This is a genomic window from Streptomyces sp. NPDC048639 (assembly GCF_043199075.1).
GTDB lineage: Bacteria > Actinomycetota > Actinomycetes > Streptomycetales > Streptomycetaceae > Streptomyces.
On the sequence record NZ_JBICVP010000007.1, the window covers coordinates 252623 to 309081 of the forward strand.

Consider the following 56459-nt stretch of genomic DNA (forward strand, 5'->3'; position numbering starts at 1 on the left):
GACCAGGGAGATGGTCAGGGCCACGGGGTGTCTCCTTTGCGGCAGTTGGGGTGGTGGGGGTCAGTGGGTGCCTTCGCGGTAGATCCGCTGGGCGCGGTTGAAGATCCAGCGGCCGATGCGTATGCGGCGTCCGGTGGCCTTGCAGCGGCGGCAGTCTTTGCCGCGCTTGAGCTGCCCGCGGCGGTCGTGCTTCATCTGGAAGCCCCAGCCGTTGCACTTGCGGCAGCGGCCGAACGGCGCTGCCGCACACAGCGAGCCGTAACCGAGCGTGATGGCGAGTAGGCAGGCGATAGCAAGGCTGATGGGGGTCATGAAGGGCCCTCCTGGGGCGATTTCGGGGTTTCCGCAGGTGGGGTGCTATGCGCTAGAGCGCAGATCGGGGGCGGCTTGGGGTGCTAGCGGGGGTGCTACCGGTAGCAGGTGACCCCGCTACCGATAGCGCCCACCCGGGGCTAGGCGGCGCCCCGGTTTTCGTCACGCTCCGCAATGGCCTTGGTGAGGTCGGCGCGGACGATGCCGCGCCGTGTGGTGCGGGCTCCGTCGCCGGTGGTTCCGGCGACGCCCGTGGTCTTGATGCCGTGCGGCTTCAGGGCGCTGGTGACGTTCTCGCCCTTCCAGCCGCCGTAGACCTCCGGCCGAAGTTCCGCCAGGCGGGAGGCGATCCGCTCGTTCCACACCCGCTCCTCCGAGACCGGGACGACCGCGGCGACGTCGGCGAGCAGGTCATACGACGGCACAGGCGTGGCCTCGGACTCCTCGCCCAGGGCCAGGCCGGAGAGCGTGCCTTCGGCCTTGCGCAGCGCCAGGGCGCGTTGGGCGATGGCGTCGGTGGCCGGGTCGTCCAGGTAGGCGGTGCGCACCACGGTCGGCAGCGGTGTGGCGCCGCCGAGGTAGCCGTTACCGGCGTCGATCTCCGGGCGGAAGGCGGTGGCGCGCACGCCGTTCTTGTAGGCGCTGGTGCCCAGGATCATGTCGTTCTCGACTTGGCCCGCCACGCGCAGGCAGAAGCGGATGGAGACGTTGCCGCTGATGCCGGTCGGCAGTGAGTCCTTGTCGGGGCGCTGCGTGGCCAGCACCAGGATCACGCCCAGGGCGCGGCCGAGCTTGATGATGAACTCGGCGTCCTCGCCTGCCTGCTTGCCGTAGGTGGAGTGGGCGAACAGGTTCTGACACTCATCGAACACCGCGAGCAGGGGCCACAGCTTCAGCGAGCGCTTGTCGGCGATCTGCCGGGTGATGCGCTTGTCCGGGCACAGGTCCCGCGGCAGCTTCTTGATGGCCGCGGCCCGGCGCATGACTTCCTCGCGGAGCAGCTTCAACGAGTCGGCCGCGTACTTGATCGACTCGTCATCGATGCCGGAGACGAACCGGTGCGAGACGCAGGCCAGGGCATCGAGGTCGCCGGTGCCCTTGTTCTCGTGCAGCCACAGCTCCACCGAGGGGTCCAGGGCAGCGCCGCACGCGAGCACCCGCACCGAGGCGGTCTTGCCCTGGCCGGGTTGGGAGCCGATGAGGACGTTGTGCTGGATCAGCGGCACCGACTGGGCCCGGCCGCGCGGGTCCAGTCCGAACGGGACGCGCTTGAACACGTCGTGACGGCGCGCGTTCGCGAGCTGCCACTTGACGATGCCGGTCTTGGACAGGTCCCGGTCCCCCACCCACAGGATGAGCCGTCCCTCATGCTCGCCCGGGTCGGCGTCCGGCCACACGCAGCCCAGCGGGCGGCGAAGACCTGATGCCAGTCGGGCGCGCCGGTCGGCGACATCGGCCACCGTCACACCGAGCGGGAGGTCGATGTCGGCGCGCCAGCCGGGTCCTTCGCGAGTGATGGGCGAGACGAACTTGATGCCGTCCTGTCCCTTGGCCACAGCGGATGCGATCTGTCCGATGCCGATGGAGGCCATGGCCTTGACCACGATGTCGCTGCTCAGCTTCTGCACCTCGGTCTTCACCACGGCCCTGGTCGCCAGCGGAGCATCCGCCGGCGCCCCCGCCAACCCCAGCCCGAGCGCGGCCAAGACGCCCGCGATGACCTGCGTCATCGGCGAGGCGCCGTAGACGAGGTAGAGCAGGACGGCCAGGCTCGCCAGCGCGCCCAGCACGGTGACGATCGTCCGCAGGCGCACGCGCCGGTCCCGCTGGCGCGAGAGCTTCAGGTAGACCTCCGAGTTCTCCCGCCGCGCCTCCGCCTGCCGCAGCGGCTCACCCTCGGCATCAACCGCCCATCGCCCCACCCTGCCAAGGGTGTTGACCAGACCGCGGGGAGAGCGCCAGACCAGCTTGGGCACGTACAGGAACGGCACCCGCACCGCATGGAACGCGATCGTGTGCCCGGCATGCCCGGCCAGCCACTTCATCGCCTCCCCGAACTCCGCGGCCGACTTCGCCCACACCGGGACCACGTCCAGGCGCTTCGAATCGCGGATGCGGTCGATCAGCCCAGGGCCCGACTGAGTCGGTGCCGCAGGGTCGACCAGAGTCGGGCGGGAGTCGTCCGACTCCCACTCGCCCGGGTCGGCCGACTCAGTCGGCTTGGAGTCGGCAGACGCGTCGGGCGTTCGGTCGGGCTGGGAGCTGGCCGACTCCGTGCGGGCGGAGCGGGCCTTGCCCAGGTCGACCACATCGCCCTGAGCCTCTTCTGCCATCTCGGCTTCGAGGCGGTTGAACAGTTCGTTGTCGTCTTCGGGGTGCTTCACTGGTCTTCCTTCCAGATGGGAGGGATGGTGGGCCCGGCCGACGCTGTGAGAGGTTGGGCGGCCGGGCCCACCGGAATCAGGCAGTGGGACGAGGCAGGGCGCGGCACGTCGTGGAGTGCTCCTGCGCCCAGGGCTGGACCCACTTCTGCATGCCCTCGGCGCTGGCGACCGGGGACGGGGTGTAGGGGGCGTCGCAGCCGCGGCAGACGGCCTCATAGCCGCCCTCGGTGCAGGCGATGACATCGACGGTGGCGCCGACGATCGTGGCGTAGCGGTAGAGCACGCCCTCCGGCCACGCAACGGCATTGGTCTGGCTGGTCACAGCAGATCTCCTTGGCGGATTCAGGGTGTTCAGGCGGCGCGCTGTTCCTCGGGATAGGCGCAGGGCACGCACATCCCGAGCGAGGTCGGGATGACGTATCCGGCGTCCCTCTGGCAGGTCGGGCAGGTGCGGCGGGCGGTCATCGCCTTCGCGAGCGCCACCGTCTTCCGCAGCGTCATCGGGCGGACCGGCTTGGCCCTGTCGATCCGGTAGAGGTAAGCGACCTGGGCCCCGCCGCGGCGGCAGTTGGCCCGCATCACCTGAGCGGCGATCGGCTGCCCTCCCGGCCGCAAGCCACGGGCGCGAAGCTGTCGCCGGGTCGCCAGTCCGGCCGGGGCGAACCGCCACGGGTAGGTGGGTAGCCCGTACCGATGGCCGCTCGGGTCGTAGCACTTACCGAAAGCCGGGGACATCAGGCAGCCGCCTCCTCGGTCCCATCGGCGTCACCGTCGAGGGGGCGCAGGCGCCTTCCCTCGGCTCGCTCGGTCAGCAGCGCATCCCGTAGAACTCGGGAGTTGGCAGCCGAGCAACGCAGCGTGGTCCGGATCGCCTCGGCATTGATCCCGTCGTCCGACCAGTCGGCCGTTTCCTCGCGCGCCTGCTTCAGCAACTCGGCTGCAGTGCGAGGCGACTTCGCGGGCTTCGTCTTGCTGGGGCGCTTGCGCGGCTTGGATGCTGCACCCTTGGGTCGCGCAGGCTGCTCCGCTTGCTCCTGCCGGACGCCCTCGCTTGCGGGGGTGAGTTCCCCGAGCTTGAGCAGGACCCGCTCACGTCGCGGGGTCTTCGACCGCCACCGCCTACCGTGTCGCTCCCGCAGGTCTGCACGGGCCAGCTGCCGCTCACGCTCGCGCCCCAGGGCCACGGAGTAGGAGGTGATCTCCCACAGCGTCATCCGGCGCCACAAAGCGAAGGTCGAGGGAAAGGCGAGCAGCCAGCGGGAGCGGCGGATCTTCTCCATGCGCTTACCGGTTGCGGCGCCGATCCGCACGGCATAGATGTGGGCGATGATCTCGGCGAACACCACCCACAGCAACGGCATCGTGCCGTGCGCGAGCTTCGCCGACAGCGAGTGACCAGCGGCGATGTTGAGCCAGCAAGTCACGAGCGTCAGTGCCCAAGGCACGAAGCGCACCCATGCAAGCGCCATGTCCATCCGGATCAGCAGTAGGTTGGCGGCGGTGAATACCGGGATGGCAATGTCGATCCCGATCGGCAACATCCACGGCTGGCCGAAGTCCCAGCGCTCCGCAGCGGCCGACACCGCATCGAAGGAGGACGCCAGCCCTAACGCACCGACCCCGGCCGCAGCCAGTCCAGCGCAGCCCATGAGAGCCATCTCGGGCTTCGTGAGCGGCGGCACCGTGGATCGTGTCGTCTCAGTTGAGGACGTCATGCCGCTTCCCCCGTCCAAGGGGCCCGGCGCCGCCTCGTAGCGGACCGCAGAAGCGGGATCGTCCGCGTCAGCGCTTCGGCGTACAGCGCGTCCCAAGCGGCGATCTCGTCGCCGTTCTCGCCGCGCTCGCGCATGTCCTTCAACGCCTCGCAGGCCACGTCCAGCCTGGCCACGCGCTCCTCCGGAGCCTCGCCGGGCCGACCGAGGAACAGCTCCCGATCGATCCCCTCGGGCAGTTCCTCAAAGCCGAGCGCCAGCTCCTCGAACTCGAAGGCGGTAGCCGCCTGCTGTTCACCTACGTATGTGCGCATTGACTCTCCTGATGTCAGTCGGGCAGGGAGAACCAGTGCGGCGGGCGACCTTGGTGGGGAGTCCCGCCGACCTTTAGCTAGCTTGCACTGGTGCGCACTAGCGCGCAACCCCCATGCGTCAGTGCGTTGCAGCGCGCGCTAGTGGATACGCTCGTAGGCATGAGCTTTGCGGCGAGTGACCCCAGACCCAAGCCCGTGAAGGTGGCGGACGAGGTGCGAGAGCGGATCCGGAGCGGCGTGTATCCGGACGGCAAGCTGCCGACGACCCGGGAGCTCGCGAAGGAGTTCGGCTTCGCCGGACAGACGGTGCGGGACGGCCTAGGGGTTCTCGTGGGAGAAGGACTGATCTTCTCGGCGGGAAACCGCGGATACTTCATCGCAGGTGACACCGACGTGTCATCCGCTCGTAAACCGGACGTAGTGGAAGAGATCAAGGAAATGCGCCTCCAGATTCAAGCCTTGACTGAGCGCGTGGCAGCACTCGAAGAGGGCACCGCCTCGGGCGGTGCGTGATCTGGAATAACCATGCAAGGCACGGAGGCTGGGAAATAAGTGACAGCGGGGGGTCAGCGTTGAGGACAAGGGGACACTTGAGGTGTCACCGTTCTGTCCTCTTGCCTGTCCCCTCGGTCGGCGGGCCAGACTCGCGGTAGGCACTCGGAGGAGGGCGCATGAGCGACGAAAGGCCCGCGTGGGCACGGCGCATCGCGGCTGAGCGGGCGGCGCGCGACTGGTCACAGCTTGAGGCGGTGCGAGCGCTGCGGGCCCACGCCCAGACGGAGCTGCCGGCCGATGACAGCATGGTTCGCCAGTGGAAGCGCTGGGAGTCCGGCTCCATGCCGGGAGAGTTCTACCGGCCCCTCATCGCAGCGACTTTCGGCACCGTGACTCACGCTCTCTTCCCGGCACCTGCGCGGCGGAACGGTGAAGAGGAGATCCTTGTCGCGAGCGGCATGGAGACTCTCGAAATCGTCAGTCGACTCAACAGGTCGGATGTAGACAACGCCACACTCGATGCTCTGCGAATCACCGCCGATCGACTTTGCTCTGAATACCCATTCATGCCAAGCGAACAGCTTCTGATCGAGGGACGTCAATGGCTGAAGCGAGTGGTGGACCTCCACTCCAAGAGCCTCACCCTTGCTCAGCACCGTGAGGTACTGGCGCTCTCGGGCTGGCTCGCGCTCCTCGTCGGCTGCGTGGAGTACGACTCGGGGAAACGTCACGCTGCCGAGTCCACGCGCCGAGCCGCCCTGTCGATTGCGACCGAGGCGGACCATGCCGAAGTCGCCGGTTGGGCACACGAGATGCGCGCCTGGTTCGCGCTCACAACCGGCGACTACCGGGGGGTCATCTCGGCCGCTCGGGCGGGTGCCGAACAGGCGGCGCACCACGGCGTTGCTGTCCAACTGGCAGGTCAGGAAGCCAAGGCATGGGCCCGACTCGGAGACCGACGACAGGTAGAGGTGGCACTCGACCGTGGACGGAAGCTTCTCGAAGGCATGCCGCACCCGGAAAACCTCGATCACCACTTTGTAGTTGATCCAGCGAAGTTCGACTTCTACGCGATGGACTGCTACCGGCTCGTTGGGGAGGACAAACTAGCCCGGAACCTCGCTGAGGAAGTGCTTCGCGCCGGGACGGACTTCGACGGAACCGAGCGGTCCCCGATGCGGAACGCGGAAGCCCGCGTCACGTTGGGCGTAACGGCCGCCCGAGAGGGAGATCTCGAACAAGCGTTGATCCATGGCGAACGAGCCCTCCAGGGCGATCGGCAATCCGTGCCGTCGCTCATCATGACCAGCCGGGAACTCGCGGCCGTCATGAGGGAGCGCTACAGCAAGGAGCCTGCGGCACAGGACTACTTGTCCCATCTGCGAGACCTTGGACAGGCGAAGCCGGGTTTCCTGCCCTCGTAGCGCGTACTGCGTCCATCTACTCGGGAGCGCGGATACTCGCCCAGGTTCGGTACGGCTCGCTGCTCCTCACGACCCATTTCGTCGCCGCCCCCACCAAACCCGAAGACGCCACTCCCACCCTCGGATCCGGCTCGCGTTGGTCCAGAATTCATGGGGCTGGTACTCACGCCTTCGGCTATACCAGCGAATACGACGAGCGCGACGTCCAGCCCCAGGCCGGATCTCCCATCGACGTCCGGCGTTGTCAATTACGAGCATCCACAGGACCCTGCAGTCGATTCCATCAGTTAGATCCAATTGATCCGCATGATCTGGCGCCATATGCGCAACGTCTACTTCATAGCTGGTTTCATGTTTTTCCTGTGGTGGGGGCCGGAGTCTCCCAAGGAAGTGTTTCTGTGCCTGAATTCCGGGCCTAACGGTCCAAGTGCCGGGACCAGCACCGTAACCTCCATCTGGATTACGATCCCAACTAGCCGTATCCCTTACGAGCCACTTGGTGTTGGTCTCGACCGCCAACTTTACGATCTCAACCGGCAGGTTGCCTGCATTGTTGACGGTGAGCTTGACCGTGCCTGTTTCGACCCTACCTCCGTCGCTCCAGGGGGCTTTCCTTTCGTACTCGGTCTTCCACCAAACGCCGATAAGGTCAACGTCCTTACGTTCTAATGCACTCCTATCTCGCATGAAAATTGCCAGTGCGAGAACGAGAGAAAGCCCTCCGAACCATGCCGGAACCGTTCCCCACTCGAGATCCGCTGCGAGCCTCACGCCTCATCTCCTGTTGCTCGACCAGAAGGGACAGTCATACCTCAACTGGCAAGTTGATACTGGTGATTCCCAAGTAGCAAGTGCCGGAGAACACCGCCCAAGCACGCATGAGGCCGCCACTCCTACAGCGATCCCCTACCTGGTGTCCCAACTGTCCGGCTGTCCGGTTGGGGCGGTGACCTGCTGAAACCCTCCGGACAGCACCTTGCTTACTTGTCCGGGGTGTCCGGTCACCGAAGCTGAAACATTCTGGGGCGCCCAGCAGCCCTCGAAAGCCCGCTTCCCGATGTGCACAGTCACGCTGGTGCGGCTTTGCGAGCCAATCCGCAGTCGAGGGATCCGGATAGTCCTCCCCGAATGTTGCAGCCAGTTGGCGAAGCCAACACTCTCCCCAGTCGCAGGAGCCGGAGGCGACTTCCTTGGGCTTTTTGGGGAGCACGACAGAGGCTTGAGTGACGGCCTGTCATTGCCTTCGAAGTTGCTCTCCCAGTCACCCAAGTCCTGTGGATCCAGCTAGAGACAGACTGCAACGCTTGGGGATGCTGATCGACCGATCATTACTCTTCGGCCGAAGGACGGGTGGAGAGCTCGATGCCGCGCACCCTACGCAGCCACCGCGCCAGCAAGCACAGGCCGCCGCCCAGGAGTGCACATGGCTCCCATACCTCAGTCACCAGCGCCGGGATGCCGCCGTCGCCGACGATGTAGATCGCCTGACAGCCGACAACTGTAGCGATGACGAAATTCGTGCGCTGATCAGTCGAGAGCAGCCAGTCTACCGGGCGCCACAGAACGCCCAGCCAATCGTGAAGGCGATACCGCACTGCAGCCACGAGAAAGCCGAACGCGTAGCGGCGCTGCTGACGTGGAGACAGGAGCACTCCGCTCTCAGGGTCTCCCTGAAGATGCGCGCGCCATTGACTGATCATGTTCCGCTGCCTGCCCGCCAGCCTTGCCGCCCAGGAAGTTGCCCTCCACGCGGAGGCCGACCTACCACTTCTCAATGAGCGACGGATTTCAGCTCTGTCCAAGAGCCTCGCCAGACTCTTGGCCGAGCCAGCGATCACGCTTGCCACGGTGGCCGAGATGGTCGAGAGGTCGTTTCGCCCCGCAAGCAAGGCCACAAACGAGCCCGTGCACACGATGATCAGACCGGCCATCAGCAGGATCAAGACGGCCTTCCTCATGCGCCCCCTCCCGACAACCCGAGTCCGAAAGTGCGCCGCCGAGCGCGACGTGCGTCGAGGGCAGCGTGCGCCTGGAGTCGACCAGCCCCTGTGAGCTCGTAGTAACGGCGCGCGGGACGCCCCGGATGCGGCTCAGCCTCATCCCAGGAAATCACCCATCCGCGCTCCAACAGGCGATCGAGGATCGGATACACGGTGCCGGAACCGAGGTCTGCGTCACGGCAGATGCTCAGCCCCCACGCCGGGGGATTGCCCGTCGAAGCGAGCAAGACCTCCAAGACGGCAATGGTCGGCTTCGTGAGCCTGACAGTTGACATGCCATCAGTAGAGCATGTGTCGAGTACGACACACAAAACGCATGTCGACAGCGAGGCGCGTCGACAGCGAGCCGAAGGCGCGGCCTTTCAAGAAGGTGCTGAGTGTCCCGCACCACCTCAGCACCACCTGGTGCGGGCATCAGCGGTCAACAGCGGCGGACACGGCCGCGACTACGAGGACGCAGCGCAGACTATTTGTGCAGGTCAGCACTCCGAGGCAGCAAAGGCTTCTCTGGATTCCCAAGCTCAGAGCGCGGGTTCGATTCCCGTCACCCGCTCCACGCGAAAGCCCCAGGCCAGCAGCCCGGGGCTTCTTTGTTGTCCAGACCGCGTTAAGCGTCTTGCACCAGATCCGCACCAGAAGGCTTCTCCGTGCCCTTCTGCCGGGCGGCTTACACGGGCTGATCCAGACCGCTCGCCACCTCCTGCTGTCGCTCAAGGTCCGAGTGCTGGTAGATCAGCGCAGCCTTCTCCGACGACTGCCCGGCACGCACCATCGTGTCCTTGAGCGTGGCCCCGGAACGCGTCGCCAAGGTGTGTCCGGTGTGACGAAGATCGTAGAAGCGGAAGCCCTCCGGCATCCCGACAGCGGCCCGAGCCTTGCGCCACTTCCGCCCGAAGGTGGACCGCCGGAACGGCTTGCCCTTCTCCCCCACGAACAGCAGTCCATCCGGACCTTTCTCGGCGTACCAGTCGAGGTGCCGCCGAAGGTCGGTGCGCAGAAAGGCCGGCAGGACGACCAACCGCTTGCCTGCCTCAGACTTGGTGTCGCCAGGAGCACGGCGGCCGGTCGTCAGCTCGGGCGCAGCCATGCGCACGCGAACCGTCATCGCGTCCAGGTCGACATCCTTGCGTCGCAGCTCGGCCTGTTCCTCCGGCCGCATCGGACCGTACGCGCCGAGGAAGACCATCAGCCGCCAGCGAGGCCCGAGGGCATAGGCGAGCGCATCCACCTGGTCGACGGTGGCGATCTTGCGTTCGGCAGACGACTCCTTGCCCGCGCCCTTGATGCGGCACGGGTTGCGCCGGATCAGTTCGTCGTCGACCGCGGTTTCCATGATGGCCTTGAGCAGCCGGTACGACTTGGCCACGGTCGTGGCGGCCCCGGTCGACGAGAGCCGTTCAGTCCTCCAGGTGCGGACGCGTGGTGCGGTGATCTCGTCGAGGTCCAGGTCCTCGAAGGTGGGCAGGACGTGCAGCCGCAGCAATCGGCGGTACAGCTCGTCCGTGGTGGCGGACAGGCCACGCTCATCGACCCACTGAAGCGCGTACTGCTTGAAGTTGACGGCTCCGGCGTCCGGGTCCTGCCAGTTGCCGCGCGTCAGGTCGGCCTCGACCTGTGAGAGCCAGACCTCGGCCCCCTTCTTGGTCTCGAAGGTCTCGGGCGCGCGGAACTCCTGCCCGTCCGGGCCCCGGTAGCTCGCGGTCCAGCGCCCCGACCGGTACTGACGGACCGCACCGAAGCGCCGGCGGCTGCCCTTCTTGTTGCCCATCAGGCCGCCCTTCCGTAGCGCGACCGGCGTCGCCGGAGCGGCTGGACGGTGTTGCCGTCGATGTATGCGTTCAGCACGCTCTCCGCGATCCGTACATGACGGCCGACCTTCACGAAGGCGATCCGGCGCTCGGCGATGAGCCGACGCGGGAAGCGGACGGTGGTACCAAGGCGTTCGGCGGCTTGCTCGACGGTCAGCAGGAGGTCACTCACGACCGGTCTCCTTCCAGGGCAAGTTGGTCGCGTAGGGCTTCACGGGCGGTCTCGCGGTTGAGCTGGAGATCTCTTGCGATGGATGCGGCGAGGGCGGATTCGCCGGGTGTGTGGCCGTGTCCGGCGTACTGCCAGTCGGCGAGGACGAGCACGGAGTCCGGCTCGCGGTCGTCCAAGGCGAGGGCGGTGCGTTCTTGTGCGGCGCGGTAGTCGGCGCGGACCTGGCGGAGTTCGCCGAGGGTGGTCGAGTAGCGGCGGGACTTGCTGGAGAAGTGACCGCGGAACCCGAGCATGTGAGCCCAGGCCCAGAGCCGCCGGTCCGGGTAGAGCGAATCGAGGTCCCGGCAGGCCGTGATGAGGCGGCGTGCGTGGTCGGGCACCTGGTGGCGGTCGAGCTCGGCGAGTTCGCCAATGCGGCGGTCGAGGGTGCCGGTGTTCTCGGCTGCCTTGGTGGCGTACTTGGCGACGTAGGCGGCGACGGCTTGTTCGGTGATGTCCGAGCCGTCTCCGAATGCCTCGACCGGCCGTACGTCGAGCTGTGTGCCCCATCGGAAGGTGCGGGCAGGTTGGTCTTGAGCTGCGGGGACGGACACCGATGTGTAGGAGTGGCCCGCGGCTGCGTGGATGGCATCGGTGAGGAGGCCGACGGTGGCCCAGGACGGCGGAGGGGTGTCCGGTCCTTCCGGGCCGTCGATGCGAATCACGGCGTGGAAGTGCAGGGCACCGCGCTTCTGGAACTCGGCGACCTTGCCGTACGAGATCCGGGCCGAGTCCTTCAGTGCGCGTTGCGTGAGTCCGGCGCGGGCGGCGATCTCACGGCGGAGCCGGGTGGTGAAGCGCATCCACAGATCACCTGCGTGGTTGTTGAAGAGGACAGCGGCGGCGTAGTCGTACGTCTCGGAATCGAGCGCGCTGCCGAGCGCCGGGTCATCGGTGGCGTGCCGTAATCCGCAGCGGCAGACGCCTCGTTCGGGCCGGTTGTGGACCGATCCGAAGGACGGGGCGGTGAGGGTCGCGAAGACGCGGGGGTGGTCGCGAACGGTGGCGGGGACGTCCCGGCGGTCGTCGCCGGCCAGGCCCGCACGGATGAGGTGGTAGGTGTCCCCGGAGTACGTCCAGCGATGTGCTGCACGGCGGCGGTCAGCTCAGTGTTGAGCGGGGTGACGATGCCGGTCGGGGCCGGGTTGGTCGGGACCTTGGGGCGGAGCATGGTGGTTCTCCCTTCGCGGGTTACTTGACGGCGGTGTTGATCACCGGGGACAGGACGCTGTCGGCGAGGAGGTATCCGCCGAGCAGGAGCACGGCCACGAGCCACCAGGGCGGGCGGATGAGCTTGATGCCGAGGTAGCCGACGGCGAGCAGGGCGAGCCAGAGCGGGACGTTCATGGGTGTCTCCTCAGCGGACCTTGCAACGGTGAGTGCGGGCGGCGAGCTGGGCGGCCGACTGGCTGGAGAAGTCGGAGGACCAGCCGCAGCGGTCTGCGGTGCATACGGCGGCGTGTTTCGTCCGGCCGTGGCGGTCCCGGTGGGTGCCGATCTGTACGGGGCCGATGCGCATCACGGAGTGGAAGTGGTCGCGGGCGGGCATGGTCGGTCTCCTTTCTGGTCAGGTGAGTTGGGCTGCGATGGCGTTGGCGAGCTGGGGCGGGACTCCGAGGCGGGCCCGGAGGGTGTCGCTGTCGATGCGGGAGCCGGTGCGGGCCTGGTGGTCGTCGGCGACCTTCCGCGCGTGGTCGACGAGGGCGGCTGGGACCGGCGGAGCCTGGTCGGCGGCCGGGAGCGCGGGGACTTCCTCAACCGCGGGGATCTCGACGGGCTCCGGCTCGGGAGCAGGCTCCGGGAGGTCGGGTGTCGGTGCAGGAGCCTCGGGTACCGCCTGCGGATCCGACTGCCGGGGCTCGTCAGCGTGCGTGGTGTGAGCGAGGAGCGTGCCGCCGAGGAAGGCGAGGGCCGGCCACCCGGCGACGCCGAACCGCAGCCAGGCCGGGGGGTGTTGCAGATCGAGGAATCCGGCCGTGGCGACATTGGCGCCGAGCGAGGCCACCAGGGCGATGACGAACCAGCACCAGGCGAGCCGGGAAGGCCCATCGCTGCGGAGCCGCCTCCAGGCCGCGACCAGGAGCAGGTCGACGCTGACCGGGTAGGCCCACGCCTTCCATCCGTCCTGTCCGGCAGCAGCGGCCAGGTCGTGCAGGTGGGCGAAGGACAGGGCACCGGCGATGACGGCCTGGACCAGGACGGCGTCCAGCCGGATCGCGGGCCGGGCCATTACGCGTCCTCGCCCGGGTATTCGGGGTCGTTGGCCGGGTCGTAGCCGTGCGGGACGATGCCGCAGGGAAGGGACGCGGCCAGCGCCGGGCCCATCAGGGCGACGAATTCCTGATCGGCGCCGAGCAGGTGCGCGTACAGGGCAAGGGCGCCGAGCAGCTGCACAGTGCGTTCGAAGTCCTCGTGAGCGTCCACGGGTTCACCTCCGGGTTCGGGCATGGATCGGGTAAGGACCTGGCGCGAGGCGGTCGCGCCGACCGTGGTTCAGGGAAGGTCAGGCCATGGCGGGAGCGGCCTTGGAGAGGGACACGCGGGCCGAGGGCAGCGGCGCAACGGCGGGCCGGAAGGGCGCCAGCTCGGGCAGGTCCGGCGTGCGGTCAGCATGCTTGTTGCAGATGTTCACGGCCTCGCGCAGCGACGTGTGCGGAGCACGGATGCGGGCCCAACCGCCGGTCGAATCACCGGCGACGGCGATGCCGGGTGTCTCGGTAGAGATCTGGATCGCCGCGAGTACGGCGTCCGGTGCGATGTCGCCGAAGGCCATGTTCGCGCTGGTCTCGTCGTTGACGCGGTGAGCGGTACGGCCGGTGAGCTGGGCGCGGAGCATCGTGATGCCCTTGCCGAGTTCGGAGCCGAAGCGCTGCCCGCAGATCTCCAGGTAAATCCCGGCGGCGCGGCCGAGCTGGGCGAGGCGGACGAGGGCGGTGATGATGCGGTCCCGGCGCTTCTCGTCCTCCTTGGTGGCGAAGAGGGCGAGTTCGGCGACCTCGTCGACCAGGACGACAACCGGGACCGGGCGCAGGTCCTCGGGCAGATCCCAGATGTCGGCGGCGATCTCGGCATCGGCAACGGTGACGCTGATGCGCTGCTCGGCGCGTATGACCCGGTAGACGGCCTCCATGTGGGACACGAGCGCGTCGAGGAGTTCGAGCGCGGTGTCCGGGTTGTCGGCGAGGGCGGAGAAGCGGCGGGCGAGAGGGAAGAGTTCGACGCCCTTCTTGCAGTCGATCCCGACGAGGGCGACGTCCTGCGGAGCGAGGCCGGCCACCAGGTTGCGCTGGTAGACGGACTTGCCCGACTCGGTGGCGCCGAGGGTGAGCCCGTGCGGGACGGTTCGATAGTCGCGGTAGTGGACGGCGCCGTCCTCGCGCAGCGCGACGGGGATGCGCATGGAGGCTCGGTCGGTCTTGGCGGGCATCTGCACGCGCTTGAGTACGTCGTAGCCGGTCATCCGCAACTCGACGACGCCCGAACGCAGTTCACGGGAAGTGACGCCGTACATCTCGAAGGAGTGGCGGAGCCGATCGGTGGCTGCCGAGACATCGAACGCGTCCTGGCCGGGGCGGAGTTTGAGCCGTAAGACCAGACCGGTGCGGGTCGGCCTCAGACGCAGGATGCGCGGGGCGCGGGACTCGGGCACGGGACGGTGGGTCAGCCGGGCGAGCGAGAGACGCCAGCGCGAGGGCGGGACCGTGAGCCCGCAGGCATCCATGACCGAGGCGTACCGGAAAGCGACCCGCAGCGAGGCGAAGGTGACCCCGAACGTCATCCAGTACCAGGCGGGGCGCCGCCACCGCAGGATCACTGCGGTGACGACGACCAGCAGCAGCGCGACCGTGAACTCGGTCATGATCAGGCCGCCTTGGACTGCGACGCCCCGGCAGCGAGCGAGGTGACGGCGACCGCGCGGAAGGCGATGCCGTGCCGCTTCTGCCCGTTGAACTCGTTCTCCCACGCCGAGGCAACCAGCCCCGTCAGAGCGACCGGAGTGCCCATGGTCAGGTCCTCGGAGACACCGGGCTGCGGAACAGTGAGCTTGAGGATCTCGACCTCGTCCGGCGTGGAGAACATGACCTCCACGGTCATCAGGGTGACGCCGTCCTTGTCGACGGCAATCTCGCCGGTACGGCGGTCCTTGACCTTGGGCTGCGGGGCCTTGGCGACCATCACGGTCGCGGCGGAGGTGTCGACGGGAATCTGACGCACAGCAGATCACTCCTCTATAGAGGCTGGACTCCGTCACTCATGTACATGAGTGACATGAAGAAGAGTGCCTGACTCCTGTACATGAGTCAACCCGCCGCGATGAACAAGTCGCAGCGGGTTGAGGGAAGTTGAGCGGGCGTCAGTCGGCCGCGGGGATCCTGTACTCGAAAACGAACTGGTCAGCGGCCATGAGGGTGTCGCAGACCTCGACCACACGCCCCTCGGTCGTCAGCGCCTCACGGATCAGGTGAACGACGGGAGCACCGGGGCTCAACGCCAGCTCGGACGCCTCTGCCTTGGAGGCCGGGCGTGCTTGCAGGGTCTCGACGAACTCCGCGAACTCGTGCCCGCTGTCTTCGAGTCGGGCGTAGATGCCGCCACCGCCCGGGTTCTCCGCGAACAGCTCGGGGATGTCCTTAACGACGTCCCACGGAAGGTACGACGTTGCCGTCTCGACGGGCGTGCCGTTGCGGAAGTAGAGGCGCCGACGGGCGAGCACCTGCGCGCCGGCCTCCACACCCAACCGCGCGGCAGCATCCTCGGGGGCCTCCATGGGCCCGATGTACAGAACGCTGACCTTGGCCGTAGCCCCGGACTGCGCAGACTCGGCCAGGTACGCGGCCTTACCACCCTGCCGATGCGAGCGCCGAAAACGATCCGAGGAGCGGTGCCGTACCGGCGGCCGGTCCTTCACGATCGAGCCCTTGCCGTGCCGGGTCTCGACGAGCCCACTCGCGCGGACTTCCACCATGGCCTTACGGATCGTGCCGCCTGAGACGCCGTAGCGCTCGACCAGCTCCGACTCGCTCGGCACCATGTCACCAGGCTTGAGGACTCCCGCCCGGATCTGCTGAACAACCTCGTCGGCGATCTGCACGTACCGAGGTACGGCCCTCCCACCTCCTACCGCAGTTCCCATAGTCCTTCTCTTCCTCCTATGCTCCTGTACATGAGTAACGGCACCCAGCAGCCCAAGTCAACGCCACTCCACTCCGTGTCCGTAGCCGGAGTGGTGATCCGCGAAGACGGCAAGCTCCTGGCGATCCGCCGTGCCGATAACGGCACTTGGGAGCTTCCCGGTGGCGTACTCGAGCTCGACGAGGCCCTCGAGGCAGGCGTACAGCGCGAGGTCTGGGAAGAGACGGGCATCCACATCGAAGTGGACGAGCTGACCGGCGTCTACAAGAACACGACCCGGGGCATCGTGGCGCTGGTGTTCCGCTGCAAGCCGACCGGCGGCGCCGAGCGAACGTCCAGCGAATCGACAGCAGTTGATTGGCTCACGCCCGAAGAGGTCTCGGAGTGGATGTCCGAGGTGTACTCGATCCGGCTGCTGGATGCCCTGGACGGGGCAGGCCCTCACGTGCGGAGTCATGACGGCAAGCGTCTGACGCCAGCGCGATAGAACTTTCTCTACTTCATCAAGGCGGCTCGCTCCGCTCGCCGCGCGCTCTCCGGCTCACCGCCGGGGCCCGACGCTCCTGCCTTCGGCCCGCTCTGGCCCCGGCTACGCCGGTCGCGCGGCTGAAGCGAGCACCATGGTGGGGAAGAAACCCGCTGTGGCTGGGGCGGTCGGCTCCGCTGCGTCACAACGATGCCTCCGGCGGGGGCGCTCAGACTCCGGGATGGACGGGGCGCCGTTCGCGAGTGCTGGCCGGAGCGGGGCGAGCGTCGTGGGGCTCCCATCCCGTCCGCCTTCGACCCAGGCAGAGCCGAGCAGTCGCGGCCCAGGGCGTCAAGGTCGTTCGTACAGTGGCGCGCTCCACCTTGACGCCCTGAACCACGACCGCTCCACGATGTGTGGGTCGAAGGCGGACGGGATGGGAGCTGGGGTGAGTGAAGGTTGCTGCAGTGGCACAAAGAGCTGGCCCCGGACTCGTTAGAGCCCGGGGCCAGGCCGTTCGCCAGCTCAGGCAGGAAGCAGCAGCCCAGCTGCGGAGCCTTCTACGACCGTCGCGGCCACCTTCAAAACGACCTTGATTGACTTTCGCATTCTGCTCATAATGCTCTCCTTCCGTCCGACGATGGGTTCCCGGTTCCCTGATTTAGCGTTTCCTAGGACAGGAATAGCGAACCTGATTACCAACGCGGCCGAAACGAGTACGAGGAAGGGCGCAAGAGGAATCGAACCCCAAGCCCCTGCCCCTAGTCTCAACTGGCGACGTGACGACGTGACGACGTTAGCAGATCGCATCCCTGAACGCCTACCTAACTGGAAAGCTTGCTGACCTACTTGACGACCGTCAGGTGACCATGCAGGGCAGGCGCCTTCTGGCCACCACCAACAATCGACGAGATCGCCAAGCCGAACACCAGCGAATCGAGATCTTCTTCACTTTCGCTCAGATCATCGGCGATCTTCCGAGAAGTCCATCCATCTTCCCTAGCCAGCCGAAAAACGTCGGCGAAGAACCTAGAGGTTTCCGGGTGCATGCCCTCTGGCTCGGCCGTTCGATAGCCACGCCGAGATAGTTCGATAATCCAACTACGCCGCACCCATTCCGAGATGAACTCAAGGTTGTAAAGTCTTTCCACCATGGCTAGAGCGGAGACTTTCCAATATTCCTTTAGCGTAAATACATCTTCGATCCGAAGCTTGCCGACCACTTGCGCATATAGCCCATCTGCAGGCATGAGGAAGCTCGAAGCGAAGTCATGCGCCTCCTGCTCAACCTGACGCGACCGATTCTTCTGGGAGTCCTTGTGGAGAATCAAATGCCCCAACTCGTGAGCCAGGTCGAATCGCATACGCTCCGCAGTCTTACTCAGATTAAGAAAGACGAAGGGGCGCCCCTCATACGGGAAAGTGAAAGAGTCAATTTCTCGGTCCGCAATCGGAAGAGAATACACCCTGACCCCCTTCCTCTCCAGGAGGGGTAGTAGATTCTTCACGGGCTTTTGGTGCAGCCCCCAAACCGAGCGCAACTGCTCTGCGATGGTCGCAGGCGGCAAGTCAGCAGCCTCGGAAAAATCTGGAAGATCAGCACTCGGCGTGCCGTATCGCTTGTCGATCCAGTTGCTCAACTCGACACCGAGAGAGCTTACGGACAGGATTCGACGAACTTGCCTGGCCGTCAAAGACGACAGTGCCCGAAAACTCACCCATTCTTCTTCCACTTGCGGCGCATCGTCTGCAGTGAAAAACGAGCTCGGAAGTTGCAGCACTTTTGATAGCTGATCGACCGGCGGGGACTCAACCTCGCCGGCCTCCCACGCTGAAACTGTCCTGCGCGACACCCCACACTGCTCTGCCAAAGCTTGCTTGGTTAGGCCACGCCTTTCGCGCGCGAGCGTCAAGCGGGAGTGGTTGAATTCAGGCAGTCCTAGTGACCAACGGTTCTCCGTCGTCATCGCTATCCTCGTCCGGTTCGATGGGCGCAACCGCTCCAGAGGAAGGAACGGGATCGATAATAATGCGCTCGACCCACTCTCCCACAAGGCCATCTTTTCGAATTTCGACGGGAAGAGAGACTTCCATACGGATGTAATCATCGTCCGCATAGACGACCAGGAACCATGTGGAGCATGCCTCGTCGGCGGGAATTTCCTCGGCCAGCAAAGGCAGGTCAAGCTTTAGGGCAAGTTGTTCATACGCTGCGTTGCGTTCGATGCGCTCCTTCGTCTTGGGGCCGCGCCTACGAGTCAGGCGCGGGTCGCGAGATCCTTCAATCCCAGTGAATCTGTCGCCAGCTACGACGGCGAACGCGAGATTTCGTTGAGCAGAGTAAACCGTCTCATAGTTTCCCGTTTGCCCAATTCTCCACCCTTGGCGAGTCTTGAGAAGTTCGCGCCGCAGGGAGGCGAGCGTTTCCGCCCACATCGTCACGCCGGGAAAATTCCGTGGGTAGAACTTAACCGATACGCGCCTTCGCGCATCGTCACCCGTCGTAACACTGGTGCGAACATTCGCGACAGAGAGCCCCATCTCGGACAGACGCGCATCCGCCTCATGGGATCGAACGATCTTGCTGCGATGGACAGGGCTGTGCTCGCGGTGCTGGCTCACTACGCCTCCGTGATCCGACTTCCCGAAACCTTACCTCAGATGAGGCGGAATTTGGGGAAGGCGAACCGGGCTCCAGGCATGTCGCGTTCCCGCGAAGACAGCAAACAGGAGGGCACTGACAGTGCCGTGTAGGACAGTTGGGCGGTGACAGCTGAGGAGGCCCCGGCGAACAGCCTCTGCGAACTCGTCGCACCGCACAGCACCGCCAGCGATAGGCCGGCACCACGCGGTCGGGCAGGCTGGCCCCCTCGGGCCGCACCAGATGGGCACCAGAAGACGGGGTAACCAGCGGTCAACACCGGCCCACCAGCGAGTGCCACGACCGAGCCATGCCCGGCCATAACCCCTCGTCAGGAGTGGCGCAAACATCAACTGAGCGGTGATTCCCAAGCTCAGAGCGCGGGTTCGATTCCCGTCACCCGCTCCAGCACAAAGCCCCAGGCCAGCGGCCGGGGCTTGTTTATTGTGCGGAACAGGGACAGTTGGCCACCGCGGCCTCAGCGAAGGACCTCACGGGCGCCGCGGTGCCTGGTCTGCCAGCGCCTCTGCGTTGCGCAGCTGTCGAGGCGTGCATCGAATGCTCCGGGCAGGGAGGTGTCTGCCCTCGCCGGCGGGCGAGCCGACGCTGTGGGAGCGGGTACAACGTCCCTAGGGCGCACTCAGCGGCTGCTCAGCGGCTTGCCGTACTTCTGGGCCGTGGATAGGTACGGGAGGCCGAGCGTGCGGGGCGAGAAGGCCGCCGAGCCGCCGGCCGAGCCTCTGGGGAGGAGCCATACGGCGCCCAGGGAAGCGTTCTCGCCAGGCGATCCGACCGTGACATCCGGTACGCCGTCGGCGTTGCCGTCACCCGAGGCGACCGCCGCGCCGAAGGTGTCGCCCGCCTCGGCGACGCCCGGGACGCCGGGCGTGTCCTGGTTCCAGGAGACAGACCGGGCAGTGCCGTTGGCGTCGAGCAGGCCCTGAGCGCCGCCGTGGAGGAGCCAGGCGGCGCCCGCCCCAGCTCTGCTTCCGATGGCCTCACCAGGAGCGCCCGCGACCAGGTCGTCGCATCCGTCGCGGTTGACGTCGGCGACGGCGAGGGCGGCGCCGAAGCGGTCGCCGTCCTCGGGCACGCCCGGGACGCCCGCTGTGTCCTGGTTGAGGGTCTGGGCGCGGCTGCCGAACTGGCCGTCCGCGGGGCTTCCGTAGTGGATGTGGATGCCGCCCCCCTTGGCAAGCCTTTCGGGGCCGCACGGGTCGTCGATGTTCTCGTCGGCGATCTCACGGCATTCGCCGAGCGCCAGGTCGTCGTGGCCGTCACCGTCGAAGTCGCCGGCGGCCAGGGCGGTCACACCGGCGTTGTCCGTGTTCCAGAAGTTGGCCATCGCGGACTGGTCGGCGTCCCACTTCCACAGGCGCACGTGCGACTGCGTGTAGGGGTCGCCCCCGGTCCAGTACGCCACGGCCAGGTCCGCCGTGCCGTCGCTGTCGAAGTCGCCGGTGGCCAGGACGGGGGCGCGGCCGCCCATGTGGTCGGTGACGACGGTGGTGACCATGCTGTCCTCGCCCTGGATCACACGAGCGACGACCTTGTCCGTGCCGCCGATCACGATCTCCTTGTTGTCGTCGCCGGTCATCTCGGCCGCCGCGACCGACTTGCCGTACGCAGCCGACGGCGACGGCCCGGTGAGGACCGTCGACCCCGGTCCCGGCCCGTCCTTCGAGCCGCCTACGACTATGGCCATGCCCGCGTCCGTACCGCGGTCGATGACGTCCTCGCCGGGGACACCGACGAGCAGTTCCGCGATGTCGTCGCCGTTGAGGTCCACCAGGGCCACGGATGCGCCGAAGCGGTCGCCCGCCTCCGGGGTGCCGGGAACCTCGGGAGTGGCCTGGGTGACACGGATGCTTCCGTAGGCGCCGACGCCTTTCGGGCCGCCCCAGACGACATTCACGTACCCGGCCTTGGCCTGTCCGCCGACGGTCCCGTCCGGGACGCCGACGGCGAGGTCCGTGTAGCCGTCGCCGTTGAAGTCGCTCGTGGCGGTACGGGGTGCGGAAGCGGTGGCGCCGGACGAGAACACGAACCCGGCGGTGGCCACAGCGGCGGCTGCGATGGCGCACGTCAGGATGCGGCAGCTGTGTGGCACGGGGACTCCCACTCGGTCGACGGGGTACGGGTCATCTGGTGTGACCGTCGAAGGGCAGAGCTGGTTGTACGGAGTTCACCGGTGGTCGGCGCCGGGTTCACCGTGGGCGGGCGAGGCCCTCGATATTGCGGGCGTCCGAGACCGCGACGCGGCCATCGCCGGGCTGACCCTGCCCGTGCCGGATCCATGCCCACAACAGGCAGAGAACCCCCGGTCAACACCGATCACGGCCGAGACTCCCCAGGCAGGACTTCAGCAGCCGAATACCCAGCTCAGCAAGCCTGTTGGGCCACAATCACCGCGTCGGACATCGTCCCGAAAGCACCGGCGGCCACGGTGTGGGCCATGCGCATGCGGGTGGCGACCTCGGGATCGTCAGGTTCCGAGAACATCGATGAACTTCTTTGTTGCCTGGACCGCGCCAGGCGTTGCGTGCCCGACGCCTCGCGCTCAAACGAACCCGTGGACTACGTTCAACGCGTTCACATACAAGGGCTTGGGGCGTGGGGGTGGACGGCAGTGCAGCAGGGAGACGCCCAGGGGCGGGGGCCCGTTCTTGGACGGATGGGATGGTGCGTGCTCCTGTACGTGCTCATCCACACCGCAGCCTGGGTGGCTGTCTCGCAGACGGATCGGCGGGAAGACAGCTTCCTGGACAGCATGATGCTGGGGCTGGACGTGCTGCCGATCATCGGTATTCCCACCCTGCTCGTCGCGATTTTCGCGGTATCGGTCCACAAGCGCATGGGCGTGGTCCGGTTCCGTGTGCTGCTTGCCCTCCCGCTGATCCTCTGTGCTTGGCCCCTCCTGTACACCGGCCCTCCCGAAATCGCGTGCCAGGTCATGGCTCAGATCGCATTTGCCGCGCTGATACCTGTGCCGCTCTTCCCCCAGGAGTGGCTCGGTAGGACTGGCGGGTAGGGGCGCCCTTCACCGGGCCGCCGCTGACCTCAGCGGCTGACACCGAAAGCAGCGGCTCCGAGCGCTCTCGTCAGCACCGCGATCAGCAGGCCCCGGCTGCATTCCCTGGCACCGGGGCGTCCGGGACCGACCTGAGCAGGAAGGTAGCCCCGGCGACTGACAGGCTGGATATGCAGCCGTGCATAGCGGTCTGTTGGAAGGCAAGCTGGACGACCGAGTTGGAGAGCGGCCCGAGCTCCTCGAATGAGGCTCTGCGCCGTGGGCCGTCTCAGTTTCCGTCTCATGCAGCGCCGTTCACGGCCATTCAGGCGGGACCCGGAGCCGCCCCCGAAGCGGTGGTCAACCTCCCGCGGCGACCATGTCCAGCGCCGAGTGCTGCGCCGAGGCGTTCGCCACCAGGGTCAACACGGTCTGCCATACGCTCCGGATCACGCGTGGCGCCGGACAGGGGCGACAGCGCCGGCGGCCTGAAGGCGAACAGCGGCAGCGGCAGCGGCAGCGGCAGCGGCAGCGGCAGCGGCACTTGGGAACTCCCCGAGCTGCGCACTCGACTCGACGAGGCCCTCGAGACAGGCGTCCACGAGCAGGGCAGTGCTCGGCACGGTCAGAAGCCATCCGCCTACGCGATCTTCCACAATCTGGTGCCTCAGTGATCCAAAAGAGGTGGAGCCCGCTGGTCTGCCGGGACATAGTGGCGCGCATGGCTTCCCTCGTGCGACACACAACCATCGACTGCGCCGACGCCTACGGCCTCGGCAGCTTCTGGGCCGAGGCCCTCGATTCCCCGCTGGCCGACGACGACTTCCCGGGCGACCCGGAGGCTACGATCGAGTCGCCGGGTAGCACGCTGCTGTTCGTAACGGTCCCCGAGCGCAAGCCCGCCTCCGTCAAGAACCGCGTGCACCTCGATCTGCAGCCGCAGGACCGCACCCGGGACGAAGAGGTCGAGCGGCTACTGGCCCTGGGCGCCACCCTCGTGGCCGACCACCGCCGCGCAGACGGAGGCGGCTGGGCGACGCTGGCCGACCCCGAAGGCAATGAGTTCTGCGTCGAGCGCAGCGCGACCGAGCGCGCAGCCACGGCCTAGCCGATTGCCCTCCCTGAACTCCTTCATCAACGAGATCACCCGGCGACCGTACGAAGTACCAGTGCTGCACCCGTGGATCCGTAGATCCGTAGATCCCTCGTTCCGGTGTCAGCGCGCGCCGTCCCACAATCCGTCGCCGGCTCAGCACGCAACGTCCGGACCTGGTGGTCACCACGGCCGGAGCGCCCCGACCGGCCCATCCGACCAGCGGCAGGGGCAGCCCCACCCCGGCGCTGAGACGCCTGACGGGCGCCTGGCGCCGGTCCGCGGGGAATTGCCCGTGGGCCGTGTCGAGAAGCGGGGTACGGCTCCGACGTCTCCTGGGAAGGTGCCCGGGAAGCCCGGGCCCGTATGGATGTGAGACGCGAGATCTTCGGAGGCGCCGCTATGCAGACATTGACCGTCGATGTGTTCCTCTCGGTCGACGGGTGGGCCAAAGGGACGACATCGCCCGGGTACTTCGGATACTTCGGCCCCGAGTTGGAGGAGTGGATCACCGGGGAGTTGGCGCTGCCGCAACTGGTTGTTCTCGGGCGGCGCACCTACGAGGCGCTTGCGGATGTGCCCGACGAGGCGCGCGATGCGTCCTGGCAGCGGATGGCCGAGCTGAACAAGGTTGTGTTCTCGGGGACATTGGAGACGGCCTCATGGCCGAACACACGTGTCTGCCATGACGACCTCATCACCGAAGTCGGTCGGCTCAAGAGCGAGAGCGATGTTCCCCTCCGCACCATGGGAAGTCTTTCCGTGGCTCGGCAGCTGTGCGGCGCGGGTCTCGTCGACCGACTGAGGCTCATGACGTTTCCCCTGCTCGTAGGGGAAACGGGCCGCGAGCCGTTCTTCGCGGATGTGTCGTCGGCCGATCTGGAGCTGGTCGGCCATCGGGCCCTGGACGGCCGGGTGCTGCTGCTCGAATACCGGCCGACCGGCCACGACATTCCACGGGCCTGAGCGGGACGGACGCGCGAAGGGCGACCGTCGCATCGCATGGGTGCCAGGCCCAAGAGCCTTTGCCGGAGCGGACGTTCGCGTAGGGACATGGACATCGCCCGGCGGGGGCTACCAGTCGCCTCGCCAGATGTTGTCGAAGGCCGCCTGCTCGACGTCCCGCCGTTGCCGTACGGTCTCCAGCTCAAGCAGGGCGTCATTCACCTCGGCGAGGACCTCCTCGACCGAGTCGCGGGCCCCACTCACGCCGTCGTCGGTCTCGCTCACTGCGTCGTCGGTCTCGCTCGCCTCGGCCTCGGGCTGCTCCTCCGCGGCCTCGGGCTTCTCCCCCGCGGCCCCACGCTGCTCCCCTGCGGCCTCGGCCTTCTCCCCTGCGGCCTCGGGCTTCTCCCCCGCGGCCTCGGTCTCCTTCTTCGCGTCGTCGGCCCCGCTCGGCGCGTCCTCGGTCTCGCTCCGCGCGTCTTCGGTGGGCGTGTCCTCGTCGCCGAGCCCGACTGCCGTGGCGAGCGCGGCGAGGACGGGCTCGTGCGATGTCCAGCGGTCCTCCGCCATGCTGCGGTCGGGCGAATCGGCCAGCGTCGTACGGCCGGTCTTCAAGTGCAGCCAGCGGCCGCGTTGCCGCGTGAGTTGCCCGTCCGTCTCCAGTGCGGCCAGATAGACCGATTCCAGGTCGCGGCCTCTGCGCCACAGCCAGTCGCCGACCGACTCGTACGGCGTTTCTCGTACGAGTGAGCCCGCGGCCTGGTCCAGCAGGCGATCCGCCAGGGGCGTGCGCGGGCCGGGCACGATCCGGTCGCCGTCCAGCGTGACCGTCTCGGCGGCCAGGAGGTCGATCAACTCGGCTCCCGCCAGGGCGAGCGAGAGCCTGCCTCGCTCCACGGTGCGACTGGGTGTCACGTCCATGGCGGTGATCATCAAGTCCCGGGATGTGGTCATAGAGCGCTCCACGTCAGCGGCATCGGCACGCGCTGCTGCGACGCCGAATCGTCCGGCTCCTCCGCGCGACGCCCGCCGGGTGGATCGCCCCGCGATCAGCGCACCGGGAGTCGGGTGGAATTCGGGCCGCACGACGCGTACTCCCGCATACGAGCCTACGGAGCGAGGGCGGCGGCTGCACCTCATGCCGTCCCCGGACCGCGTCGCGCCCCCCGCCGACCCCGGTTCGCCCGACCCGGCACGCCATTCCCCATCCGTTTTCCCAGTGGCCGTGACAATGCCGCGTTCCGGGCGCCGCCTCCCGGAGACCGGCCCCACCCGCCCCCCTATGAGACATGTCACGGCCTTACTTATCACTAGTGAAACCTCTGAGAAACCTCAGATCCATTTCCCCGTGACGTGTACCACTGCCAAAATCCCAGGGATGCCGTGACTATGACCCTCGGGCCTCTCTGCCCTCCCCCCGGTCTCACGCGGTGATCACCTTCCTCGCCGTGGAAGGCCGCCGGCCCCCGGCCGGTTTCCGCACATCCCCTCACGAAGGTGAACAGCTCCATGAGTGACCGCACCATGACTGCGGCCGACCAGCCTGCCGCCGGGGCACCGGCAGCGGGCTCCCCCCACGTAGATGCGGGTGACGCCGGCTATCGCAAGGACCTCAAGTCGCGTCACATCAACATGATCGCGATCGGGGGTGCCATCGGTACGGGTCTCTTCCTGGGCGCCGGTGGCCGTATGGCCGACGCCGGTCCCTCACTCTTCATCGCGTACGCACTCTGCGGTGTCTTCGCCTTCTTCGTCGTGCGTGCGCTCGGCGAGCTGGTGCTGCACCGGCCGTCCTCCGGTGCCTTCGTCTCGTACGCCCGCGAGTTCACGGGCGAGAAGGGCGCCTACGCCGCCGGCTGGCTGTACTTCCTCAACTGGTCGACCACCGCCGTCGCCGACATCACCGCGGCCGCCACGTACGCCCACTTCTGGAGCATGTTCAGCGACGTCCCGCAGTGGGTGCTTGCCCTCATCGCGCTCGGCGTGGTCCTCACGGCGAACCTGATCTCGGTGAAGTACTTCGGCGAGATGGAGTTCTGGTTCGCGATCATCAAGGTCGCGGCGCTGGTCGCCTTCATGCTGGTCGGCATCTACCTCGTCGTCACGCAGCACGAGGTCGGCGGCCACACTCCGGGGCTGTCGATCATCTCCGACAACGGCGGCATCTTCCCGAGCGGCGTCATGCCCATGCTGCTGCTGATCCAGGGCGTCGTCTTCGCCTACGCCTCCGTCGAGCTGTGCGGTGTCGCCGCCGGTGAGACCGAGAACCCCCAGAAGATCATGCCGAAGGCGATCAACTCGATCATGTGGCGAGTGGGCCTCTTCTACGTCGGCTCCGTCGTGCTGCTCGCGCTGCTCCTGCCGTACACCGCGTACACCGGCGACCAGAGCCCCTTCGTGACCGTCTTCGACAAGCTCGGCATCCCCGGCGCGGCCGGCGTGATGAACCTGGTCGTGCTCACCGCCGCGCTCTCCAGCCTGAACTCCGGGCTCTACTCCACCGGCCGCATCCTGCGCTCCATGTCGCTCTCCGGCTCCGCGCCGAAGTTCACCGGCGTCATGAACAAGCGCGGTGTGCCCTTCGGCGGCATCCTGCTGACCGCGGCGTTCGGTGTCGGCGGCGTGTTCCTCAACTTCGTCATGCCGGACGACGCCTTCGAGCTGGTCCTGAACTTCGCGTCGATCGGCATCATCGGCACCTGGTCGATGATCATGGTCTGCTCGCTGGCGTTCTGGAACCGCTCCAAGGACGGCCGCGTCACCCGGCCCGACTACCGGCTGCCCTGGGCCCCGTACACCCAGCTGGTCACCCTCTTCTTCCTCGCCTCCGTCCTCGTCCTGATGTGGATGGACGGCGGCATCGGCCGGACGACGGTGAACTCCCTTCCGCTGATCGCGCTCGCGCTGGTCGGTGGCTGGTACCTGGTGCGGAAGCGCGTCAAGCAGATCGACGAGGAGCGTGCGGGGGGCCTGACGGCGGACTCGCCCAGCCCCCGCTGACCTGGGCAACGGCCCGCACGAAGGCCCCCGTGGGATGTCCCGCGGGGGCCTTCGTACGGTCGGCCGCACGGTCGGCGGCCTTCGCGCGCGGCCCGGCTTGCGGAATGCGGACCGGGGCACCGGGGGTTGTCGTGGGGGTGAACGATCCATCCCGGAATGACGCTTTCCCGTCGGCCGAGCAGGAGGCCGCCGAGCACAAGGCCGAGCAGGAGGCCGAGCAGGAGGCCGAGCACGGGACCGTACGCGCGAGGCTGACCGACGACCGCGCCGCCACGAGCGCGCGGATCGAGGCCCTGAGCCGCGAGTTCGACGGCATCGTCGAGGCGAACGCCCTCGTTGCGATCGACGACGAACACGACCCGGAGGGGTCGAGCACCGCGTTCGAGCGGGCCCATGTCGCCTCGCTGCTGGCACAGGCGCGCGAGCACCTGGCCGACCTGGACGAGGCGATGGACCGGCTGGAACAGGGCGACTACGGACGGTGCGAGCAGTGCGGCGAGCCGATCCCCGCGGAACGCCTGGAGGCCCGCCCTGCGGCGAGGACGTGCGTACGCTGCGCCGCGGCCGGCTCCCGCTGACCGCGGCACGGAGGCCGCGCGGGGCCGTCGGCACCGAGACGGCGCGGGATGGCGTTTGGGCATGGGGGCGGAGGCGGTTCCTCCGCGGACACGGTCGAGAATCAGCGCTTGCCATGAGACCCGCGCCCGCGTCGCGAGGACCGCGCCGCACGGCACCGGCAACGCGCGCCTCCGCCCGGTTTCCGCCGGTCGGAGGCGCGCTGTGTCCGGTGCCCGGTGTCCGGTGCCGGGTGTCAGCCCGCCAGGGCCGGGGACTTGGCCGTCGTCCGCCCGCCCGCGGCCGTACCGGACTTCTTCCGTGCACCCGCCGTCGTCGGCAGCGGGAACGGTGCCGGGAGCAGGAGTTCCGCGTTGCGGTCCGCCACTTCGCCGCGGCGGGTCTCGTCGAGCTGGATGTCGTTGACCGCCAGTTCCCGCGCCAGTGAGGCCAGCGCCTTGGGGTTGCTGAGGTCGCCGCCGTTGGACAGCGGCGCGTCGATGTCCAGAACGGTGGTGAAGATGGAGATGGACTCGTTGCCCGACGCGTCCTTGCCCGCCGCCATTTCGATCACGCGGCTCTGGATCGGCCAGTCGATGTGGGCCGCAGCGGACACCTCCCAGAATCCACCCGGCTTGGCGTGGTTCGCGGGGCGGGCATGGGGCTGGATCTCGTTGCGGTGGGTATGGCCGTTGGCCATCAGGACGACATTCGGGAAGCGGAGCAGCAGGGCTTCGACTTCCTCGCCCGAGAGGTGATCGTCCTCGGTGTTCGTCATCGTGCGCAGCGGGTGGTGGCAGAAGACGACGATGAGTTTGTCCTTGACGTCGCGCTGGTTCACGACGTTGCCGTCCTCGTCGAAGTACGTGCTGCTGGATTCCTTGAGGCGTTCCTCGAGCCAGGCGAACTGGTCCTCGTCGATGCCGCCGGCCGCGTTGTTCTGGATGTTGTCCAGCCCGCCGGGGTTCGTGGAGTCCAGGGTGATGTACTGGATCGGGTCGTCGGCTCCGGCCGGTATCGCGTAGTACGCCTTGTCGCTGCCCTCGGTGAAGCCGTGGCCCGTGGGCAGTCCGCTGGTCCTGTGGTGCTCCGCGATGAATTCCCCGGGGCTGAGCAGACGGCGGTTGGGGTCGGCGGTGACATCCTCGTCGTCGATCCCGCTGAATACCGCCTTGATGACGTCGAAGAGATCGATGTCGTCCATCTTGTCGGGCAGATCCGGGCCTTCGGACCACTTCTCCGCGTTGACGGTGTGGTACTTGAGCGAGTGGAAGAACGGCAGATCGGTGTCGGTCGGGATGTTGCCCTGGACCATCACGTCGTGGTTCCCGTACACCGCGTACCAGGGCATGCCCAGTCCTGCGGTACTGAACGGCGTACGGGCCGCTCCCAGCAGGCCCTGGATCTGCGGGAATCCGCGCTCGCTGTACTTGTTGCCGGCCTGCGCGGGTTCTTCGGGGCGCCAGTAGTGCTCGTCCTGGCCGAACACACCGTTCGCGACGCTCTCGTCCTTGTCGGGAGAGCCGGAATTGGCCGCAACCGACCCGCCGCCGTCGAGCAGGTCGATGTACCAACGGGTCTCGTTGAGCTGGGCGTTGTCGACGGAGTCGCCCGTCACCACTGTGAAGGCGAGCGGCAGATCCGTCTTCGGGCCCTTGCCGAGTTCCTTGAGGGAACGGCACATCGCGTCGACGAGGTGCAGCGACAGGAATTCGTGCGCACGGTACGCCGCATCGAAGGGATAGCCGGATTCCGGGTCGTCGTTGTACCGGTCGAGGAATTCGACGCGGGACGGCGACTGGTCGTCGATGATGTGCAGATCACTGAGGTGCCCGAAAGCCACCAGGGGTTTCAGGTCCTCCGCGCGCGAACTGGTGATGTCGGTGCGCAGCGTGTGTCCCTCGCCGTTCGCCTCGACGAGCTTCCGGTAGCCGTTGGCGTCCGGCGGCCCGGGCACCACCGTCCTGGTCAGCGTCGTACCGGCGCCGAAGGCCGACTTCGAAGGTGCCTTTCTGTCGCCGGTGAGAGCGGCCCGGGCCACTTCCCCCGGGCCAATGGCCGCCGCGGCCACTCCGACCGCGGCAAAGGTCAGCATCCTCCGACGTGAAACCGACACGTGGTCACCATTCCTCACTCGATCCGATAGCCGCGGCTACGACGTCGAATCCATCGCCGCCGGGCATGGACTCTGCATGCCCCCCCGCTGTCCCCCGTCGACCGGCATGGCCCCCGCGCGTCTCGCATGGAGATCGCACCCGCGCGAGACGCTTCGCCGTTGCACCCCCTGCATTCACCCGTATCCGGACACACATGGACGGACGCTGACGGACGTGAACTTCCCCGGCACCTCTCGGATCGCGTGGTGCGGTCGCGGCGCCGGGCACGGTCAACGCCCTCCTACGACCGGACATGGATTCTCGAACGGCGAGCGGGTCGCGGACATGAGTAATCGCTACTGCCTTGGCATCGGCGCAGGCCGGCGTGGAGGATGAGATTCCGCGATGTGGTCCCGGCAGCTGAACGCATGCCGCGGTCAAGCCGTACAGAGAACGGCGGCCCGGCCTCCCGAGCCGGTCCGCCGCACCGCCACCGGGCTTCGCACGGAAGCCACCGGGCCTCGCACGGAAGGACCTTCGGGGTGTCCCTCTTCACGCGCTCTCATCAGCGACCGAATGCGGACAAAGCGGCCTCCGGGGAGGGTCATTCGGCGAACGAGCCTCGGGAAGGCGACCTGCCCGGCGGCCCTGGCGGCGGTTCCGAACGCGATTCCGGTGGCGGTTCCGGCGGCGGTTCCGGTGGCGGTTCCGGCGGCTGTTCCGGCGACGACCCGGGAGACAGCTCCGCGGAGGAGATGGCCGACGCCTCTGAAGACGACACGCACATAGCCGACGGGGAAGGCATGTCCGGCGAGGGCGGCGCCGAGCAGGACGCCCCCGCGCCCGCCGACCCCACAGACCCTGCCGACCCCGACGCCGACCCCGACCCCGACGGAGACCCCGACCCCGACATCCCGTCCCCCCGCGGCCTGCACGGCCTGCGCGCCAAGTACCCCGCCCTCGCACGGGTCCTGGCCTGGGGAACCTCCGTCGTCGCCGCCGGCCTCGTGTTCGTCGCCCTCCTCCTGCCGAGCTCGCTCCCGGCCCTCACCCCCGAGGCGTTCCTGCATCTGCCGGTCGAGGCGGTCTGCGGGGCCGCCGTACTGCTCGTCCTGCCGCGGAAGGCGCGGTGGGTGGCGGCGGCGCTGGCCGGGGTCGGCCTCGGTGCGCTGGTCATCGTGAAGCTGCTCGACATGGGCTTCAACGAGACGCTCGGCCGGGGCTTCAACCTCGTACTGGACTGGCCCCTGCTCGACGACGGACTGTCGTTCCTGGAGGACTCGATCGGCGAGTCCAGCGCCACCTGGGTCGTCGTCGGCGCCGTGGTCCTCGTGCTCGCCCTGCTCGTCCTCATGACGCTGTCGGTGCTGCGGCTCGGTGGCCTCATGGCCCGGCACAGCGTCGTCGCGACCCGTACCGTCCTGGCGCTCGGGACGGTGTGGGTCCTCTGTGCCGCGCTCGGGCTGCAGTCGGCCGGCGGCACGTTCGCCACCCGCAGCACGGCCGGGCTGGTGCACGACCGCTACAAGGCGGTGAAGGCGACGCTCAAGGACGAGCGGAAGTTCGCCGAGGAGGCCCGGGTCGACGCCTTCCGCGACGTCCCCGATGACCGGCTGCTGACCGGGCTGCGCGGCAAGGACGTCATGTTCACCTTCATCGAGAGCTACGGGCGCAGCGCGATCGAGAACCCGGAGAGCGCCCAGGGGGTCGGCGAGGAGCTGGCCAAGGGGACCGAGCGGCTGCGCAAGGCCGGCTTCTCCGCACGCAGCGCCTGGCTGACCTCGGCGACGTACGGCGGCAGCAGCTGGCTCGGCCACTCCACCTTCCTCTCGGGCCTGTGGATCGACAACCAGCAGCGCTACCGCACCGTCACGGCCGGCGACCACATGACCCTGACCAGCGCCTTCAAACGCACGGGAGCCTGGCGGACGGTCGGCATCATGCCGGGCGTCACCAAGGACTGGCCGGAGGGGAAGTTCTACGGCCTCGACCACGTCTACGACTCACGCGAACTCGGATACAAGGGCCCGAAGTTCAGTTGGTCGACCATGCCCGACCAGTACACGCTCAAGGCGTTCGAGCGCCTGGAGCACGGCAAGCCCGGCGACAAGCCGCTGATGTCGGAGATCATCCTCACCTCGAGCCACAACCCCTGGGCGCCCCTCCCCCGGACGCTCGGCTGGAACGAGATCGGCGACGGGTCCGTCTACGGCCCCATCGAGAAGGCGGGCAAGGACCCGGTGGAGGTGTGGAAGGACACCTCCAAGGTGCGCCGGGAGTACGGCCGGTCCATCCAGTACTCGGTGCACAACCTGATCTCGTACGTGGAGAAGTACGGCAGCAAGGACACCGTGCTCGTCTTCCTCGGCGACCACCAGCCCGTCCCCAAGGTCAGCGGCGAAAATGCGAACCGGGACGTACCGGTCGCGATCATCGCCCACGACAAGAAGGTGCTGGACCGGATCTCCGGCTGGGGCTGGCATGAGGGCCTCAACCCCGGCGCCGGCAAGGCTCCGGTCTGGAAGATGGACAGCTTCCGCGACCGCTTCCTGACCGCCTACGGCCCACAGCCGGACGCGGCTCCGTCGCCCTCGAAGCGGTAGGCGCCTTCCGGTTCAACGGGCAGCAGGGGCGTGGGCCCGTCCGTGCAGCAGGGGCGCGGGCCCGTCCGTGCAGCAGGGGCGCGGGCCCGCCCGTGCAACGGCGCTGCGCAGGCACGTCCGTGCAGCGGCGCCGGAATGCCGTTCCCTGCCGGCACGTTGGGGGCGGGGCTGCGGGTGGGGACCCGCGCGCGATCCGTCGCCCGCGCGGAGCGGACGCAGGCCCTCTCACCCCCGTGAAGAGGGCCTCCGTCCCAGGCCGCTCCATCGTTGCCAAACGCCGGGACCTCATCAAGAGCGATGTTCTGTACGATCGGTAAGTGGCATTTACCGAACTGGGCGAGATCGAGGCCTTCTTGGCCCTCGCCGAGGATCTGCACTTCGCCAAGGCCGCCGAGCGTCTGGGACTGTCCCGCCCCAGGGTGAGCCAGCTCATCCAGTCGCTGGAGCGGCGCATCGGGGGCCGGCTCTTCGACCGTACGAGCCGCAGGGTGGCGCTCACTCCCACCGGGCACTTCCTGCTCGCGCGCGTCAAACCGAGCTTCGAGGGGCTGCAGCGGTCCATCGAGGAGGCCAGGGCATTCGCGCGCGAACTGCGCATCGGATTCCTCGGCCCGTTCGCAGGCGCGGTGAACACGTCGGTGTCCAACTTCCGCCGTACGCACCCCGAATGGTCGATCAGCATGAGCGAGACCCGCTGGGGCGACTACTTCGGGCCGCTGCGGCGGGCCGAGGTCGACATGCAGGTGACCATCTGGCCGGTGTGCGAACCCGACCTGACGACGGGACCGGTGATCGCCGAGTATCCGCGGGTTCTCGCCGTCGCCGCCGACAGCCCGCTCGCGACGCGGAGTTCGGTCGAGGCGGAGGAGCTGGCCGAGCACACGATGGTCGAGATGCCGTCGGCGGCGCCGAAGGAGATCCGTGAGGGCTTCCTGCCGCGTCTGACGCCCGCCGGGCGGCCGATCCACCGGGGCAGGCTGGTCAAGACCCAGCACGAGATGCTCAGCCGGGTCGCGACGAGCAGCGAGGTCTGTGCGACCTCGACCGCGCTGACGCAGTACTACCGCCACCCCGACGTGGTGTTCGTGCCGCTGGAGGGACTGCCGCCGGCCCGTGCGGTGGTGAGCTGGCGCACGGTCACCGAGAACGCCAAGATCCGGGACTTCGCGGCCTCGCTGCCCTCACTCGCGTCGTGAGGCCTGACCCGTTGCCCTGCGGCCGCCCCCTCAGTACCCAGCCGGGCGCACTATCCCCGTCTCGTAGGCGAACACCGCCGCCTGCGTGCGGTCGCGCAGCCCCAGCTTCACCAGGATCCGGCTGACATGGGTCTTCACGGTCTGTTCCGCGACGACCAGCTGCTCCGCGATCTCCGCGTTCGACAGGCCCTGGGCGATCAGCGCGAGGACTTCGGTCTCGCGCTCGGTCAGTGAGCCCACGCGTTCCCTCTCCGGGGGGCGCGGGGATCCGCTGATCCGGGAGAACTCGGCGATCAGCCGCCGTGTGACACCCGGGGAGAGCAGCGCGTCGCCCGAGGCCACCACCCGTACGGCGTCGGCGAGTTGGTCGGCGGACGCGTCCTTGAGGAGGAAGCCGGAGGCTCCCGCGCGCAGCGCCTCGTAGACGTACTCGTCCAGGTCGAAGGTGGTCAGCACCAGCACCCGGACCTCCGGGAGGTCGGCGGTGATGCGCCGGGTCGCCTCGATGCCGCCGAGTTCGGGCATCCGGATGTCCATCAGCACGACGTCGGGCCGGCTCCGCGTGACCTGGGCGACCGCGTCGAGGCCGTCGACGGCCTGGCCGACGACTTCGATGTCGGGGTGGGTGTTGAGCAGCACCGTGAACCCCTGCCGGACCATCATCTGGTCGTCGGCGATCACCACCCGGATCGTCATGTCCTGGTCTCACCACCGGCCGGCAGGAACGCGGTCACTTCATAGCCTCCGTCGGGTGTGGGACCTGTGGCGAGATCGCCGCCCAGCATTGTCGCCCGCTCCCGCATCCCCAGCAGACCGTGCCCGGCGCCCGGCGACGGCGGAGCGGCGGCGCGCGGCGCGGTGTTGGCGATGCGGACGCGCAACCCGCCGCGGTTATGGGCGAGTTCTATCCCCACGGTCGAACCCGGTGCGTGCCGGATGGCGTTGCTGAGGGCCTCCTGCACGATCCGGTACGCCGACAGCTCCACCCCCGGGGTCAGCGGCCGCGGCTCCCCGCTGGTGTCGCAGCGCACGGTCAGACCGGCTGCCCTGGCGTTCTCGACGAGGGCGCCGAGGCGTTGCAGGGTGGGCAGCGGGGCGTGCGGTGCGGCGCCCCCGGCATCCTGTGCCTCGGACCGCAGGACGCCCAGGACGCGGCGGAGTTCGGTCAGCGCATCCACCGCGTTCTGCCGGATGCCCGCCAGGTTCTCCTTGAGCTCGTCCGACGGGTCGGTGGCCAGGTGCGGGGCCACCTGCGCCTGGATGGAGATGACCGACATGTGGTGGGCGACCACGTCGTGCAGTTCGCGTGCGATGCGGCTGCGCTCCTCCAGTACGGTGCGGCGGGCGCGTTCCTCCTCGGTGAGCACGGCCTGTTGGGCCAGGCTGGACCGCGCCTCACGGCGGCCGCGCAGCGCGGCACCCAGAACGACCGCGACGACGGACACGGCAGCGCCGGGGAACAGCGGGGAGTCGTTCTGGAAGCCGGCCGCGAATCCCCCGAGGGCGAGGCCCAGTCCGAGACTCAGGCCCAGAGCCTCGCCCGCGACCCGGACCGGTACGCGCAGGGCGAGCAGCAGCAGCACGAGGGGATCGGCGAGGAGCCCGGTGTACGCCCAGGGCCACTCGCCCCCGGGCCCGTACACCATGGCGGCCCAGGCGACGACGGAGGCCATGGCCATCGACAGCCACCAGGCCGGGACGGGCCGGGACATCGCGAGCAGGACGGCACCGCCCTTGGCGAGGGCGATCGGCAGGGCGAGTTGCGGTCCCATCCCGAGACCGCCGCCGGCAGTTGAGGCGGCAGTATGGGGATCCCCGAACCTGAGCAAGAGCTCATTGGCGGAGAAGACGAAGGTCAGGACGGCGAGCAGCACCACCAGGACGTGCGGCAGCCGGCGCAGCCACCGCGGCCCGGCCATCGGGGGCAGCGGATCTCGCTCGGCCGTCATGAGATCGGTGCTCAGAGTGCGCAGGGCGTCGAGCAGCCGACTCAGCACATCCGTGGGGGTGTTCACCCGGGCAACCCTAAGCATGGGTGACACCCCCCTTCCGGGGCGCCGGCTTGTCCGGGGCCGACCGGCGCACCACGCGGGACGCGCCCCTGCTCCGCCGGCGGCCTCCCTGCTCGTACGGGTGGAATGCCGCCCAGCACAGAGCCAGCGCCGCCCCGAACACCGGGAGCCACGCCACTCGCGCCACCAGCCAGCCGGCTTCGCCGGGAACGGTGTGCAGTCCGGGCAGCGGTCCCGCGAGCAGCCCGGCGGTGGTGACGGCCATCAGCGCCGTCTGGTGCCAGAGGAAGATCGTCATCGCCGAGAGATTGACCAGGGCGACCGCGGCCCACGCCGCGGGCCTGCGCATCGCGCGCCGCAGCGGGCCGAGCAGCAGCAGGGCCAGCCCGCACTGGGCGACTCCGAAGGCGACGGCGGCGAGGGTGGGCGGGTTGAGGTTGGAGATCTGCGCGCCGGGCACGCCCACCATGGACGCCGGGTAGCCGCACCAGAGGACGAGCCCGGCGGCCGCGGCCGTACCGCCGATGACGAGCAGCCGGCACGCGCGCCCGGTCAGCTCGCCGCGCGCCCAGGCGGCGCCCAGGGTGTACGGGACGAGCCAGCCCGCCACCAGGTTGATCCAGCCGAGCCGGTCCGGTCCTCCGAAGCCGAAACGGATGAGGTCCACATGCAGTACGACGGCCAGCGGCCACAGCGGGTTCAGCCGGGCGACGAGCGGCGTCGCGGCGGTGAGCACGGCGAAGACCAGCAGGAACCACAGCGGGGACAGCACGAGCTTGACCAGGGTGCGGACCGTGTCCAGACCGGTGCCCGCCGCGAGCATCGCGATCACGGCGACCGCCCAGAGGGCGAGGAGGGGCGCGAGGGGCCTGCAGAGCCGGGTGATGCGGGCGCCCAGCCAGGAGCGGTAGGTGACGCCGTGGGCCCGCGCGGCGGCGTGGCTCCTGACGCCGACATGTCCGCCGACCAGGAAGAACACCGCGAGGGTCTGGAACACCCAGGAGACCGGGGCGAGTTGGGGCATGTCCTGCAGCGGGCTCGCTCCGCGCAGCGTGCCGCTGTCGGAGACCAGCGCGGTGACCAGCCAGTGGCCGAGGACGACGCCGAGGACCGCAGCGGCCCGCAAAGCGTCGACGGCCCGGTCCCGGCCCGCGGGGGTCGCGGCGTCGATACGGCGTACGAGCTCACGCACGGGCGTCTCCCGTCACGATGCGGCCGATGCTCGCCAGGGACCGGGAGCCGGGTGCGAGGTAGTCGCTGTGGCCGCCGTCCCCCGCCTCGAAGGGCCGGGCGCCGAAGGCCGGGGCTACCGGGTCCCTGCCGAAGCCGACGGTCGTGCCCAGCAGGCCGACGCTGACGTGCGGCACGCGGGCGATCCAGTCGTCGCCGCCGCGACCCGCCCAGACGCGGGCCCGGGTGCCGAGATCGTCCGCGGTGGAGGCCCCGGTGCCGGGGCTGCCGTAGAGGACGATGTCGCCGACGTCGAGGCCCTCGCCCGCGGCGCGGGCGCAGACGACGGAGCCGTACGAATGGCAGAGCGCGGAGACGTGGGCCCGCGGGTTGTACGCCTTCAACCGGCCGACCAGGCGCGTCAGTCGGGGCGCGGCGTCATCGGCCCGCCCCTGGGTCAGCACCTCGGGGGCGACGGTGCCCGGGGTGTCGTAGCCGAGCCAGGTCACGACGGCGGCCCGGCGCCCGAGGCGGTCGTGGAGGGCGGCCGCCCCTGCGCGGAAGCGCTCGTAGGTGTCGAGGGTGGTGTCGGAGCCGGGGACGAGGACGGCGAGGTGTGCGGCCTTCCTGAGGTCGCCGATCACCTCGACGGCCCGCCCGGCACCGCGCCCGTCGAAGGCGAGGAGACGGCGGCCCGGGTCGGTGAGGGTACGCAGGTGGGCGGCGCGGCGGCGGTCCCCGTGGGCGTCGGCCATGCGCGCGGCGTCGCGGGCATTGGCGCGGTTGGCCGCGTACCGGGAGCCCGGACCGGCGGATGCGGGGAGGGCGGCGGGCTCCGGGGCGGGCACCTCCGGCCGCACCGCCCCCGATACCGGTACGGCCACCGCGGCGGTGACCAGCGCGGCGAGCACGGCTCGACGGAAACGGTTCATGGGCTTCCCTCCCCGGTCGGCGCCGCACGGTCGTGCGGCGTCCTCGGAGAAGGAAGCTATGAAAGGGATGCCCTGGTCGGCGTCACGCTGGAGAGCGGCCTTGCCGCGTAACTCTCAGGTATGACGTGTCGTGGCCGAGCGTGTCGGCGTCGGGTGTCAGCCGCCCCGTAAGGGAGCACGCCTCCGCGACTCCCCCGTGGACGTGGTGGCGTGCTCCCCAACGGGGTGGCTGTGTCGCGCAAGAGGGACGTTAGACGCCGGGCGGGGGTGCGGCGAGGTTCCTTCCGCACAGTGCGGGGGCGGGCGGTTTCAGATCGCACAGTGCCCGTGCCGGGCGGGGCGGCTCAGAGCTCTCCCAGCGCCGTCATCGCCAGCCACAGTTCGTACTTGGCGCTCGGCGCGTGCAGCAGCGAGCGGCCCAGGCTCTCTTCGACCCGGTTCAGCCGCTTGCGGGCGCCGGGCAGCGAGATACCGAGGCCGGCCGCCGTCGCGGGGAGTCTGGCGTCGGCGCGCAGCCAGGCCCGTACGGTGTCGGTGGCCGGGCCGAGCGGGGCGAGCTGGGCGTGGGCCCACGCCTGGGCAGCCGGGGCGTCCAGGAGCGCCCGCAGGTCGGCCTGATGGCCCGAGCCCAGGGGGTGCGCCGCGCGCAGGCGCAGGGCGAGCCAGGCCGCCGACTGGTCGGCCAGGCTGCCGGTGAGGTCGAGCCCCAGCAGCTCTTTGATCAGCCGCATGCGGGCGGCGAGCGTATTGCGGTGGATCTTGAGATGGCGGCCGGCCGCGGTGCCGAAGGCCAGCCAGGAGCCGAGCGTTCCGAGCAGCTCCTCCGCTCCGGGGTCGGCACGCCGTACGGGCTCGTACGCCAGAGCGGGGCCCAGCAACTGCGCGGCCCAGGCGGCCCCTTCGGGCCCGAGCAGCGGCGCGAGGCTGATGTGGCGGCTGAACCGGGCCCGCCCGCCGGGCGCCGTTCGCGCCACCGCCAGCGCATGGAACGCCTGCTCGTAGCCGAGCGCGGTCTCCCGCAGCGCGACCTCGTCGCTCACGCCGATCCGGCACTCGGGCACCTGCTGGACGATGGTCTGCTCCCACGGTCCGGCGGCGGCCGGGACGAGCGCGATGAGGTGGTCGAGGCGGACCGGGCACGGGACGATCCATGCCCGGCCGTCGCCGAGCCGGCCGAGCCGCTCGGCGATCACCTGCCGCCGCCGCTCCGGGCACTCCACGACGTAGACCCGGGTGGGGCTGGGGAGTTGGGGGCCCATCGCGCCCGCGATCCGGTGGGCGGCGGCCACGCTGCCGATCATCAGCAGGTGCAGGACGGCCTCCCTGCTGTACGCCTCCGTCGACTCCATCCGGCGCCATGCCCGTTCGGCCTCCTCGAGCTGCCAGCAGAGCCCGAGGATGCGGGCGGCGTCGGCGAGCAGGGTGCCGTGCCGGTGGCTGTCGCCGCTGTCGAGCGTCAGATACGGCTCGTGGCCCAGCGCCACGACGTGCACGGTGCGCGACCCTCTGCCCGGGACCACCGCCGAGGAGACACCGCGCTGGTGCAACTCCGTGACGGCAGCGCCGACTTCGGACCGCGGCCGGGCGGGCGACGATGCGAGGACGGCCCCGTCGCCCGTCACCAGCGCCACGGCGCCCCCGGTACGCCGGGCCAGCCACCGCAGGACGGCCTGCACCGCGCCCGGCCCGCCCGCATGCTGCATGAGCGCGAGGACGTCCTCGGCGCGCGCTGTGGGAAGCGGAGACTCCCTGGTCACCACGCCGATCCCCGCTGTGCGCCTCTCATGAGGAAACCGTAGTCCTCTCGTCCGCATCAGCGGAATGCCGTTTCCGTGGGTGGTCCCGTGGAGCGGCAGGGCCCGGCCGCTCCACGGTGCCGCGTGCCGTACGGCGGCTACCCCGTCACCCGCCGTACGACGCGGAGCAGATAGCCCTTGCGGTCGAGCGGATCGTGATCCCACCGCTCCCGGGCCGGAACCGGGCCGCTGACCGGCCGGTGACGGTCGAAGGCGCACTCCGCCTCGCCCTCGCCGCGCGTGAGCCCCGGCAGCCGTTGCTCCAGCGCGTGCACGGAGGCCGCCGGAACCTCGCCCTCCAGCACGTACGAGGTTCCGCGGACGACCGGCGCGTAGGGAACGGCTCCCAGCCGCCCCAGCGCGGGAAGCACCGACCCGAACGTGTCCGCGGGGATCTCCAGACGGAAGCGGTGCACCGGCTCGTACACCGTGGTGCCCGCGCGGGACAGCGCGCTCATCAGCACCAGCGGCGTCAGCCGGCGGAAGTCCCCGGCGGTGCTCGACATGCTCTTGTCGAAGACGGCGTGGGCGTGGCTCTGCCGGGGCGCATAGCCGGAATGCGTCATGGTGACGCGGCAGTCGGTGACCTGCCATCCGTGCAGCCCCTGGTGCAGGGTCTCGTGGACCGTTTCCTCGACCGCCCGGAAGAACGCGTAGGGCATCGCCCCGAGTTCGACCCCCAGCCGGAATTCCACACCGGACCCGGCCGGCGCCGGTTCGACACGCAGCCCGACAGTCGCGAGGAACGGATTGACCTCCTTGTCCTTGTCCATGAATTCCACGGCTTCGCCGGTGCCGTCCGGGAGTTCGAGACAGATCGTGGTCGTCGCGCGGAAGGTGACGCCGATCCCGAATTCGTCCGCCAGCGTTGCCTGGATGACCTCCTTCTGCACCTCGCCGTAGAGCGAGAGGGAGATTTCCCGCCGGATGTCGTTCTGACGGAGATTGATCAGCGGGTCCTGCTCGGCGAGTTGGGTGAGCGCCGCGTGCAACGCACCGCGGTCGGACGGGCGGCAGGGCGCGACGACGGTTTCCAGGGTGGGCGGCGCGAAGTGCCGCTGCTGCGCCGACGGCGGGGGTGCGGTGCCGATGGTGTCGCCGACCCGGATGCCGTGCAGCCCCCAGAGCTTGCCGATCCGGCCGGCGGAGACGGGCGCGGTCCGCACGTCCGGACCGCGCTCGAAGAGGCCGACAGCGGTGACTTTGCCTTCGCCGCCCGCCCGTTCGGCGCCGTTGCCTGCCCCGGTACGAGGAGTGTCACCGGCCTCCGCGCGAGGGCTGTCGTCGGTGGCGTCGGTGTGGGTCCCGGCCCCGGAGTGCGTCCCGGCACCGGCGTCGGGGGCGGCACCGGCGTCGGGCGCGGCCGGGGAAGCGCCGATCCGCAGGCGGTCCCGCATCCGCACCGTCCCCGAGAACATCCGTACGTACGCGATCTTCTCGCCGGCCGGGCCCCGTTCGACCTTGAAGACCGTGCCGGACACCGGCCCTTCGGCATCGCCCCCGGCCGCCGGAAGCAACTCCCGGATGCCGGCGGTCAGCGCGTCCACACCCGCACCCGTGATCGCCGACCCGAAGAACACCGGATGCACCCGGGCCCGCCGCGTCTGCGCCGCGAGCTCCGCCCGTAGCCGCTCGTACGAGATCCCGGCCTCGTCGTCGACATAGGCGGCGAGCAGCGCGTCGTCGTGACCGGCGAGCACATCGAGCAGCGCGGACCTGAAGTCCGCGTCGGCGGCACCGTACGGGCGCACTGCGGCCCCACGCGTGCCGAGCCCCGTGACCGCGCCCATCGGGACCATCGCCGGCGCCAGCCTCTCGGACATGGCCCGGACCAGACGACCGGCCTGCGCGCCGCGGCGATCGGTCTTGTTGACGAAGACGAGCGTGGGAATGCGCAGCCGTCGCAGGGTCCGCATCAGCACGCGGGTCTGCGGCTGAACCCCTTCCACGGCGGAGACGACGAGGACGGCGCCGTCGAGGACGCTCAGGACCCGCTCCACCTCGGCGATGAAATCCGGGTGGCCGGGGGTGTCGATCAGATTGACGGTGACATCGTCGACGGCGAAGGACACGACCGCGGATTTGATCGTGATCCCGCGCTGCCGTTCGAGCGACAGGGAATCGGTCTGGGTACTGCCGTCATCGACGCGGCCGATCTCGTCGATGACTCCGGCCGCGTGCAGCAGCCGCTCGGTCAGGCTGGTCTTACCGGCGTCGACATGCGCCAGAATTCCGAGGTTGAGTGAGCGCACCAAGCGTCATGTCCTTCGAGGAAGAGGGGAATTCCTTCGGGGTGGACATGGGTGCGGTCACGGTGACCATCTCCTCGGTCGTTCGGTCGTCGTGGGGCAGTGCAGCAGACCGCCCGAGGGGACGACAACCGAATTTCGGCGGCGGACTGCCGTGGGGCCGGCTTTCGGATCACCCGTGCGGTTCGGCTTTCGGGGCCGGCTTGCCGTTCGCCTTTCGGTTCGGCCGGCCGTTCGCCCTGCCGGTTCGGCTTGTCGTTCGCCCGTCGGTTCGGCTCGGCTCGGCTCGACTTTCGGCCCGGACGTCTGGCCGATCGGCCGATGACGGTCGGCGGGCACGGCCGGGACAGTGGGGTCCCACGGCCGCGCACCCGCACCGCCGCACACCGGAAGGAGCCCGCCCATGAGCACTGCCGCGAAGATCGGTCTGGGTTTCCTCGGCCTGATCATGGCCTGGTTCCTGATCGGCCCCACCGCGGTCGTCCTGATCCAAGCGTGGACGATGCCGGAGATGAGTCCGCAGGAGTTCGACGAGGCGCGCCTCGGCCAGGAACGCTCCGATGCGCAGCGCCGGGTGCGCGAGAGCGACGACGACGCGGCGAAGGCCGTCGAGGGCCGGGAACCCTCCCGCCCGGACGGCTCGGAGTGCACGTACCGGTTCTCCGTCGCGCCGCAGCCCGGCGACGGCAGGCTGGTCTACAGGTTCTGCTTCCAGGACGGCGAGCTGGTGCAGAAGAAGCAGGTCAGGACCGCTTCCGGGGATGCGTAGGAACGTCGGCGCCCTGGCAGCCCGGGGAGCCGTGGATGCCGCGGATGCCGCGGCACCGCGAGGCGTACGGCTTCAGGCGTCGCCGTCCCGGCGGTGCCGGTTCAGCCGCCCAGGGTCCCTGCGGCGCCGGTTCAGCCGCCCGACGTTCCGGCGGTACCGGCCAGTCGCCCAGGTCCCGGCGGTGCCGGTTCAGTCGCCCGACGTTCCGGCGTGCCGGTCAGTCGCCCGGCGTCTCGGCGGTGGCGTCGGCGGGGGTCCGCAGTCGGTCCACCACACCCGCCGCGATGTCGGCGAGGCAGTTGAGCTGGTCGCGCGTGAGCGAGTCGATCAGGATGCGGCGCACACGGGCGACATGCAGCGGGGCCGCCATGCGGATGGCCTTCAGCCCTTCCGGCGTGATGATCGCGAAGGCGCCGCGCGCGTCGGTCGGGCACTCCTCCCGGCGCACCAGCCCGCGCACCTCCATGCGGCGGATCTGGTGCGACAGCCGGCTCTTCTCGTAGTGGGCCTCGGCCGCCAGATCCTGCATGCGCAGCCGGTGCCCCTCGGCCTCGGACAGCGGTACGAGCACCCGGTAGTCGGACATCGAGAGGTCGGCGTCCTGCTTCAATCCGCGATTGACCTCGGTCTCGAGGAGCTGGCTCATGGCGACGTACCCGCGCCATGCGCGGTTCTCCAGGTCGTCCAGCCATCGGGGATCGTTCATGCCCCGAGGATATCCACCGGTCCGCCCCCGCTCCCGGCGGGAGCGGGGGGACGCCGGTCCGTGCGCGCGGATCAGCCGGCGACCTCGCTGATCTCGAAGAGATACCCGTCGGGGTCGCGGAAGAAGGCCCGCACCTCGTAACCCCGGTCCACCGGGGGCGTCAGGAACTCCGCTCCGCGCCCGCGCAGCGTCTCGTACGCCTGCCGGCAGTCGGGTACGCGGAAGATCAGCTCCGAGGCGACCCGTCCCGGGTCGGCGGGCGGCTCGAAGGTCACTCCGGGCTTGTCGTCGGTCGGCCCGCCCCCGGTCACGAGCAGCAGCCAGGTGCCGAGGAGGGTCAGCACACAGGAGTCCCCGCCGTACGCGCGGTACAGGTCGGCCCCGAGCACGTTCTCGTACCACGCGCGTGATCGGTCCATGTCGGAGACGACAAGGAGACGGGTGATCTCCACACCTTCGTTCGGGAACGTCACCGCAAGACCCTTCTCAGTCGTCGTGCCTGTTCGGTAACACTGTCGGCAACACAGCATCCCCAGCATAGTTGACGTGACAACCATGGGCGACCGGAACGCCGTCATCCACGCCCACGCCGCCACGCCCCCGACCCCGACCCCGGAGAGTGCCACCCGTGCCGCCCACCGACGCCCCCGCGATCCGCGTCCTCGTCGCCGACGACGAGCATCTGGTGCGCGCCGGCATTCGCCTCGTCCTGTCCAACGCAGTCGACATCGAGATCGTCGCCGAGGCGGCGGACGGCAGGGAGGCGGTGGAGCTGGCCCGAAGGCACCACGTGGACGTCGCCCTGCTCGACATCAGGATGCCGCGCCTGGACGGTCTCGCCGCCGCCGAGCAGATCGCCGCCGCCGTCCCCCGTACGGCAGTCCTGATGCTCACCACGTTCAGCGACGGCGAGAACGTCTCCCGCGCCCTGCGCGCCGGTGCGGCCGGATTCCTGCTCAAGGACACCCCGCCGACCGAGCTCATCCAGGGCGTGCGCGCCGCGGCCGAGGGCAACGCGATCGTCTCCCCGCAGATCACCCGGCGTCTCCTCGACCAGTACCTGGAGGGCGAGACGGCGCGAACGCAGGCGTGCGAGCGGACCTCCGCGCTGACGGACCGCGAGCGCGCCGTGCTCGCCAGGGTCGGCACCGGGCTGTCCAACGGGGAGATCGCCCAGGAGCTGGTGGTGAGCGAGGGGACGGTCAAGGCGTACGTGAGCCGGATCCTCGCGAAGCTCGGCTGCGAGAACCGCGTGCAGGCGGCCCTCCTCGCCCGCGACGCCGGCATCCGGCCGGAGGGCCGGGACGTACGGCCACCGGAGGGCGATGACGTCCCGACTCCCCGGCGTCAGGACGTACGCGAGCGGGAGCACCAGGACGTACGGGAGCCGGGACCCCCATGACGATCGGCCCTCCCACCCCTGACGATCGGCCGGAGCACCACCGACCATCGGCGGATTCGCCCCCGCCCCCGCGCGGCTAGGTTCGGCGGCATTCACCGGGAGGAGACAACGCATGCGACCGATACGACGGGCCGGGCCGAAGGACGGAACAGCGGCCGCGCTGCGCCGGGCCGGACGGCGCCTCGCGGCCACGCCCCGCAGGACCGTGGCAGGCGAGATCGCGCTCGTTCTCGCCGTCTGCCTTCCCACGTTCCTCATGTATCCGTTCTTCGGCGGCGGGTCGAGGCTGGATGCCACGCTGTGGACGCTGGCCACCGCCGTGGTGATTCCGCTGCGCCGGTGGGCGCCCTCGGTCGCCCTGCTCGCGACGGTGCCCCTCTTCACATTCGAGGCCTCCGGCCTCGCCGCGGTGCTCGTCGCCTTCGACGCCCCGCGCCGCATCAGCTCCGGCCGGAGCGGGACCGGACCGATCCCGCTGCCCGGCCTGATCGCGTTGATCCCCGTGGTGACCGTGCCGGCCACGCTGCTGTACCTGACGGCGCCGGGCGGCATCGGCGGCTTCGGCCTCGCCCAACTCGGCGCCGCCGCCCTGTTCACCGCGCTGTTCCTGGTCTCCTGCGCGCTGACCGGTGCGTTCGTGGGACAGCGGCAGCGGCTGATGCTGGCGATGCGCGAGCGCACCGCCCATCTGGAGCGGGCGAACCGGCTGGCCGACTCCCAGGCACGCCTGCAGGAACGCGCCAGGATCGCCGAGGAGATGCACGACATCCTCGGCCATCAGCTCACGCTCATCTCGCTGTACGCGGGCGGCCTGGAGCTCGCGGTCGCGGGCAAGGCGCCGGAGATGAGCAAGGAGGCCGAGCTGCTGCGGTCCACGGCCCGGAACGCGCTGGAGGAACTCCGCGACATCCTCGGCGTGCTGAGGGCGGATACCGGTCCTTACGAGATGGGGGGCGACGTCGGCACACGGGCTGACATCGAGGAACTCGTCGATGCCTCGCGGCAGGGCGGGATCGACGTGGAGCTGGACTGGCGCGGCCACGACCTCACCGACGCCGAGCTCCGCGTCCGTTGCGCACTGCACCGGGTCGTCCGCGAGGCGCTCACGAACGTGCACAAGCACGCGGCGTCCACCCCGGTCAGGGTCCTTGTGGACGTGGAGGAGGAGTCGGTGAGCGCGGCGGTCCGCAACGGCCCGGAGCCGGAGACCGCAACCGTGCGGCGCCTGCCCGGGACCGGGAGCGGTCTGGTGGGCCTGGAGGAGCGCGTCGGGCTGCTGGGCGGAGGCTTCGCCGCGGGACCCGAACCGGGCGGCGGTTTCTCCGTCGTCGCCGAACTCCCGTCGCGTTCCCGGGCGTTGGACAGCGCCGCCGCGGACGCACCGGCGACCACACCCGCGGCGCCAGGGGCCACGGCTCGCGGCTGACCCGGCCCGGCTTCCCGACCGTCACCGCGAGGTCGACGGTCGGGAAGCCGTGCGGCGGGAAGCCCCGCGCCCCGTTGACTGACGGGAGTCCGGGCCGGCGGGAGTCCGCGCGCCCTGCTGACGGACGAGAGGCCGGGCCGGTGGGAATCGGGGTCCCGCGCCGGTGGGAGTCCGGGCCCCCGCCCGGCGCCCTACGCCCCGTGCCGCCTCACGGCCGTACGCCGAACGGCCCCAGCACGCCGTAGTCGATCCGCAGGGCCTCGAACATCGCGAACGCGTTGTCGTAGGTGAAGACGTCGGCCGCCCCCAGCCGCCCCGTCCACTGCGGCACCACCCGGTCGGTGGCGTGCTGGGTGACGGCGTCGATGTACGTCTTGAAGACCGCCCACGGGTTGTCCGGGTACTGGGCGAAGATCGGCGCCGGGTCCACCGCCTCGATGGCCCGCCGTGCGCTCCCCTCGAGGTCGCGCATGTACTGCCGCTGGATCTCCACGTCGTGACGGGTGCCCAGCCGCGTGAGGTGCCCGCCCACGTACGTCGTGAAGGGGAACTCCAGTGCCTGGTCGTGGGCGTCGATCCAGGCGGGGATGTCCGTGGACATCGCGAGGTTCTTGAACGGGACCCAGCCGGGGAAGACGACGTCGACGAGCATCAGTACACGCTGCCGGGGTGCGTGGATGAAGATGTTGTCGGGGCTGTGGTTGGGGCCCTTGTAGGACAGCTCGAGGGTCTGGTCGCCGACCTGGAGCCGGTAGGAGTCGGAGAAGACCCGGGTGGGCAGCGGCCGGTTGGAGTCGGGGACCTCGCGCAGCAGGCGGCGGGTCCGCTCGTGCGCGATGCGCACGGCGTTGCGGGGGTAGATGCCGGCGGCGCCGATGTGGTCGGCGTGGTGGTGCGAGTAGACGATGTGCGTGATCGGCTCGGAGGTCACCTCGGCTATCGCGCGCAGGATGTTGTGGCCGAGCGTCGGCGGCGCGTCGACGACCACGACGCCCTCGCCGGTGACGAGGAAGATCATCTGGTACGTGCCGTCGGTGATCCAGTACAGCCGGTCCCGGATCTCCTGGACCACATACCCCTTCTCCGGGATCTCGGGCCCGCGGGCGGACGGCGGGACGGGCGCGTACGCGGTCTCGCTCGCCGCGGCCGTCGCGGGACGGGCGAACTGGTCGAGCAGGACGCCCGCGGCGGGCACCGAGGCGGCGAGGGCCGAGTACTTGAGGATCGACCGCCGGTTCGGGGGCAGACCGTCGGGCTCGGGCTGATGGTTGGTCGTCGGCATGGTTCTGTCTCCCTCGACGTGCGCACCGGTTGGGGGTCATGTGCGCGGGCCGGACCGTGAGCGATGACGGCCATGGCGGCCCGCACGTCGTCAATTAGATGACGTATCAACTAAGCCGCGGCCAACCTAGACTCCTCCCGTTGACGTGTCAATCATGTGGCGACTTGTCCCCCGCGAGGGCGGTACTGCCGCCCGGTTCCCGGCCTCGCGTGGCCGGCGGCGACAGGATGGACGGCGCGGTCCCGGCCGGGCACCGGACGCCGCACCCATGACCGTTGTGACCATTGCTACCGCTGCGACCGCCCCGCCAGGAGACGCGCCATGACAGTGTCGGTCGTCCTCTTCACCTCCGACCTGCGACTGCACGACCATCCGCCCCTGCGCGCGGCCCTGTTGTCCGCGGACACCGTGGTGCCGCTGTTCGTCCGGGACGACGGGATCGCGGCCGCCGGCTTCGACGCACCGAACCGCAGGGCCTTCCTCGCGGACTGCCTGGCGGACCTCGACACGGGACTGCGCGACCGCGGCGGCCGGCTCGTCGTACGCTCCGGCGACGTCGTCGACCAGGTCGGCAAGGTCGCCGCGGAGACCGGAGCCCGGGACGTGCACATCGCGGCCGGGGTCAGCGGCTACGCCCAGCGGCGCGAAGTACGGCTGCGGGACGCATTGGAGTCGGAGGGGCGGCTGCTGCACGTCCACGACGCGGTGATCACGGCGCTCGCCCCGGGCTCGGTGACCCCGGCGGACTCGGACCATTTCGCCGTGTTCACCCCGTACTTCCGGCGCTGGTCGCAGGAACTACTGCGCGATCCGCTCGGGGCGCCGCGCGCCGTACGCGTGCCGGACGGCATCCGATCCGACCCCGTACCCTCCCGTGCGGAGGTTTCCGGGACCTCGGCGGCACTGGCCGGCGGAGGGGAGACAGAGGGCCGCCGCCGCCTCGCCGCCTGGAAGCGCTCGAACCTGGCGCACTACGAGGACCGGCACGACGACCTGGCCGCCGACGCGACCTCACGGCTCTCCCCCCATCTGCACTTCGGCACCCTGTCGCCCGCCGAAGTCGTCCACCGGGCACGGAAGGACGGCGGCCCGGGCGCCGAGGCGTTCGTACGCCAGATCTGCTGGCGCGACTTCCACCACCAGGTCCTGGCCGCCCGCCCCGCCGCGTCCCGCGCCGACTACCGCACGCGCCACGACCGCTGGAGGTCCGGGCGGCAGGCCGAGAAGGAGACCGCGGCATGGAAGGAGGGCCGGACCGGCTACCCCATGGTCGACGCGGCGATGCGGCAACTGCGCCACGAGGGCTGGATGCACAACCGCGGACGCCTGCTGGTCGCGAGCTTCCTCACCAAGACGCTGTACGTGGACTGGCGGGTCGGCGCCCGCCACTTCCTGGATCTGCTGGTCGACGGAGACGTCGCCAACAATCAGCTCAACTGGCAGTGGGCGGCCGGGACGGGCACGGACACACGCCCCAACCGGGTCCTCAATCCGGTCGTCCAGGGCAAGCGCTTCGACCCCGACGGGACGTACGTACGCCGCTGGGTGCCCGAGTTGGAGGGAATCCCGGGGAAGGCGGTGCACGAACCGTGGAAGCGGTCCGACCCGGAGCGCGCCTGCTCCGGCTACCCCGAGCCCCTGATCGACCTCGCGGACGGCCTCGCCCGCTTCAGGCGGGCGCGCGGACGGGACTGAACAGAAGGGGACATACCGACCGAGGAGTGGCGCGAAGTGGTCAGGATTCGAGACGACCCCCTGAAATCTTGATGCAAAACCAGGACATAACGCCCATTGAGTAGACTGGCATGTGTTCCATGTGAGAGACCGGGTAGGCGCCCTGCGTCCACTCGACATATGGAGGACGACGTGAACACCACGACATCCGCAGTTCCATCCGACCTGACAGCGGGGAAGCCTGCGCGAGCGAGTGGCGCTGAAGAGACCGGCCTGCCCCTGATCGAGAACCCGTTGAGCGTTGAGCCCAAGGATGCGCGCTCCCTCACCAGGATCTTCCTCGACCGGCTGGCGGTACTCGAAGAAGGCACGCACGAGCACCAATACGCACGTAACACCCTTATCGAGCTGAACCTGTCCCTCGTCCGGTACGCGGCCCGGAGGTTCCGCAACCGGTCCGAGGACATGGAGGACATCGTTCAGGTCGGCACCATCGGCCTCATCAAGGCGATCGACCGGTTCGACCTGACGCGGGAAGTCGAGTTCACCACCTTCGCCGTCCCCTACATCGTCGGCGAGATCAAGCGTTTCTTCCGCGACACGAGCTGGTCGGTCCACGTGCCGCGGCGCCTGCAGGAGCTGCGCATCGACCTGGCGAAGGCCAATGAGAAGTTGTTCCAGCGCCTGAACCGCGCTCCCACGACGACGGAGCTCGCCGAGCACCTGGATCTGAGCGAGGACGAGGTCATCGACGGACTGATGGCCAGCAACGGCTACACGGCCGCATCGCTGGACGCGCCGCTCGACGAGGACAGCGACCAGGCGGGCGGGTCGGTCGCCGACCGCATGGGCGAAATCGACCCGGCCCTGGAGACGGTGGAGAATCTGCACGCGCTCAAGCCGCTGCTGGAGGAGCTCGGCGCGCGGGACCGCAGAATCCTGCAGATGCGCTTCGGCGCGAGCATGACGCAGTCCGAGATCGGTGCCGAACTGGGCGTTTCCCAGATGCACGTCTCCCGCCTGCTGGCCCGGGCCATGGACAAGCTGCGACGGGGTCTGCTCACCGAGCAGTGATCCGGCGAAAGCCCACGGCGTCCCGCGGCGGCCACGACGAACGATGTCGTGGCCGCCGTTCTTCGTCCGCGCCATTCCACGGCGTGGGAGGTACGGCGTCGGCGAGTCGAGGCGTGGGACCGGACCGGCGAGTCGAGCGCGGTCCCAACGATGAGTTGAGCACGGCACGACGGGGGCCCGACCGCCATACCTGGGCTCGTATACCTGCGCCCGAACCTGGGCCCGTACCTGCGCTGCCGGTGCTCCACCCCGCCCGAGGCCGAAGAGCCTGGGCCGGGCCCGAAGAGCCCGGCCCGGCCCGAAGCCCTGGGCCGGGCCCGAGGGCACCGGCTCCTACGCCTGAGGCAGGTCACCGGACCTATGCCTGAGGCCGCCCCGCCGCGGGAAGTCCCAGCACTTCGTCGTGCTCCGTCACCGGCCGGTACACCGTCAGGGCCCGCACCGACTTCCCCAGCACCAGACTGTCCACCGGCCCCTGCGAGACCTCACCGTCGTACGCGAAGTGCGGCGCCGCGGACAGGCCGTCCAGCCGCAGCCGGCGCATCTGCGTGGCGACCAGGACGCGGGAGCTGTGCAGGGTTCCCGTGAGCATCGCCACCAGCAGCCGGGTCCGGGCGAACGGCGTACTGCCGTCCACCGCGCGGATGTCGAGCAGCCCGTCGTCCAGGTGGGGGCGGTAGGTGGGCGCGAACCCGGCCGGGTGGTACACCCCGTTGCCCGCGAACAGCAGCCACAGCCGGCGCGGCTCGCCGTTGACGGCCACATCGATCGGGCCGGTCCTGGCGAGGACCCGCGTCAGCCCGATGGCAAGCGCCGGCCACTTGCCGATCCGGTCCTCCAGCTTCTCCCGGGCCCGTACGAGTTCGGGATAGACCCCGATGCTGAAGGTGTTCAGGAAGACCTGCTCCTCCGCACCGTCCGGCGAGGACGCGCGGGCGAGGTCGACCGAGACCGCGGCCCCTTCCCCGACCGCGTTGGCGACCTCCTCCAGCGACTCGACGCCGAGGTCCGCGGCGAAGTGGTTGAACGTCCCTCCAGGGAAGGCCGCGAGCGGCACTCCGTGGCGTACGGCCGCCCCTGCCGCGGCGTTGAGGGTGCCGTCGCCGCCGCACACCCCGAGTGCCCCGCCGCAACCGGCCGCCCGGCTCGCGGCCTTGTCCAGGAGCGCACCCAGGTCGTCCCCGGGTTCCAGCTCCGTGATCTCGGCCTCCGGCAGCAGGGAGCGCAGCCGTTCGGTCGGCGCGGCCGAGTCGCCCGTACCCAGGGCGACCCCCGACCCGGGGTTGACCACCACGAAGAGTCCGGCCCCGGCGGGGAGGGCCGGGGCCGGCAGGCGCGGCGGTACCGCACCCGCGGGCTTCTCCGGCTTGAGCGGCCACCAGTGGCAGGTCAGCGCCGCGGCGAACCCGCCGATGGCCAGCCCGGCGAGGACGTCACCGAGGCCGCTCGCGCCCGCGCGCAGCCGCGAGGCGGCGATGGCCGCACCCACCGGCGCGGCCCCGAGGCCGTAGCGCGGCGCCTCCAGCGCGGCGCCGACGGCGAACGCGGCGGCCGACGCCGAACGGCCGAAGGGGACCGCGGACGCCCCGTGGCGTCCACTGGAGGGGCGGGTGATCGTCCGCGTGATCGCCGTGGCAATGGCCAGGGACCCGACTCCGCGCAGCGCCGCCCTGCGGGCCGTACGCCCGCCTATGGCGCCGATCGCCGCGGCGGCGCCGGCCCACATCAGGCCCTCGCCCGCACCACCGCCCCAGGAGGGCAACGAGCGGAACTTGCCCATCCGGCGCTGCCGCAACGGCGTTCTCCGCGGGGTGATCCACCCTCCAGGACTGCGTCCGGGGACCTCTCGCCAACGTCTCATGCGGGTCCGCCTACCCCCGTTCCGGCGTTTGAGCATCGGAGCGGGCGGGCCGGCGGGGGGCTCGGGGTGCGGCCGTCGTCCGGTTGCGCGGCAGAGCCGGCCACGGTGTCTCGCCCGGGTCGCCGATCGAGCGGGTTCCAGGGGCTCGTTGTCGAAACACTTGACCGGAGGCAAGCAATCCCACAACGGGTAACGGAGAAGCCGCAGGGCCCCCGAGCGCGGCTGCGGGAACCCGCGGTGTCACCGGCGCTTGCGGGAACCCGCGGTGTCACCGGCGCTTGCCGCGGACGCGGACCCCGGCCCCAGCTCCTGCTGCCCGGTGCTCGTTCCCTGTGCCGCAGACGCGATACGAGAGCGGTGCGACGCTGCGTTCGGGGCGCGGTGGGGCGGTCTGCCTGGTGGGGGCGACGGTCGTTGCCCGGGCGGCGGCGCGGTGGTGGGTGATTGAGCATCGGCGCGGGCGGCGGCATGGCTGGGGCGGGTGTCCGGGATGCGGCCGTTGTGAGGTTGCGCGACAGACCGACCATGGCGCCCAGCCAGGGTCGTCAGTTGAGCCGCCCCTGGGGTCCCCCTGCAGAAACACTTGACCGGAGGCAAGCAGTTCCACAACGAGTACCCGGGCAGGCGCAGGGCCCAAGCGCGCCTGCCGGAACCCCGTCGTGTCACCGGCCCTGCCACGGACACGAACCTCAACCACGCCCCCTGCCACCCCGATGCCCGCTCTTTGCGCCGCAGGCGCGAAACAAGAACGAAGGCCGCAGGGCGGCGGAATTCGGGCCGGGCACGCAGGAACCCCACCGTGTCACCGGTTTCCCTCGGCGGCAGGCGTGTGCCCGTCGGCTCGGGGCAAGCGCAGCGCCAGGCGACCGGCTCAGCGGTCGCACGAACTTGTGGGGTGACATCACAATGCCGCGCACCGGCATTCTCGGCACGATGACATGGAAGGGCCCCGGCACCGCCGGCAAGAACCCACAACGCTCGGGAACGGCCAGGAACAAGGCCCGAGGCAAGCGCGGGAACACGGCCAGGAAGGCCATCTCCGGGGCCGCGAAGAGGGCCAGGAGCGTGGGCTCGGCCACGAAGACCCGCCGTTCCGGCGCGGCGAAGAAGTCGGGCGGCACCGCCGGCAAGCGGTCGACGGCGACACAGCAGCGATCCTGGACAACCGCGCTGTGGCGCACTCTGGCGATGGTCGTCGCGTTCGTCGCGATGGTCGCCTTCGCCGTGGTTCTCGCCCGCCTGACGCTCGCCCCCTCGTCCGCATCCGCGTCTCTGGTGCACAGCAACCTGCACCCCGGCGACTCCATCCGCGCCTACCTGGACCAGCCCGCGCTGCGCGACGCGTTCAAGCAGATCGGGGGCAACATCCTGCTCGGCGTGCCGTTCGGGCTGCTGCTGCCGGTGCTGGTCCCCAAGGCACGGGGCCTCGTACGCGTCGGCGTCGTCACCGTCGCGGTGATGACGATGGTCGAGCTCGTCCAGGGTGCGATCGTCGAGGGCCGCGCCTTCGACATCGACGACGTCATCCTCAACCTCTCGGGCGCTCTGCTGGGATATCTGATCGCCGGCCGCCGCGCCGGCCGTGCGCTCCATCCGCGGCGGCACCACTGGTGGCAGCGGAAGCGCCAGGCCTAGGTGCTGTTCGACGGGCCGTGGCCGTACGCTCCCCAACCGCCCTCCCGCGCCTCCCGCGCCTCGGGTCTGCTTAGCCCCGGTGCGGCCGGGGCAGGTGGGACAACAGGAGGTATCCATCTCATGGAAGTAGTCCTGGATTCCCGGAAGGGAGACATCTCGCAGGCGCGAGAGGTCACGGCCCTCTACGTGGCCCGGTCCTGTCCATGGGCGGATCCGGACGATGTGGTGCTGGTGGTCTCGGAGCTCGTCACCAACGCCGTCAGGCACACCACCGGTTGGTGGCGCCTCCAGATCCGCCAGATGCGCGGGCGCCGCCACGGGCTCGTCGTCGATGTGGACGACGCCAGCGGTGAGGAGCCGACCGTCCGCGCGCCCGACATAACCGGCGCCGGAGGCCACGGATGGCACATCGTCCGCCGCCTCACCACGGGCGTGGAGGTCGTACCGCGGCCGTACGGGAAGACCGTACGCGTGACATGGGCCTCGCTCTCCCGCAACGACAACCGTCGTACGACGCACCGCACGCGCCGTACCTCGCCCGGCATGCTCGGGACCGGCCCGAGCTGCGCCTGAGCGCGCCCCGTCACCAGCCGCGCTTCCCGCGGCATCCCGGCTGCCCGTCCCTCCCTTCGGGACGGGCCGGCCCATTGCGGCGCCCTCGCTGCCCGAGCCCCTCGCTGCCGCGGCTCCTCGCCGCCTGAGCTCGTCGCGCTGTCCCGGCCGAGGCTCGCGCTCGTGACACGGGCCCTCATAACACCGGCCCCGTGACACCAGACCCCGTGGACCCGGCCCGCTGACACCGACCCTCGTGACACCGGGCCGACCGGTGCTACGCTGCGAGTGAAGCATGGAGTGCGCCGCGGGTTCGGCGCCCCTGCCGAGGCTCCCCCACCGGATGCTCCTCGCCCGCCTTCCCGGCCGGCGCACGGTGGCGGCACTCTCGCGAAACATCCTCGCGACGTCGTCTTCTTCTCACAGCAGTTGGCCTCGCGCGATGGCATGCGCCCGACCCGCGCTGCCGCCTCCGGCCGCGCGCGGCTCCGCCGAGGCGACGGTCTCCCGTTCCCGGGCGCCCGTTCCCGGCATCCCGCTCTGCCCGCGGCCCGTCCGCCCCCGCCTCACCTGTGGCGCGCGCGGATCTCTCATCACCCCATCCACAGAAGGACTTTCCATGAGTACGACCACAGAACGCCCCTCCCGGCGGAGCGCGACCCGCGCCCGCGGCACCACCTCGCCGGTCGGTGGCACCGCCACGGCCGACGAGGTACTCGTACCGGTGCAGGGGGTCTTCGACCTCGCCGGACACCACGGGTTCCTCCGCACCGACGGCTACCTGGTAGGCCGCGACGACCTGTACGTGCCGACCGCGCAGGTGCGCGGACTCGGCCTGCGCAAGGGGGACTTCATCGAAGGCGCGGCCCCCGAAACCGATGGGCAGGACGCGCGGCGCGACAAGCGCCGTTACCTGGTCCGCGTCGACCGGGTCAACGGCCGTGAGCCCGGCGACCTCACCGACCGCCCCCGCTTCGCCGACCTCACGCCGCTCCACCCGCAGCAGCGGCTGCGGCTGGAGACCGGGCCCGGCGACCTGACGACCCGGGTCATCGACCTGATCGCGCCGGTCGGCAAGGGCCAGCGCGGGCTCATCGTGGCCCCGCCCAGGACCGGGAAGACGATGCTCCTGCAGAGCCTGGCCCGGGCCGTCGCCCGTAACCACCCCGAGTGCCACCTGATGATGGTGCTGCTCGACGAACGGCCCGAGGAAGTCACGGACATGCGGCGCTCCGTGCGCGGCGAGGTCGTCTCCTCCACCTTCGACCGCCCGGCCGGTGACCACACCGCGCTCGCCGATCTGGCCGTCGAACGGGCCAAGCGCCTGGTGGAACTCGGGCAGGACGTCGTCATCCTGCTCGACTCGCTCACCCGGCTCTGCCGCGCCCACAACAACAGCGCGCCGGGCAACGGCCGGATTCTGACCGGTGGCGTGGACTCGTCCGCGCTGCATGCGCCCAAGCGCCTGTTCGGCGCCGCGCGGAACATCGAGAACGGGGGCTCGCTGACGATCCTGGCCACCGCGCTCGTCGAGACGGGATCCCGCGCCGACGACTACTACTTCGAGGAACTGAAGAGCACCGGCAACATGGAGCTGCGTCTCGACCGGTCCCTCGCCGACAAGCGGATCTTCCCCGCCGTGGCCGTCGACCCCTCGGGCACGCGCCGCGAAGAGATCCTCGTCCCGCCGGACGAGCTGGCCATCGTCCGCAGACTGCGCCGGGCTCTGCACGACCGGGACGCGCACCAGGGCATCGAGCTGTTGCTGGAGAGGATGAAGCGGACCTCCGGCAATGCCGAGTTCCTGCGGGACATCGACCTCACCGTGCCGCGCACCCGCAGGACCGGGTACGGCGACGAACGCCCGTCGGCCGCCTAGTGCCCCTGGGTACTCCGGTCCTCCCGGCGCTCCCGGCGCTCCCGGCGCTCCCGGCGCTCCCGGTCCCCCCGTCCTCCCGTCCTCCCGGCGCTCCTACCGCCCTCGCTCGCCGTGGTCGGCGAGCAGTCGCTCGACGTGGTCGAACCGAGCGTGCAGTGCGCGCAGTTCGGTGCTCAGCTCGTCCTCGCTCTCCCGCGTGTACTGGCGCATCTCCGTGCCCAGCCGGTGAGCGTCCTGCTCGGCCTTGCCGACGAACCAGGTGGCAATGGCCGCCGTGACCATGCCGAACGTCGTGATCCCGGCCAGCATCAGCACCGCGGCGATGACCCGGCCCCAGGCGGTCACCGGGTACAGATCGCCGTACCCCACCGTCGTCGCCGTCTCGATCGACCACCAGACGGCCTTGGGGAAGGAGGTGATGTTGGCGCCCGGGGCGCCCTCCTCGGCGGGGACGACCAGCGCCGAGCCGGCGAGCAGGATGACGACCGTCGCCAGGGACACCCAGAGCGCCGCCCGCACATGGAACTTCCGCCACCAGCGCTTGCCCGTCAACCGGCCCATGAGGATCAGGAGAAACGACTGCTGCACGGGCATCCCCACATCCGACGGGCACGATTGACGTACGACGCTACTGCGGGAGGC

At 69.6% G+C, this 56459-nt stretch carries 52 protein-coding genes and 2 pseudogenes (1 of these 54 cut by a window edge); 19 read left to right on the top strand and 35 right to left on the bottom strand.

Features of this window, described 5'->3' with window-relative positions; genetic code table 11:
- The 7 genes from ACGFNH_RS21030 to ACGFNH_RS21060 all read right to left on the bottom strand — a co-directional run.
- On the bottom strand, window positions 1–24 hold the start of the coding sequence (locus ACGFNH_RS21030) for a hypothetical protein (RefSeq protein WP_393655833.1). The gene continues 165 nt to the left of window position 1, outside the view; only the first 24 of its 189 coding nucleotides appear in the window; its start codon is at window positions 22–24; the stop codon falls past the left edge of the window.
- Window positions 25–60: 36 nt separating this feature from the next.
- Entirely contained in the window at window positions 61–312 is a 252-nt protein-coding gene (locus ACGFNH_RS21035; protein WP_393655835.1) for a hypothetical protein, read from the bottom strand.
- Between the two features lie 140 nt (window positions 313–452).
- Window positions 453–2696 carry a cell division protein FtsK gene (locus tag ACGFNH_RS21040; protein WP_393655837.1) on the bottom strand — a complete coding sequence of 748 codons (2244 nt, stop codon included), beginning with the start codon at window positions 2694–2696 and terminating at the stop codon, window positions 453–455.
- A 76-nt stretch (window positions 2697–2772) separates the two neighbouring features.
- Window positions 2773–3018: a hypothetical protein gene (locus ACGFNH_RS21045; protein ID WP_393655839.1), complete on the bottom strand. Its 246-nt coding sequence runs from the start codon at window positions 3016–3018 to the stop codon at window positions 2773–2775.
- Between the two features lie 29 nt (window positions 3019–3047).
- Window positions 3048–3431 carry an RRQRL motif-containing zinc-binding protein gene (locus ACGFNH_RS21050; protein ID WP_393655841.1) on the bottom strand — a complete coding sequence of 128 codons (384 nt, stop codon included), beginning with the start codon at window positions 3429–3431 and terminating at the stop codon, window positions 3048–3050.
- Entirely contained in the window at window positions 3431–4411 is a 981-nt protein-coding gene (locus ACGFNH_RS21055) for a DUF2637 domain-containing protein (RefSeq protein ID WP_393655843.1), read from the bottom strand. Before ACGFNH_RS21055 ends, ACGFNH_RS21050 begins: the two co-directional genes overlap by 1 nt.
- On the bottom strand, window positions 4408–4722 hold the full coding sequence (locus ACGFNH_RS21060; RefSeq protein WP_393655845.1) for a hypothetical protein: 315 nt from the start codon (window positions 4720–4722) through the stop codon (window positions 4408–4410). The genes ACGFNH_RS21055 and ACGFNH_RS21060 overlap by 4 nt, the downstream gene beginning before the upstream one ends.
- 159 nt (window positions 4723–4881) lie before the next feature.
- Here ACGFNH_RS21060 and ACGFNH_RS21065 point away from each other — a divergent pair, with 159 nt between their 5' ends.
- Both ACGFNH_RS21065 and ACGFNH_RS21070 read left to right on the top strand, forming a co-directional pair.
- Entirely contained in the window at window positions 4882–5235 is a 354-nt protein-coding gene (locus ACGFNH_RS21065) for a winged helix-turn-helix domain-containing protein (RefSeq protein ID WP_393655847.1), read from the top strand.
- 158 nt (window positions 5236–5393) lie between these two features.
- On the top strand, window positions 5394–6641 hold the full coding sequence (locus tag ACGFNH_RS21070) for an XRE family transcriptional regulator (RefSeq protein WP_393655849.1): 1248 nt from the start codon (window positions 5394–5396) through the stop codon (window positions 6639–6641).
- A 1328-nt stretch (window positions 6642–7969) separates the two neighbouring features.
- Here the strand turns inward: ACGFNH_RS21070 and ACGFNH_RS21075 are convergent.
- From ACGFNH_RS21075 to ACGFNH_RS21130, 12 genes and pseudogenes are all read right to left on the bottom strand, one after another.
- Window positions 7970–8599 carry a hypothetical protein gene (locus ACGFNH_RS21075; protein WP_393655851.1) on the bottom strand — a complete coding sequence of 210 codons (630 nt, stop codon included), beginning with the start codon at window positions 8597–8599 and terminating at the stop codon, window positions 7970–7972.
- Window positions 8596–8916 (bottom strand): PadR family transcriptional regulator, encoded by a 321-nt coding sequence (locus tag ACGFNH_RS21080; protein ID WP_393655853.1) that lies wholly within the window; start codon window positions 8914–8916, stop codon window positions 8596–8598. The genes ACGFNH_RS21075 and ACGFNH_RS21080 overlap by 4 nt, the downstream gene beginning before the upstream one ends.
- A gap of 392 nt (window positions 8917–9308) precedes the next feature.
- Window positions 9309–10409 (bottom strand): tyrosine-type recombinase/integrase, encoded by a 1101-nt coding sequence (locus ACGFNH_RS21085; RefSeq protein WP_393655855.1) that lies wholly within the window; start codon window positions 10407–10409, stop codon window positions 9309–9311.
- Entirely contained in the window at window positions 10409–10621 is a 213-nt protein-coding gene (locus ACGFNH_RS21090; protein WP_393655857.1) for an excisionase family DNA-binding protein, read from the bottom strand. The genes ACGFNH_RS21085 and ACGFNH_RS21090 overlap by 1 nt, the downstream gene beginning before the upstream one ends.
- Window positions 10618–11739 (bottom strand): annotated as a pseudogene (repSA, locus tag ACGFNH_RS21095) (replication initiator protein RepSA); the annotation flags it as partial. The gene ACGFNH_RS21090 and the pseudogene repSA, both read right to left, overlap by 4 nt.
- A gap of 112 nt (window positions 11740–11851) precedes the next feature.
- Window positions 11852–12007 carry a hypothetical protein gene (locus ACGFNH_RS21100; RefSeq protein WP_393655859.1) on the bottom strand — a complete coding sequence of 52 codons (156 nt, stop codon included), beginning with the start codon at window positions 12005–12007 and terminating at the stop codon, window positions 11852–11854.
- A gap of 10 nt (window positions 12008–12017) precedes the next feature.
- On the bottom strand, window positions 12018–12209 hold the full coding sequence (locus ACGFNH_RS21105; RefSeq protein ID WP_393655861.1) for a mobile element transfer protein: 192 nt from the start codon (window positions 12207–12209) through the stop codon (window positions 12018–12020).
- Window positions 12210–12227: 18 nt separating this feature from the next.
- Window positions 12228–12890 (bottom strand): DUF2637 domain-containing protein, encoded by a 663-nt coding sequence (locus ACGFNH_RS21110; RefSeq protein WP_393655863.1) that lies wholly within the window; start codon window positions 12888–12890, stop codon window positions 12228–12230.
- Window positions 12890–13084: a hypothetical protein gene (locus ACGFNH_RS21115; RefSeq protein ID WP_393655865.1), complete on the bottom strand. Its 195-nt coding sequence runs from the start codon at window positions 13082–13084 to the stop codon at window positions 12890–12892. The genes ACGFNH_RS21110 and ACGFNH_RS21115 overlap by 1 nt, the downstream gene beginning before the upstream one ends.
- A gap of 79 nt (window positions 13085–13163) precedes the next feature.
- Window positions 13164–14519, bottom strand: coding sequence for an FtsK/SpoIIIE domain-containing protein (locus ACGFNH_RS21120; protein WP_393655867.1), 1356 nt, complete (start codon window positions 14517–14519; stop codon window positions 13164–13166).
- A gap of 2 nt (window positions 14520–14521) precedes the next feature.
- Window positions 14522–14875: a hypothetical protein gene (locus tag ACGFNH_RS21125; protein ID WP_393655869.1), complete on the bottom strand. Its 354-nt coding sequence runs from the start codon at window positions 14873–14875 to the stop codon at window positions 14522–14524.
- Between the two features lie 139 nt (window positions 14876–15014).
- A complete protein-coding gene (locus ACGFNH_RS21130; RefSeq protein ID WP_393655871.1) occupies window positions 15015–15794 on the bottom strand; it encodes a GntR family transcriptional regulator in 780 nt (259 codons plus the stop codon).
- Window positions 15795–15812: 18 nt separating this feature from the next.
- Here ACGFNH_RS21130 and ACGFNH_RS21135 point away from each other — a divergent pair, with 18 nt between their 5' ends.
- Window positions 15813–16280 carry an NUDIX hydrolase gene (locus ACGFNH_RS21135; protein ID WP_393655873.1) on the top strand — a complete coding sequence of 156 codons (468 nt, stop codon included), beginning with the start codon at window positions 15813–15815 and terminating at the stop codon, window positions 16278–16280.
- Window positions 16281–17104: 824 nt separating this feature from the next.
- Here the strand turns inward: ACGFNH_RS21135 and ACGFNH_RS21140 are convergent.
- The 3 genes from ACGFNH_RS21140 to ACGFNH_RS21150 form a co-directional block, all read right to left on the bottom strand.
- Window positions 17105–18226, bottom strand: coding sequence for a helix-turn-helix domain-containing protein (locus ACGFNH_RS21140; RefSeq protein ID WP_393655875.1), 1122 nt, complete (start codon window positions 18224–18226; stop codon window positions 17105–17107).
- Entirely contained in the window at window positions 18189–18881 is a 693-nt protein-coding gene (locus ACGFNH_RS21145) for a hypothetical protein (protein ID WP_393655877.1), read from the bottom strand. Before ACGFNH_RS21145 ends, ACGFNH_RS21140 begins: the two co-directional genes overlap by 38 nt.
- A 659-nt stretch (window positions 18882–19540) precedes the next feature.
- Window positions 19541–21010 carry an FG-GAP-like repeat-containing protein gene (locus tag ACGFNH_RS21150; protein WP_393655879.1) on the bottom strand — a complete coding sequence of 490 codons (1470 nt, stop codon included), beginning with the start codon at window positions 21008–21010 and terminating at the stop codon, window positions 19541–19543.
- A gap of 576 nt (window positions 21011–21586) precedes the next feature.
- On the opposite strand from ACGFNH_RS21150, the gene ACGFNH_RS21155 reads away from it, so the two are divergent.
- The 4 genes from ACGFNH_RS21155 to ACGFNH_RS21170 all read left to right on the top strand — a co-directional run bounded on the left by ACGFNH_RS21155 (window position 21587) and on the right by ACGFNH_RS21170 (window position 23969).
- Complete coding sequence (locus tag ACGFNH_RS21155; RefSeq protein ID WP_393655881.1) at window positions 21587–21931, top strand: hypothetical protein; 345 nt, start codon at window positions 21587–21589, stop codon at window positions 21929–21931.
- 434 nt (window positions 21932–22365) lie between these two features.
- Window positions 22366–22584, top strand: coding sequence for a hypothetical protein (locus tag ACGFNH_RS21160; protein WP_393655883.1), 219 nt, complete (start codon window positions 22366–22368; stop codon window positions 22582–22584).
- 47 nt (window positions 22585–22631) lie between these two features.
- Window positions 22632–23018: a VOC family protein gene (locus ACGFNH_RS21165; protein ID WP_393655885.1), complete on the top strand. Its 387-nt coding sequence runs from the start codon at window positions 22632–22634 to the stop codon at window positions 23016–23018.
- A 387-nt stretch (window positions 23019–23405) separates the two neighbouring features.
- Window positions 23406–23969 carry a dihydrofolate reductase family protein gene (locus tag ACGFNH_RS21170; protein WP_393655887.1) on the top strand — a complete coding sequence of 188 codons (564 nt, stop codon included), beginning with the start codon at window positions 23406–23408 and terminating at the stop codon, window positions 23967–23969.
- A 108-nt stretch (window positions 23970–24077) separates the two neighbouring features.
- On the opposite strand, the gene ACGFNH_RS21175 is transcribed toward ACGFNH_RS21170, so the two are convergent.
- The gene (locus tag ACGFNH_RS21175) at window positions 24078–24902 is read right to left on the bottom strand and encodes a GPP34 family phosphoprotein (RefSeq protein ID WP_393655889.1); all 825 of its coding nucleotides are present in this window, start codon (window positions 24900–24902) and stop codon (window positions 24078–24080) included.
- A 555-nt stretch (window positions 24903–25457) separates the two neighbouring features.
- Between ACGFNH_RS21175 and ACGFNH_RS21180 the strand changes: the two genes are divergently transcribed.
- Both ACGFNH_RS21180 and ACGFNH_RS21185 read left to right on the top strand, forming a co-directional pair.
- On the top strand, window positions 25458–26948 hold the full coding sequence (locus ACGFNH_RS21180) for an amino acid permease (RefSeq protein ID WP_393655891.1): 1491 nt from the start codon (window positions 25458–25460) through the stop codon (window positions 26946–26948).
- A gap of 251 nt (window positions 26949–27199) precedes the next feature.
- Window positions 27200–27526 (top strand): TraR/DksA family transcriptional regulator, encoded by a 327-nt coding sequence (locus ACGFNH_RS21185; protein WP_393656156.1) that lies wholly within the window; start codon window positions 27200–27202, stop codon window positions 27524–27526.
- Between the two features lie 233 nt (window positions 27527–27759).
- Here ACGFNH_RS21185 and ACGFNH_RS21190 read toward each other — a convergent pair whose 3' ends face one another.
- Entirely contained in the window at window positions 27760–29598 is a 1839-nt protein-coding gene (locus tag ACGFNH_RS21190) for a TIGR03767 family metallophosphoesterase (RefSeq protein WP_393655893.1), read from the bottom strand.
- Between the two features lie 756 nt (window positions 29599–30354).
- Between ACGFNH_RS21190 and ACGFNH_RS21195 the strand changes: the two genes are divergently transcribed.
- Complete coding sequence (locus ACGFNH_RS21195) at window positions 30355–32202, top strand: sulfatase (RefSeq protein WP_393655895.1); 1848 nt, start codon at window positions 30355–30357, stop codon at window positions 32200–32202.
- Window positions 32203–32519: 317 nt separating this feature from the next.
- Window positions 32520–33398 (top strand): LysR family transcriptional regulator, encoded by an 879-nt coding sequence (locus ACGFNH_RS21200; protein WP_393655897.1) that lies wholly within the window; start codon window positions 32520–32522, stop codon window positions 33396–33398.
- A gap of 30 nt (window positions 33399–33428) precedes the next feature.
- Here ACGFNH_RS21200 and ACGFNH_RS21205 read toward each other — a convergent pair whose 3' ends face one another.
- The 6 genes from ACGFNH_RS21205 to ACGFNH_RS21230 all read right to left on the bottom strand — a co-directional run bounded on the left by ACGFNH_RS21205 (window position 33429) and on the right by ACGFNH_RS21230 (window position 41560).
- The gene (locus ACGFNH_RS21205) at window positions 33429–34094 is read right to left on the bottom strand and encodes a response regulator (protein ID WP_393655899.1); all 666 of its coding nucleotides are present in this window, start codon (window positions 34092–34094) and stop codon (window positions 33429–33431) included.
- The gene (locus ACGFNH_RS21210; RefSeq protein ID WP_393655901.1) at window positions 34091–35431 is read right to left on the bottom strand and encodes a sensor histidine kinase; all 1341 of its coding nucleotides are present in this window, start codon (window positions 35429–35431) and stop codon (window positions 34091–34093) included. The genes ACGFNH_RS21205 and ACGFNH_RS21210 overlap by 4 nt, the downstream gene beginning before the upstream one ends.
- A complete protein-coding gene (locus ACGFNH_RS21215) occupies window positions 35424–36602 on the bottom strand; it encodes an acyltransferase (protein ID WP_393655903.1) in 1179 nt (392 codons plus the stop codon). The genes ACGFNH_RS21210 and ACGFNH_RS21215 overlap by 8 nt, the downstream gene beginning before the upstream one ends.
- On the bottom strand, window positions 36595–37512 hold the full coding sequence (locus ACGFNH_RS21220; protein WP_393655905.1) for an alpha/beta hydrolase: 918 nt from the start codon (window positions 37510–37512) through the stop codon (window positions 36595–36597). The genes ACGFNH_RS21215 and ACGFNH_RS21220 overlap by 8 nt, the downstream gene beginning before the upstream one ends.
- 344 nt (window positions 37513–37856) lie before the next feature.
- A complete protein-coding gene (locus ACGFNH_RS21225; RefSeq protein ID WP_393655907.1) occupies window positions 37857–39269 on the bottom strand; it encodes a helix-turn-helix domain-containing protein in 1413 nt (470 codons plus the stop codon).
- A gap of 137 nt (window positions 39270–39406) precedes the next feature.
- The gene (locus ACGFNH_RS21230) at window positions 39407–41560 is read right to left on the bottom strand and encodes a GTP-binding protein (RefSeq protein ID WP_393656158.1); all 2154 of its coding nucleotides are present in this window, start codon (window positions 41558–41560) and stop codon (window positions 39407–39409) included.
- Between the two features lie 400 nt (window positions 41561–41960).
- Here ACGFNH_RS21230 and ACGFNH_RS21235 point away from each other — a divergent pair, with 400 nt between their 5' ends.
- Window positions 41961–42326, top strand: coding sequence for a hypothetical protein (locus tag ACGFNH_RS21235; protein WP_393655909.1), 366 nt, complete (start codon window positions 41961–41963; stop codon window positions 42324–42326).
- A 217-nt stretch (window positions 42327–42543) separates the two neighbouring features.
- Here the strand turns inward: ACGFNH_RS21235 and ACGFNH_RS21240 are convergent, their stop codons facing one another.
- Window positions 42544–43032, bottom strand: coding sequence for a MarR family winged helix-turn-helix transcriptional regulator (locus tag ACGFNH_RS21240; RefSeq protein ID WP_393655911.1), 489 nt, complete (start codon window positions 43030–43032; stop codon window positions 42544–42546).
- Window positions 43033–43103: 71 nt separating this feature from the next.
- Entirely contained in the window at window positions 43104–43505 is a 402-nt protein-coding gene (locus ACGFNH_RS21245; protein WP_393655913.1) for a VOC family protein, read from the bottom strand.
- Between the two features lie 155 nt (window positions 43506–43660).
- On the opposite strand from ACGFNH_RS21245, the gene ACGFNH_RS21250 reads away from it, so the two are divergent.
- Window positions 43661–44434, top strand: coding sequence for a response regulator (locus tag ACGFNH_RS21250; protein ID WP_393655915.1), 774 nt, complete (start codon window positions 43661–43663; stop codon window positions 44432–44434).
- A gap of 112 nt (window positions 44435–44546) precedes the next feature.
- Entirely contained in the window at window positions 44547–45860 is a 1314-nt protein-coding gene (locus ACGFNH_RS21255; protein WP_393655917.1) for a sensor histidine kinase, read from the top strand.
- Between the two features lie 208 nt (window positions 45861–46068).
- Here the strand turns inward: ACGFNH_RS21255 and ACGFNH_RS21260 are convergent, their stop codons facing one another.
- A complete protein-coding gene (locus ACGFNH_RS21260; RefSeq protein WP_393655918.1) occupies window positions 46069–47142 on the bottom strand; it encodes an MBL fold metallo-hydrolase in 1074 nt (357 codons plus the stop codon).
- A gap of 321 nt (window positions 47143–47463) precedes the next feature.
- Here ACGFNH_RS21260 and ACGFNH_RS21265 point away from each other — a divergent pair, with 321 nt between their 5' ends.
- Window positions 47464–48837, top strand: a complete 1374-nt coding sequence (locus tag ACGFNH_RS21265; protein ID WP_393655920.1) for a cryptochrome/photolyase family protein — start codon at window positions 47464–47466, stop codon at window positions 48835–48837.
- A 159-nt stretch (window positions 48838–48996) separates the two neighbouring features.
- Entirely contained in the window at window positions 48997–49890 is an 894-nt protein-coding gene (locus tag ACGFNH_RS21270) for an RNA polymerase sigma factor SigF (RefSeq protein ID WP_393655922.1), read from the top strand.
- Window positions 49891–50248: 358 nt separating this feature from the next.
- Here the strand turns inward: ACGFNH_RS21270 and ACGFNH_RS21275 are convergent, their stop codons facing one another.
- Window positions 50249–51685, bottom strand: coding sequence for a diacylglycerol/lipid kinase family protein (locus tag ACGFNH_RS21275; protein WP_393655924.1), 1437 nt, complete (start codon window positions 51683–51685; stop codon window positions 50249–50251).
- A 999-nt stretch (window positions 51686–52684) separates the two neighbouring features.
- Between ACGFNH_RS21275 and ACGFNH_RS21280 the strand changes: the two genes are divergently transcribed.
- From ACGFNH_RS21280 to rho, 3 genes and pseudogenes are all read left to right on the top strand, one after another.
- The gene (locus ACGFNH_RS21280) at window positions 52685–53386 is read left to right on the top strand and encodes a VanZ family protein (RefSeq protein ID WP_393655926.1); all 702 of its coding nucleotides are present in this window, start codon (window positions 52685–52687) and stop codon (window positions 53384–53386) included.
- 120 nt (window positions 53387–53506) lie between these two features.
- Window positions 53507–53959 (top strand): ATP-binding protein, encoded by a 453-nt coding sequence (locus ACGFNH_RS21285; protein WP_393655928.1) that lies wholly within the window; start codon window positions 53507–53509, stop codon window positions 53957–53959.
- A gap of 685 nt (window positions 53960–54644) precedes the next feature.
- Window positions 54645–55817: pseudogene (gene rho / locus ACGFNH_RS21290) on the top strand (transcription termination factor Rho); the annotation flags it as partial.
- 93 nt (window positions 55818–55910) lie between these two features.
- Here rho and ACGFNH_RS21295 read toward each other — a convergent pair.
- Complete coding sequence (locus tag ACGFNH_RS21295; RefSeq protein ID WP_393655930.1) at window positions 55911–56411, bottom strand: potassium channel family protein; 501 nt, start codon at window positions 56409–56411, stop codon at window positions 55911–55913.
- Window positions 56412–56459 lie beyond the last annotated feature (48 nt).

Coding starts and splice junctions, on each gene's coding strand:
- ACGFNH_RS21035 (WP_393655835.1), bottom strand. CDS start 312: ATGACCCCCATCAGCCTTGCTATCGCCTGCCTACTCGCCATCACGCTC.
- ACGFNH_RS21050 (WP_393655841.1), bottom strand. CDS start 3,431: ATGTCCCCGGCTTTCGGTAAGTGCTACGACCCGAGCGGCCATCGGTAC.
- ACGFNH_RS21055 (WP_393655843.1), bottom strand. CDS start 4,411: ATGACGTCCTCAACTGAGACGACACGATCCACGGTGCCGCCGCTCACG.
- ACGFNH_RS21060 (WP_393655845.1), bottom strand. CDS start 4,722: ATGCGCACATACGTAGGTGAACAGCAGGCGGCTACCGCCTTCGAGTTC.
- ACGFNH_RS21065 (WP_393655847.1), top strand. CDS start 4,882: ATGAGCTTTGCGGCGAGTGACCCCAGACCCAAGCCCGTGAAGGTGGCG.
- ACGFNH_RS21070 (WP_393655849.1), top strand. CDS start 5,394: ATGAGCGACGAAAGGCCCGCGTGGGCACGGCGCATCGCGGCTGAGCGG.
- ACGFNH_RS21075 (WP_393655851.1), bottom strand. CDS start 8,599: ATGAGGAAGGCCGTCTTGATCCTGCTGATGGCCGGTCTGATCATCGTG.
- ACGFNH_RS21080 (WP_393655853.1), bottom strand. CDS start 8,916: ATGTCAACTGTCAGGCTCACGAAGCCGACCATTGCCGTCTTGGAGGTC.
- ACGFNH_RS21085 (WP_393655855.1), bottom strand. CDS start 10,409: ATGGGCAACAAGAAGGGCAGCCGCCGGCGCTTCGGTGCGGTCCGTCAG.
- ACGFNH_RS21100 (WP_393655859.1), bottom strand. CDS start 12,007: ATGAACGTCCCGCTCTGGCTCGCCCTGCTCGCCGTCGGCTACCTCGGC.
- ACGFNH_RS21105 (WP_393655861.1), bottom strand. CDS start 12,209: ATGCCCGCCCGCGACCACTTCCACTCCGTGATGCGCATCGGCCCCGTA.
- ACGFNH_RS21110 (WP_393655863.1), bottom strand. CDS start 12,890: ATGGCCCGGCCCGCGATCCGGCTGGACGCCGTCCTGGTCCAGGCCGTC.
- ACGFNH_RS21120 (WP_393655867.1), bottom strand. CDS start 14,519: ATGACCGAGTTCACGGTCGCGCTGCTGCTGGTCGTCGTCACCGCAGTG.
- ACGFNH_RS21130 (WP_393655871.1), bottom strand. CDS start 15,794: ATGGGAACTGCGGTAGGAGGTGGGAGGGCCGTACCTCGGTACGTGCAG.
- ACGFNH_RS21135 (WP_393655873.1), top strand. CDS start 15,813: ATGCTCCTGTACATGAGTAACGGCACCCAGCAGCCCAAGTCAACGCCA.
- ACGFNH_RS21140 (WP_393655875.1), bottom strand. CDS start 18,226: ATGACGACGGAGAACCGTTGGTCACTAGGACTGCCTGAATTCAACCAC.
- ACGFNH_RS21165 (WP_393655885.1), top strand. CDS start 22,632: ATGGCTTCCCTCGTGCGACACACAACCATCGACTGCGCCGACGCCTAC.
- ACGFNH_RS21170 (WP_393655887.1), top strand. CDS start 23,406: ATGCAGACATTGACCGTCGATGTGTTCCTCTCGGTCGACGGGTGGGCC.
- ACGFNH_RS21175 (WP_393655889.1), bottom strand. CDS start 24,902: ATGACCACATCCCGGGACTTGATGATCACCGCCATGGACGTGACACCC.
- ACGFNH_RS21180 (WP_393655891.1), top strand. CDS start 25,458: ATGAGTGACCGCACCATGACTGCGGCCGACCAGCCTGCCGCCGGGGCA.
- ACGFNH_RS21190 (WP_393655893.1), bottom strand. CDS start 29,598: ATGCTGACCTTTGCCGCGGTCGGAGTGGCCGCGGCGGCCATTGGCCCG.
- ACGFNH_RS21195 (WP_393655895.1), top strand. CDS start 30,355: ATGGCCGACGCCTCTGAAGACGACACGCACATAGCCGACGGGGAAGGC.
- ACGFNH_RS21205 (WP_393655899.1), bottom strand. CDS start 34,094: ATGACGATCCGGGTGGTGATCGCCGACGACCAGATGATGGTCCGGCAG.
- ACGFNH_RS21210 (WP_393655901.1), bottom strand. CDS start 35,431: ATGCTTAGGGTTGCCCGGGTGAACACCCCCACGGATGTGCTGAGTCGG.
- ACGFNH_RS21220 (WP_393655905.1), bottom strand. CDS start 37,512: ATGAACCGTTTCCGTCGAGCCGTGCTCGCCGCGCTGGTCACCGCCGCG.
- ACGFNH_RS21235 (WP_393655909.1), top strand. CDS start 41,961: ATGAGCACTGCCGCGAAGATCGGTCTGGGTTTCCTCGGCCTGATCATG.
- ACGFNH_RS21240 (WP_393655911.1), bottom strand. CDS start 43,032: ATGAACGATCCCCGATGGCTGGACGACCTGGAGAACCGCGCATGGCGC.
- ACGFNH_RS21255 (WP_393655917.1), top strand. CDS start 44,547: ATGCGACCGATACGACGGGCCGGGCCGAAGGACGGAACAGCGGCCGCG.
- ACGFNH_RS21260 (WP_393655918.1), bottom strand. CDS start 47,142: ATGCCGACGACCAACCATCAGCCCGAGCCCGACGGTCTGCCCCCGAAC.
- ACGFNH_RS21265 (WP_393655920.1), top strand. CDS start 47,464: ATGACAGTGTCGGTCGTCCTCTTCACCTCCGACCTGCGACTGCACGAC.
- ACGFNH_RS21270 (WP_393655922.1), top strand. CDS start 48,997: ATGGAGGACGACGTGAACACCACGACATCCGCAGTTCCATCCGACCTG.
- ACGFNH_RS21280 (WP_393655926.1), top strand. CDS start 52,685: ATGACATGGAAGGGCCCCGGCACCGCCGGCAAGAACCCACAACGCTCG.
- ACGFNH_RS21285 (WP_393655928.1), top strand. CDS start 53,507: ATGGAAGTAGTCCTGGATTCCCGGAAGGGAGACATCTCGCAGGCGCGA.
- ACGFNH_RS21295 (WP_393655930.1), bottom strand. CDS start 56,411: ATGCCCGTGCAGCAGTCGTTTCTCCTGATCCTCATGGGCCGGTTGACG.